This is a genomic window from Streptococcus sp. 2022WUSS083, assembly GCF_044427155.1.
Lineage (GTDB): Bacteria > Bacillota > Bacilli > Lactobacillales > Streptococcaceae > Streptococcus > Streptococcus hashimotonensis.
This window is the reverse complement of record NZ_JAOTGK010000003.1, coordinates 288,358-346,028: the sequence shown is the minus strand read 5'-3', so window position 1 is coordinate 346,028 and position 57,671 is coordinate 288,358. Positions and strand designations below refer to the sequence as shown.

52 protein-coding genes and 1 pseudogene (2 of these 53 only partly in view) are annotated in these 57,671 nt (G+C 40.6%); 43 read left to right on the top strand and 10 right to left on the bottom strand.

From position 1 onward, the window contains the following. Positions 1-110 (top strand): annotated as a pseudogene (locus ODU41_RS05650) (recombinase family protein) (its annotated part extends 961 nt beyond the left edge of the window); the annotation flags it as partial. A 633-nt stretch (positions 111-743) separates the two neighbouring features. After that, on the top strand, positions 744-1,715 hold the full coding sequence (locus tag ODU41_RS05645; RefSeq protein ID WP_398578747.1) for a Gfo/Idh/MocA family protein: 972 nt from the start codon (positions 744-746) through the stop codon (positions 1,713-1,715). Here ODU41_RS05645 and ODU41_RS05640 read toward each other — a convergent pair. After that, complete coding sequence (locus ODU41_RS05640) at positions 1,690-2,460, bottom strand: AraC family transcriptional regulator (RefSeq protein ID WP_248017583.1); 771 nt, start codon at positions 2,458-2,460, stop codon at positions 1,690-1,692. The genes ODU41_RS05645 and ODU41_RS05640 overlap by 26 nt on opposite strands. Positions 2,461-2,507: 47 nt before the next feature. Between ODU41_RS05640 and ODU41_RS05635 the strand changes: the two genes are divergently transcribed. From ODU41_RS05635 to ODU41_RS05585, 11 genes are all read left to right on the top strand, one after another. Beyond that, the gene (locus tag ODU41_RS05635; protein WP_074391209.1) at positions 2,508-3,167 is read left to right on the top strand and encodes a DUF2271 domain-containing protein; all 660 of its coding nucleotides are present in this window, start codon (positions 2,508-2,510) and stop codon (positions 3,165-3,167) included. Further along, positions 3,160-3,927, top strand: a complete 768-nt coding sequence (locus ODU41_RS05630; RefSeq protein ID WP_074391208.1) for an FAD:protein FMN transferase — start codon at positions 3,160-3,162, stop codon at positions 3,925-3,927. The genes ODU41_RS05635 and ODU41_RS05630 overlap by 8 nt, the downstream gene beginning before the upstream one ends. Further along, complete coding sequence (locus ODU41_RS05625) at positions 3,921-5,183, top strand: FAD-dependent oxidoreductase (protein ID WP_074391207.1); 1,263 nt, start codon at positions 3,921-3,923, stop codon at positions 5,181-5,183. Before ODU41_RS05630 ends, ODU41_RS05625 begins: the two co-directional genes overlap by 7 nt. A 425-nt stretch (positions 5,184-5,608) precedes the next feature. Further along, the gene (locus ODU41_RS05620; RefSeq protein ID WP_079848508.1) at positions 5,609-6,613 is read left to right on the top strand and encodes a hypothetical protein; all 1,005 of its coding nucleotides are present in this window, start codon (positions 5,609-5,611) and stop codon (positions 6,611-6,613) included. Further along, positions 6,610-6,798, top strand: coding sequence for a hypothetical protein (locus tag ODU41_RS05615; protein ID WP_398578746.1), 189 nt, complete (start codon positions 6,610-6,612; stop codon positions 6,796-6,798). The genes ODU41_RS05620 and ODU41_RS05615 overlap by 4 nt, the downstream gene beginning before the upstream one ends. Positions 6,799-7,239: 441 nt before the next feature. Further along, a complete protein-coding gene (locus ODU41_RS05610; protein ID WP_370695983.1) occupies positions 7,240-8,202 on the top strand; it encodes a DNA/RNA non-specific endonuclease in 963 nt (320 codons plus the stop codon). Between the two features lie 223 nt (positions 8,203-8,425). Next, positions 8,426-9,073, top strand: coding sequence for a tetratricopeptide repeat protein (locus ODU41_RS05605; protein ID WP_074391204.1), 648 nt, complete (start codon positions 8,426-8,428; stop codon positions 9,071-9,073). Positions 9,074-9,083: 10 nt separating this feature from the next. Beyond that, complete coding sequence (locus ODU41_RS05600) at positions 9,084-9,368, top strand: hypothetical protein (protein WP_074391203.1); 285 nt, start codon at positions 9,084-9,086, stop codon at positions 9,366-9,368. Between the two features lie 72 nt (positions 9,369-9,440). Beyond that, positions 9,441-10,217, top strand: coding sequence for a nucleotidyltransferase domain-containing protein (locus ODU41_RS05595; RefSeq protein ID WP_074391202.1), 777 nt, complete (start codon positions 9,441-9,443; stop codon positions 10,215-10,217). 182 nt (positions 10,218-10,399) lie between these two features. Then, on the top strand, positions 10,400-10,615 hold the full coding sequence (locus ODU41_RS05590; protein ID WP_074391201.1) for a hypothetical protein: 216 nt from the start codon (positions 10,400-10,402) through the stop codon (positions 10,613-10,615). 25 nt (positions 10,616-10,640) lie between these two features. Then, complete coding sequence (locus ODU41_RS05585) at positions 10,641-10,784, top strand: hypothetical protein (protein ID WP_398578745.1); 144 nt, start codon at positions 10,641-10,643, stop codon at positions 10,782-10,784. A gap of 161 nt (positions 10,785-10,945) precedes the next feature. Here the strand turns inward: ODU41_RS05585 and ODU41_RS05580 are convergent, their stop codons facing one another. From ODU41_RS05580 to ODU41_RS05565, 4 genes are all read right to left on the bottom strand, one after another. Then, positions 10,946-12,664, bottom strand: a complete 1,719-nt coding sequence (locus ODU41_RS05580; protein ID WP_024384389.1) for a phospho-sugar mutase — start codon at positions 12,662-12,664, stop codon at positions 10,946-10,948. 90 nt (positions 12,665-12,754) lie between these two features. Continuing rightward, the gene (locus ODU41_RS05575; protein WP_014638079.1) at positions 12,755-13,324 is read right to left on the bottom strand and encodes an ECF transporter S component; all 570 of its coding nucleotides are present in this window, start codon (positions 13,322-13,324) and stop codon (positions 12,755-12,757) included. Then, positions 13,311-13,859 (bottom strand): phosphopantothenoylcysteine decarboxylase, encoded by a 549-nt coding sequence (gene coaC, locus ODU41_RS05570; RefSeq protein WP_398578744.1) that lies wholly within the window; start codon positions 13,857-13,859, stop codon positions 13,311-13,313. Before coaC ends, ODU41_RS05575 begins: the two co-directional genes overlap by 14 nt. Further along, positions 13,852-14,547, bottom strand: a complete 696-nt coding sequence (locus ODU41_RS05565) for a phosphopantothenate--cysteine ligase (protein ID WP_024382938.1) — start codon at positions 14,545-14,547, stop codon at positions 13,852-13,854. The genes coaC and ODU41_RS05565 overlap by 8 nt, the downstream gene beginning before the upstream one ends. 400 nt (positions 14,548-14,947) lie before the next feature. Here ODU41_RS05565 and ODU41_RS05560 point away from each other — a divergent pair, with 400 nt between their 5' ends. Further along, positions 14,948-16,618 carry a formate--tetrahydrofolate ligase gene (locus tag ODU41_RS05560; protein ID WP_044752917.1) on the top strand — a complete coding sequence of 557 codons (1,671 nt, stop codon included), beginning with the start codon at positions 14,948-14,950 and terminating at the stop codon, positions 16,616-16,618. Positions 16,619-16,657: 39 nt separating this feature from the next. On the opposite strand, the gene ODU41_RS05555 is transcribed toward ODU41_RS05560, so the two are convergent. Beyond that, the gene (locus tag ODU41_RS05555) at positions 16,658-17,467 is read right to left on the bottom strand and encodes a PrsW family glutamic-type intramembrane protease (RefSeq protein WP_044676451.1); all 810 of its coding nucleotides are present in this window, start codon (positions 17,465-17,467) and stop codon (positions 16,658-16,660) included. Positions 17,468-17,682: 215 nt separating this feature from the next. Here ODU41_RS05555 and ODU41_RS05550 point away from each other — a divergent pair, with 215 nt between their 5' ends. After that, positions 17,683-18,999 carry an FAD-containing oxidoreductase gene (locus ODU41_RS05550; protein ID WP_248018005.1) on the top strand — a complete coding sequence of 439 codons (1,317 nt, stop codon included), beginning with the start codon at positions 17,683-17,685 and terminating at the stop codon, positions 18,997-18,999. A 269-nt stretch (positions 19,000-19,268) separates the two neighbouring features. Here the strand turns inward: ODU41_RS05550 and ODU41_RS05545 are convergent, their stop codons facing one another. Next, positions 19,269-20,000 carry a PrsW family glutamic-type intramembrane protease gene (locus tag ODU41_RS05545; protein WP_398578743.1) on the bottom strand — a complete coding sequence of 244 codons (732 nt, stop codon included), beginning with the start codon at positions 19,998-20,000 and terminating at the stop codon, positions 19,269-19,271. 267 nt (positions 20,001-20,267) lie between these two features. On the opposite strand from ODU41_RS05545, the gene ODU41_RS05540 reads away from it, so the two are divergent. The 13 genes from ODU41_RS05540 to ODU41_RS05480 all read left to right on the top strand — a co-directional run bounded on the left by ODU41_RS05540 (position 20,268) and on the right by ODU41_RS05480 (position 34,063). Beyond that, positions 20,268-20,885, top strand: coding sequence for a DUF5052 family protein (locus ODU41_RS05540; protein WP_029752268.1), 618 nt, complete (start codon positions 20,268-20,270; stop codon positions 20,883-20,885). Further along, positions 20,886-21,395 (top strand): GNAT family N-acetyltransferase, encoded by a 510-nt coding sequence (locus ODU41_RS05535; RefSeq protein ID WP_074391195.1) that lies wholly within the window; start codon positions 20,886-20,888, stop codon positions 21,393-21,395. Then, the gene (locus ODU41_RS05530; RefSeq protein ID WP_398578742.1) at positions 21,385-22,038 is read left to right on the top strand and encodes a DNA alkylation repair protein; all 654 of its coding nucleotides are present in this window, start codon (positions 21,385-21,387) and stop codon (positions 22,036-22,038) included. The genes ODU41_RS05535 and ODU41_RS05530 overlap by 11 nt, the downstream gene beginning before the upstream one ends. Positions 22,039-22,046: 8 nt before the next feature. Beyond that, the gene (locus ODU41_RS05525; RefSeq protein WP_074391193.1) at positions 22,047-22,334 is read left to right on the top strand and encodes a DUF1905 domain-containing protein; all 288 of its coding nucleotides are present in this window, start codon (positions 22,047-22,049) and stop codon (positions 22,332-22,334) included. A 285-nt stretch (positions 22,335-22,619) separates the two neighbouring features. After that, a complete protein-coding gene (locus tag ODU41_RS05520) occupies positions 22,620-23,696 on the top strand; it encodes an aspartate-semialdehyde dehydrogenase (protein ID WP_044693001.1) in 1,077 nt (358 codons plus the stop codon). Positions 23,697-23,768: 72 nt separating this feature from the next. Then, positions 23,769-24,704, top strand: coding sequence for a 4-hydroxy-tetrahydrodipicolinate synthase (gene dapA, locus ODU41_RS05515; protein ID WP_002935444.1), 936 nt, complete (start codon positions 23,769-23,771; stop codon positions 24,702-24,704). 493 nt (positions 24,705-25,197) lie between these two features. Then, entirely contained in the window at positions 25,198-26,550 is a 1,353-nt protein-coding gene (locus ODU41_RS05510; RefSeq protein ID WP_105183802.1) for an FAD-dependent oxidoreductase, read from the top strand. After that, positions 26,540-27,997, top strand: coding sequence for a helix-turn-helix domain-containing protein (locus ODU41_RS05505; RefSeq protein WP_332442155.1), 1,458 nt, complete (start codon positions 26,540-26,542; stop codon positions 27,995-27,997). Before ODU41_RS05510 ends, ODU41_RS05505 begins: the two co-directional genes overlap by 11 nt. Before the next feature lie 228 nt (positions 27,998-28,225). Further along, positions 28,226-29,740, top strand: coding sequence for a glycerol kinase GlpK (glpK, locus tag ODU41_RS05500; RefSeq protein ID WP_172129197.1), 1,515 nt, complete (start codon positions 28,226-28,228; stop codon positions 29,738-29,740). Between the two features lie 75 nt (positions 29,741-29,815). Continuing rightward, a complete protein-coding gene (gene glpO, locus ODU41_RS05495) occupies positions 29,816-31,645 on the top strand; it encodes a type 1 glycerol-3-phosphate oxidase (RefSeq protein WP_105150816.1) in 1,830 nt (609 codons plus the stop codon). 13 nt (positions 31,646-31,658) lie between these two features. Next, entirely contained in the window at positions 31,659-32,366 is a 708-nt protein-coding gene (locus ODU41_RS05490) for an MIP/aquaporin family protein (protein WP_044769622.1), read from the top strand. Positions 32,367-32,497: 131 nt separating this feature from the next. Then, positions 32,498-33,448 (top strand): VOC family protein, encoded by a 951-nt coding sequence (locus tag ODU41_RS05485; RefSeq protein ID WP_044681928.1) that lies wholly within the window; start codon positions 32,498-32,500, stop codon positions 33,446-33,448. Positions 33,449-33,460: 12 nt separating this feature from the next. Next, positions 33,461-34,063 (top strand): alpha/beta hydrolase, encoded by a 603-nt coding sequence (locus tag ODU41_RS05480; RefSeq protein WP_398578741.1) that lies wholly within the window; start codon positions 33,461-33,463, stop codon positions 34,061-34,063. A gap of 28 nt (positions 34,064-34,091) precedes the next feature. Here the strand turns inward: ODU41_RS05480 and pepF are convergent, their stop codons facing one another. Continuing rightward, positions 34,092-35,882: an oligoendopeptidase F gene (gene pepF, locus ODU41_RS05475; protein ID WP_398578740.1), complete on the bottom strand. Its 1,791-nt coding sequence runs from the start codon at positions 35,880-35,882 to the stop codon at positions 34,092-34,094. A gap of 166 nt (positions 35,883-36,048) precedes the next feature. Between pepF and ODU41_RS05470 the strand changes: the two genes are divergently transcribed. The 9 genes from ODU41_RS05470 to ODU41_RS05430 all read left to right on the top strand — a co-directional run bounded on the left by ODU41_RS05470 (position 36,049) and on the right by ODU41_RS05430 (position 45,523). After that, a complete protein-coding gene (locus tag ODU41_RS05470) occupies positions 36,049-36,387 on the top strand; it encodes an ATP cone domain-containing protein (protein ID WP_002935455.1) in 339 nt (112 codons plus the stop codon). 185 nt (positions 36,388-36,572) lie between these two features. After that, positions 36,573-37,940: a H2O-forming NADH oxidase gene (gene nox / locus ODU41_RS05465; protein WP_014638055.1), complete on the top strand. Its 1,368-nt coding sequence runs from the start codon at positions 36,573-36,575 to the stop codon at positions 37,938-37,940. Positions 37,941-38,075: 135 nt separating this feature from the next. Next, positions 38,076-40,355 (top strand): DNA helicase PcrA, encoded by a 2,280-nt coding sequence (pcrA, locus tag ODU41_RS05460; protein WP_240207793.1) that lies wholly within the window; start codon positions 38,076-38,078, stop codon positions 40,353-40,355. Positions 40,356-40,789: 434 nt separating this feature from the next. Next, a complete protein-coding gene (locus ODU41_RS05455) occupies positions 40,790-41,545 on the top strand; it encodes a translation initiation factor 2 (protein WP_172035552.1) in 756 nt (251 codons plus the stop codon). 332 nt (positions 41,546-41,877) lie between these two features. Continuing rightward, on the top strand, positions 41,878-42,561 hold the full coding sequence (locus tag ODU41_RS05450; protein ID WP_105183796.1) for a YjjG family noncanonical pyrimidine nucleotidase: 684 nt from the start codon (positions 41,878-41,880) through the stop codon (positions 42,559-42,561). Positions 42,562-42,639: 78 nt separating this feature from the next. Further along, entirely contained in the window at positions 42,640-43,404 is a 765-nt protein-coding gene (locus tag ODU41_RS05445; protein ID WP_105183795.1) for a CPBP family intramembrane glutamic endopeptidase, read from the top strand. A 241-nt stretch (positions 43,405-43,645) separates the two neighbouring features. Further along, positions 43,646-43,897: a phage holin gene (locus ODU41_RS05440; protein ID WP_002943658.1), complete on the top strand. Its 252-nt coding sequence runs from the start codon at positions 43,646-43,648 to the stop codon at positions 43,895-43,897. A gap of 338 nt (positions 43,898-44,235) precedes the next feature. After that, a complete protein-coding gene (gene ldcB / locus ODU41_RS05435; RefSeq protein WP_044681910.1) occupies positions 44,236-44,991 on the top strand; it encodes an LD-carboxypeptidase LdcB/DacB in 756 nt (251 codons plus the stop codon). Between the two features lie 88 nt (positions 44,992-45,079). Then, a complete protein-coding gene (locus ODU41_RS05430; protein WP_002935466.1) occupies positions 45,080-45,523 on the top strand; it encodes a VOC family protein in 444 nt (147 codons plus the stop codon). A gap of 22 nt (positions 45,524-45,545) precedes the next feature. Here the strand turns inward: ODU41_RS05430 and ODU41_RS05425 are convergent, their stop codons facing one another. Both ODU41_RS05425 and ODU41_RS05420 read right to left on the bottom strand, forming a co-directional pair. Next, positions 45,546-47,156, bottom strand: coding sequence for a permease (locus ODU41_RS05425; protein ID WP_105183793.1), 1,611 nt, complete (start codon positions 47,154-47,156; stop codon positions 45,546-45,548). Then, complete coding sequence (locus tag ODU41_RS05420) at positions 47,153-47,896, bottom strand: ABC transporter ATP-binding protein (protein ID WP_011922278.1); 744 nt, start codon at positions 47,894-47,896, stop codon at positions 47,153-47,155. The genes ODU41_RS05425 and ODU41_RS05420 overlap by 4 nt, the downstream gene beginning before the upstream one ends. Before the next feature lie 239 nt (positions 47,897-48,135). Here ODU41_RS05420 and uvrC point away from each other — a divergent pair, with 239 nt between their 5' ends. The 6 genes from uvrC to ODU41_RS05390 form a co-directional block, all read left to right on the top strand. Then, positions 48,136-49,905, top strand: a complete 1,770-nt coding sequence (uvrC, locus tag ODU41_RS05415; RefSeq protein WP_105183792.1) for an excinuclease ABC subunit UvrC — start codon at positions 48,136-48,138, stop codon at positions 49,903-49,905. Positions 49,906-50,297: 392 nt separating this feature from the next. Next, entirely contained in the window at positions 50,298-50,450 is a 153-nt protein-coding gene (locus tag ODU41_RS05410; protein WP_238710797.1) for a hypothetical protein, read from the top strand. Between the two features lie 171 nt (positions 50,451-50,621). Further along, entirely contained in the window at positions 50,622-50,750 is a 129-nt protein-coding gene (locus tag ODU41_RS05405) for a DUF4044 domain-containing protein (protein ID WP_002943675.1), read from the top strand. 205 nt (positions 50,751-50,955) lie between these two features. Continuing rightward, positions 50,956-52,269: a GTPase ObgE gene (gene obgE / locus ODU41_RS05400; protein ID WP_014735924.1), complete on the top strand. Its 1,314-nt coding sequence runs from the start codon at positions 50,956-50,958 to the stop codon at positions 52,267-52,269. A gap of 464 nt (positions 52,270-52,733) precedes the next feature. Then, positions 52,734-52,898: a hypothetical protein gene (locus ODU41_RS05395; protein ID WP_024384426.1), complete on the top strand. Its 165-nt coding sequence runs from the start codon at positions 52,734-52,736 to the stop codon at positions 52,896-52,898. A 294-nt stretch (positions 52,899-53,192) separates the two neighbouring features. Then, positions 53,193-57,671, top strand: the 5' portion of a protein-coding gene (locus tag ODU41_RS05390; RefSeq protein ID WP_398578739.1) for a MucBP domain-containing protein. The gene runs 2,952 nt beyond the window's last position; only the first 4,479 of its 7,431 coding nucleotides appear in the window; the start codon lies at positions 53,193-53,195; the stop codon falls past the right edge of the window.

Here is a 57,671-nt window from a genome sequence, read left to right as displayed (position 1 = left end):
CTCAAAACAGTGACGAGGATAAAAAATTGTATTCTCAAGGAACAGACTACACACGTGGAGTGTGTTACTCTGCTCGTAAAAGCTTAGAAACCTTTGAACGAAATGGTTAATGAAAAGCCTTGATTGCAAGGCTTGAGCTTTGTGGTGGGAAAGTATCAGAGTAACTATTTCAGTTGAAGTAGTTGATGTGCTGGTGGATTTTAGAGGGATTTATTTCCGTAGACGCAAGGGGGGACATGAGATAAGGAGTATGAGGGAATAGATGTCCCCACCCCTTCCTAATTTGGAAATCAAGTAGAGTGTGTTCGAGGACAGTTAAAACAAGTTATATGGCATAGAATAAGAAAAATTAAGGTAACTAAGTTTATTATGTTATTGAGAAAAGGATTGATTTAAATGAGGTATGATGTTGCATTTGGGAGCTTTTGTTCTAGAGCCAGTCGGCTTATTGTTGGAACTGATTGAAAAAGAAAACAATCGTTGTTAACTTTGGCGAGTCCGACAGTTGTTTTAATATAACTTTGAGCTAGCCACCGTCTTAAACGGTTCTACTAGTGGGGTGAGTTTGAGCTCACCTCTTTTTCTATTTCCATATAACACCAATAGAAAGAAAAATAAAAAAACATGGCCTTTATTCATAAAGTTGAAGATAAAGTTTCGTAGAATAGGATAAGTTTACCTTGGGTATTTTTCCTATAATAGTTGACAGAAAGGCATCCCAAAGGGGATGATGGGTATGTTTAATGAAGCTTGCAATTTTAGGTGCTGGTATGATTGTGAAGGATGTTCTGCCAGTCCTTACACAGATTGATGAGATTTCCTTGGAGGTTATTTTATCTAGTTCTCGGAGTTTGGAGGAAACAAAAAATCTTGCAGCAACCTACAAGATAAAAGAGGTGACGAGTGACTATGACAGCATTCTGTCCAATCCTGAGATTGACACCGTCTATGTTGCCTTGCCAAATCACCTTCACTATCACTATGCCAAGCAAGCCTTGGAGGCGGGGAAACATGTGATTTGCGAAAAGCCGTTCACACTGAGGGAGAGAGAATTGGATGAGTTGCAGGCAGTGGCTCAAGAAAAAAATCTATTCTTGCTGGAAGCCATCACCAACCAATACCTGCCGAATTTTCAGGTCATCAAAGACCAGTTGGCAAATCTTGGTGACATTAAAATTGTTTCCTGCAATTATTCCCAGTATTCTTCGCGTTATGATACCTTTAAGCGGGGCAATATCTTGCCAGCCTTTGACCCTCAAAAAGGTGGTGGCGCTTTGAGAGATATTAACATCTACAACATCCACCTGATGGTCGGCTTGTTCGGTCGTCCCAAGTCGGTCTCTTATGCGGCGAATATGGAAAAAGGAGTTGATACTTCAGGCATTCTTTCCCTTGATTATGGCGATTTTCAGGCCATTTGTATCGGTGCCAAGGATTCATCGTCAACCATTTCGTCAACGATTCAGGGAACGGACGGTTTTATCCGCATCGATGGACCGACCAACGAACTGCCGTCAGTCTTTGTCCAAACAGGAAAAGACAAGGGACAAGTTTTAGATAAAAATGCTGGTCAGCACAGGATGTATGCCGAATTTGTTGAGTTTAACCGAATCATTACTGAGCGTGATGTTGAAACGATGGCAAAGCAATTTGAGCATAGTCGTCAGGTGTTGGCGATTGTTGATGAGGTCAGTCCCTATCAGCTGGCTGATTGAGGAAGTAGTCTGGTCGACCATGTTTGCGGTATTGACTGGGGCTGAGACCAGTTTGTTTTTTAAACTGCCGATTAAAATAGGTTTGGTTGCCGAAGGCTAAAATCTGACTGATTTCGGTAAAATTGTAGTCCGAGTAGCGAATCATATTTTCAGCTGTTCGAATGCGTTGGTTATTGATATAGCTTGTAATGGTCATGCCTGTCTCATCCTTGAAGAGTCGGGACAGGTAGTTAGGCGATAGATTGACCGAATCGCTCAGGTCTGGCACAGAAATCTTCTCATGGAGATGTTGGTCGATATAGTCCAGACAGGTCATGACTGGTTTTGAAAATATCCGCTGGTGTTGCACTTGTTTCACTTCCTTAAGGAAATAGGCAATCATTTTCTGCTGGATGCCCTTAATTTCTGTGAAATCCTTAGCCTCATCCATCTGGTGGATGAACAAATCACTAATATTGTACGCTTTTTCCGCCTCGACACCAGCTTCAATGACAAATCGAGTGGCAAGGGTGGCGTTGGCGATAAACATATAGCGACTACTTTGGAGGGTGTTCTTAGAGAGGCTGACAGAACGCATTTTTTCAAAGATGCGTTCCCCTTCAGTCAGGGCTTCGTCCTTACCTTGAGCAAGGAGATGGTATTGACGCATATCTTCCGAATAGGAATCGAAGTGCTTGAACTGATTCTCACGATTGAGATAGGTCATGTAGGCTAATTTGGCTGAGACGGAGTTTTTCTCTAACATAGCCCTATCATATCATAAATTATCAACAAACTAAAAAGAAAGGTTTTATGATGAAAAAATCACTCCCTGTATGGCTCAGTGTTGGTGCCTTTACCATTCTGACTTATCTTTCCATTTATACCAATTTTTGGAAGACGGATGCTGGTGGGACAGCAGTTGCGACTGGTCAGGTTGATATTGCTGACTCGGAAACGCATACTGATAGTCTAGATTCGGATTCAACCACTTCATCAAACCAAGTGACCATTTTACTGGATTACCAACGCATGGCGGGGTCGGCATCAAACCAGGTGGCAATCTGGGTCGAGAACCAGGCTGGTGAAGTCGTCCGAACCCTGTCGGTCAGTCGCTTTACGGCTCAGGGAGGTTTTTCTCGCCGTCCCGATAGTCTAAATCATTGGGTGTCAGCAGTTCAAGCCAGTCAGCTCAGTCAACAGCAACTGGATTTGGTGACAAGTCCAACGCCGTCAACAGGGGAAAATACCTATATTTGGGATGGCAAGACTGACGATGGACTGGGACTTGAAGATGGTCTATACACCATTTATCTGGAGGGAACCCTCTACTGGGAGAGCAATGTCCTCTTCCAGCAAGACATCGTCCTTGAAAATGGTTTTTTTTCCCTAGTTGGAGACGTAACTAGCGTCTATTCGAGTGATGATTCCTTTAACAAGGAGATGATTCAGGGGGTAAGTGTCAATGTCTAACTATCTCTATCAGCTTTACCATTTCTTTCATATGGATACCGTCTTTACCATCCAACTGGCGAGCCAGCGTTCCATGGATAAGGTTGAAGTTGCCCAAGTCTCGCAAGCCCTGCACCAGACTGACCAATTTTTAAAGAGTGTGGAAGAATCACTTTCTGCCTTTCTCGAAACCAGTTCACTCAGTCGTTACCGTCGTCGAGAGCCTGTCATCAATGATAAACTGGCGACCATCATTGGTCTAGCTCGACATCTTGAAGAAAAATCAGGTTATCTCTTTCATCCCTATGATGAGCGAGGTTTCAATCCCACCTCCTTTGTCAAAGGCTGGGCTGTTGAGGAAGTTGTCAAGGGCATCTGGACTGATTTGGTCAATCAAGGGGTCTTGGTTTCAATCATCTTAAACGGTGGCGGTGATATGTTTTGCTTTAGCCAGGAAAACAATGATTTTGAATGGAAAGTTACCGTTGCCCCTCCAAATGCCCGTTTAAAAATGGATAAGGTAATTTCTCTAAGGCAAGGTGGGGTGGCGACATCAGGGAAAAGTCAACGAGGCAATCATTTTTGGAAGGGAAAGTCCAATTCCCTTGCTCAAATCACCCTAGTCGGTCAGTCTTTGGTTGACATGGATGCCTGGTCAACCCTGTTGATGACCCTGTCGGATGAGGAAGTTGGGGCATTTATCAGACAACACGCCCTGACTGCAACCCTAGTGACTAATGATAATCAGATTTTACAGTATAATGGAGGTCTTTTATGTTAAAACATCATCGGTTTTACCTAAATTGTTTGTGGCTAGGTTTGCTCTTTTTGATTCCCCTACCAGCAATTAGCCTACTCTTTGCACAACTTAGTTTGGATGGCAGAAGTCAAGTCGGCGTTCTCTACGGCTTGGTTGCCTATGTCTGGTTTTTAGTGGTCATTTGGCTGTCCTCCAGACCCAGTTGGTTAGATCGTTTAATTGGTTTGCCTGATATGTATATCATTCACGGGATAACCAGTCTTTTTGCTCTGGGCTTGAGCCACCTCCATAAATGGTTGCTCCCTTCGGAAGACCTGCCTAAGTTTTTAGGAGATATCGCCTTTTATCTCTTTCTGACCCTGATTGCCTACTCCCTTATTTTTATGGCGGGTTGGCTGACCAGTCGCTGGGTCTGGCTGGTAAATCTCAAGCGGTTCTTAGAAAAGCTCTTCAAACACGAGTTTAGCATTTGGATTCATCGCCTGAATCTTCTTGCTGTGATTCTAGTTTATCTTCATATCTGGGTCATTGATTATATCCGTCAAGCCACTGGTTTTATGGTGTTAATCAGTCTTTATACCCTCTTTGCCCTTGGTTCATATGCCGTTTTTAAGCTAAAGAAGTGGCAGTCTGGTGTATTGCTTTCCCTAGAGTATCTGGATGATGGTTTGCTGAAACTGGATGTTAAGAGTCAGAACCTGACCCGATTTAAAGCAGGGGATTTTATCTTCATTAGGTTTCCTAATCAGCCAGATTTAGCTGAGCCCCACCCCTTTTCTCTTGCGTGTTTTGATGATTATAGCTTTTCCCTCATTATCGACCAGGTGGGTGATTTTACTCAAGCCTTAGCTCGACTTGATATTGGAGAGGGACTTGAATTTACCCACGGCTACGGGGTACTTCATCGTTTCAAATCATCGCTTCTACGGCAGGATAAACTGGTTATGATTGCGGGTGGTGTAGGTATCGTCCCCTTTCTATCCTTGATTGAAAAAAATCCCCGTCAGACGATTCATCTGATTCATACCGTAAAAAATGGCAGAGCAAAAATTGCCTATGACTGGCTACAATGCCTAGCAACTAAGCGACCAAATTTCACCTATTTTGCTCAAGAGGGACGACTGGATGAGACCCAGTTGAAGGAACTCATCCCCCTAGACCGTGACAATTTTTTCCTCATTGCAGGTCCAATGGCAATGAACCGTGCCTACCAAAATTATTTGGTCAAAAATGGCATCCCAGAAGACCGCATCTTTTATGAAAGCTTTGCCTTTTAATACTCATTTAAAACATGTGGAGTGCGTCGCTCTGCTTGTAAAAGCTTAGAAACCTTTGAACGAAAGGGATAATGAAAAGCCTTGATTGTAAGGCTTTTTGCTTTGTGGTGGGAAAGTATCAGAGTGAGTAGAAGTGCTAGTATGAAATTATCTAATTCTATTTCCAATCCCCCTGTGGGGATATGTTTATTTCTATTGAAAAGGAATTTTTAGGAATAGAAACGTATTCACCAAGTCTATGAAACTAGAGTAGGGTTTAATCTAGGGAATTTAGTAGACTTTTCTTTATATATAAATGCAAAAACCTAATGTGATGTTTTATTAACAAGCTTTTAGTGATATAATTAGAGTAATAAGTGATATTTTGGTTGAAATCACTAAAGTAAAAGCCCGATTATTATGAACTATTTGAAAGGGGTAAATTAATGAATGAAGAAATTATATATTATGGTCCAGATGATTATGAGATTCTAGATGTTGAGGCGTTTGAAGCAAAACCTACAAGTGTATTTGGTAACCTTCCAGAAATTGCAAGACCATTATTAAGCAAAGCTAACACAATTTTTTCTCAAATAGAGAAGTTGCTCTATACTGCTCCATCATTTATTAATGCAGTAAAGTCAACAGTACCAGAAGAAGCCTTACAGGCTGTATTGTCTAAAGAGCAAAAACAAGCAATTGCAAAAGGTGCTTTAAAATTAATGACTAAAAAAGACGGTTCATTAATGGCAACATTGTTGAATACGGAAACTGGGAAAATTGCTGCGACAGTCCCCCTGGAAACTGTGAATCTTGCGCCAGAAATTACTGAATCCATTTCCAACTATTCGTCACAACTTCAAATGGCACGACTTGCGGAGCAGATTGAAAATGTTCAGCTTGCGATTGAGGATGTCAGAAAGGGGCAGGAGTCTGATAGGTTAGCTATAGCATACAGCTGTCAACAAAAATTAATTCAAGCAAGGGAAATTGTCAACCCACAGTTAAGAACTTCAATGCTTCTTCAGGTAATTTCTGATGCTGAAGATAGTCGCAATCTTTTGATGCTAAGCCAAAAATCTAATGTTTCTTTTATTCAAGAACAACCTGAAGATACTTTTGGTAAATTATTAAAAGGTGTTAAACAAGAAACAATTGATTCTAGAATAAGTGAAATAAGAGATGGACTATCTGCTGTAAATATTGTTTCTTTGTCAGCCGCAATGGCTTATAATGAATTGGGTGAAGAGAAGGCTGCTCAAAAAAGTCTCGAATACTTTGCACATTTTATAAATGATACATATCTAGCAACACCACATTTGGTGGAACGATTGGATTTACTTGATCCATCTCCAACAAATTATTGGACTGAAGAGTTACCTAAAATCAATGCAACAATATTAGAATTACCTAATAATTTAAAAGAGATTGAAACTGAGGATTTAACATGATAGAAAAAAATACGTGTAAAAAATGTGGTAGAATCATTCCAAAAGATTATAAATATAATAAGTGTGAATCATGTAGAAATAAGATACTGGGTGGAATACGTAAAGCTGGGAAAGTAATGGGTGGTATTGCTATAACTGCTGCACCTTTTATATTAAACAAAGTTCTTGGAGGTAGAAAGAAATAATTTGCCCTCTTAGAAAGGAAATTTCCTAAATTGTATTACAATCTTAGTCTATTTGAAACAAGTTGAATACAAGTGCTATAAGCATAGGATTAAAACTCTTGCAATCGTTAGGTTTCAAGAGTTTTTTATTAGTTTTGAAATTGAATAATTTAGCTTTGCTTTTTACTAAATGTTTTTGCGGTATTGTTTAATGAAATCTATTAATTACATTTTCACTCGTCCATATTCTATTTTTAAATACCATATTAAAAAGGGAGAGATAGTTTTTACTTTCAATACCTATAAAGAATTGATTTTTTTACCGCGAGAGTGTATTATATGAATATAGTGTATATTATTCCTGTTTTATCTGTATTATGGAAAATTGGTGGAATGTATAGTACAAATGTTTCCGATATACAATTTTTGGGCTATCATTTCAACCACTAATATCTAGGAGAATTGATTATGAAAAGAATTTGTCTATTTTTACTTGTGTTCATTTCCTTTCTTGTAAGTGGTTTTCCTGTTAAAGCTAACCAAGAAAGTATTGATTACGGTAGTCTAAACTTAATTCCGTTCAATGGAAATAAGCAGATTGTGCTTGGTGAATTTGATACGTTAGGTAGGGCAACTTCCGCACATATTCAACTTCAGGATAAGGATGAACCTAAGAAGCGTAGGGAACCACGGATAAAATTTACTCCTGTTGGATGGCATAACTATAAAATTGCCTATGGTAATCAAGGTAAAAAATCTTGGCTTTTTAATAGGGGCCATCTGATTGGTTACCAATTTAGTGGTTTGACAGACGAAGGAAAAAATTTGGTTCCCTTGACTGCTTGGACAAATAGCGGGAACTATAAAGGAACAGATGATAGCAATTTCGAGAGCATGCTTTACTATGAAAATCGTTTGGATAGTTGGCTAGCAAATCACCCTCATTTTTGGTTAGATTATAAAGTAACTCCTATTTATTCCGGTGATGAGCTGATACCAAGGCAGATTTCTCTTCAATATGTTGGTTTGGATGAATCTGGATATCTAATAAACATAAACCTTGGAAGTCCGAAAGAGTCGGTAGATGGATATGGAATTACAACTGTCATCTTAGATAATTATTCTAAAAATGCAACAATAGATTATTTGAAAGGTACTGCGACACCATCCTTAGTTTCAACTGATGAAACTAGTCAAACTGCCTCCTCTAGTGTTGCGCCGGAATCACAACTAAGCGAAAGTAGTCAAGTAGCTCAATCTGAAACTCAGCTTGCTCCAGTTGTTTATATTGCTAGGAATGGAAATGCGGATGTTTATTGGTATTCTAAAGAAAACATGCCAGCCAATACCAATTTTGCAAAGGTTATTGAGATGTCAGAGGAACAAGCACTTAGTTTAGGCAAGCGACACACAACTAAAGAATAAATTAGTTAAGAAATTCATTATTCAATATAGAAATGGGAGTAGTTGGTTGACTTGCTCCTATTTTTATGATGTGGAATTCGTTTATTAATAGACATATCTTTTTTGTAGCTGTGACAGCGATATTGCAGTTTATTGTTGTTTTAATGGTATAATCAATTTATAAATATTAAAATATATGTTTGCAAGTGGTCGCCGAAACTAGTGTTGAATGAAGGAGGATAAAATGAACAATACATTACAATTATCGGAAGCGGATTACAAAGCGATTGAAAACAATGATTCAGGTTATCTAAATAGCAAAGGAGCAAATTTTTATCGCGATGGTGAATACGGCCTTGCTGCTGCCTACTATCATCTAGCGGCTAGTATGGGAAATTCAGATGCTATGTCAAATTTGGGTTATTGTTATTTATATGGTAGACATTCTGAACCAAACTTGAGACTTGCACTTGCTTATTTCAAGCTAGCAGCTAAGAAGGAAAATATTGACGCTACTTATAAATTAGGAGATATCTATAGAACTACAAAATGGGGAATTCAGGATGAAGAATTGTCTCTTTATTATTATCGATTGGCTGTATCCTATCTATTAGATGAGCCTTTGGAGGCTTTATATGATATCACTTGGTATCAGGCACTTGAAAATTATCCAAGTTTGTGCCTTGCTTTGGGAAAATCGATGCTTTTGGATGGCCAACTGTTTGTAAATCTTGATCTTGCCTATCAATTTTTACGGTTTGCTCAAAAAGGCTATGAAATCGAACTGCAAAATAATGGAACTTATTATCAATCTGTGTATGAACAGGTTGTAGAATTACTTGGGCATTCACAATTTGATACTGTTCGACACCGATGGGATGATTTATTTTGAGGTGGAAAAAATGGGAGACGTGGATATTGAAATTGATGGATTTTGGTGCAAGAAGTGCGAGGAATTGCACCCGACTCTGTACTGGCATGAAAAATTTGACGAGTATTTACGGAATCGCAGAAAAGAATGGGACTATCAAAAGAATATTCGCCCAAATCTTTTTAAAAATGCCGTTTATCAGGATTGCCTTCCCAATTTGGGCCTAACCGAACAGAGCTTTCAAGAAGCTTGTGTTTCATGTGGCGAATTAACATATTTTTACCAGTCTAAAAACGAACCAGTTTATCTGTTCTAATGAATATAACTATGCTGATAATCCAGATGATTTTAAAGCATATGAGGATTATCTAAAGAAAGAAAAGTAATAATGAAAACACAAAATGAAATGATGACCTTAGTCCCCCAAAAATTGCGGGAGATTGAGAAGGAATTTGATGTCGAGGTCTTGTGGGCAATCGAATCAGGTAGTCGTGCTTGGGGTTTTGAATCACCAGACAGTGACTTCGATGTTCGTTTTATCTACAAGCATAAGCCGGATTTTTATTTGGCTTTGGATAAAGGCCGAGATGTGATTGAATTGCCGATTGATGAAACCTGGGATGTGAGTGGGTGGGATCTAGACAAAACCTTGAAACTCTTGTTTAAGTCAAACCCAACCTTATTTGAATGGTTGCAATCGCCGATTGTCTATCATCAGACAGATTTTATTGAGCGAATTCGCCAGTATGCTCAGACCTATTTTTCTGAGAAAAAAATGCTCTATCATTATCTCAACACTGCCAAAGGTAATATGCAAAAATACCTGCTTTGTGAACAGGTCAAACCTAAAAAATATTTTTATGCTTTGCGCCCAATTTTGGCATGTCGCTGGATTGAGAAGTATCATACCATTCCCCCTATTTTGTTTGATGACCTTGTTCAGGCTTTGCTTCCAGAGGAAATGAAACCCCATGTCGCAGCATTGCTGGACTTGAAAATCAACCATCCAGAAGAAACACTCATTTCATCCTTACTTCCGATTCAAAACTATTTGGAAGAAAGCATTCGAGAAATTGAAGCCTATATCCAAATTGTTCAGGATGAGAGACAGGATATCTTTCCACTGAATCGCTTCTTTTTGGAAGAATTAGGGATGGAGAGTTAGGTAGCTTGCAGACTTCTCTAGTTTTAACTGTATTTTCAGTTATAAAGATTGCATGAATGAATAGTACAAAATCGATGAGGTTTTGTCTTCGATGTACTTGGGAATTGTAGGGGGTTAGCTGAATTTAGAAGTTAAACATGATAGAATGTATTTACAAACCATCTTTACAATAAGGAATAACTATGGCAAATACTAAACCCGTCAACTTCATAGTAGATGCAACTTTTTATGAACAAACTAAAGAACCCAAAGAGTACGTAAACAGTGATATACAAGTGACGGAATTTCAAGTTGCCTTTGAAGGCTTTAAAAAGGAAATTCTGATTGGTCATCAAAAAATTGAGCAAGGTAAACTAACATCTTTGGCGGTTGAGAGAAAAGATTTTGTGCTTGAATAATCATAAATGATGCCAAGTTTTCCTCATGGATCAAGCAAAAAAGGGCTTGAGAGGGATTTATGAATATATCTTACTTAATTTCTACATTCAACAATCTGCAGACAGCAAACTAGACCTTATTCTAACTGCACTTGAAACTCTAGAGACTTTACCCGAACATTTGGAGTAAGTCTGATTTTGATTTTCATTGAGTATAAGAAGCACTGCAAATAAAAAACACCTTAGAAAATTATTGCTCAATTGCAATTTTTTATGAGGTTCATGTTTTCTGCTAATATTTTAATTGACTAGAAAAGAGCCGCAATTGCGACTCTTTTTAGCTTATGATGATTACCCAACAAATTCGTTGATTTCTTTTTCGATATTGGCAATTTTTTCTTCCGCTTCGGCAAGTGTTTCACCAACTGTTGCGATGTAGAATTTGATTTTTGGTTCGGTTCCCGAAGGACGAACTGCAAACCAAGAATCATCTGCCAAGGTGTATTTCAAGACATCTGAAGGAGGAGTAGTGAGTTTTTCAACATTTCCATCTTTGTCTGTCTTAGTTTGAAGGGCAAAGTCTTCAAAGACCGCGATGTCAGTTGCGTTGAATTGTGCTGGTGAGTTATCGCGGAATTTAGCCATGATTGCCTTGATTTGTTCTGCACCGTCTTTACCAGAAAGAGTAACAGAGATTGTTTTCTCAGCAAAGTAGCCATATTCTTTGAAGATTTCATCGATACCGTCAGCCAAGGTCATGCCACGTGAACGGTAGTAGGCAGCAATTTCAGCAACCATAAGCACAGCCTGGATAGCATCCTTGTCACGTACAAATGGTTTGATCAAGTAACCAAAGCTTTCTTCAAAACCAAACATGTAAGTATGGTTGTGTTTTTCTTCGAACTCTTGGATTTTCTCAGCGATGAATTTGAAACCAGTCAAGACGTTGAACATGGTAGCACCGTAGCTTTCTGCAATCTTAGTTACCAACTCAGTGGATACGATTGACTTAGCAAGGGCAGCGTTTGCAGGAAGTGTGCCTGCTTGCTTGTGGGCTTCAAGGATGTATTTAGCAATGATAGCGCCGATTTGGTTACCAGAAAGGTTCCAGTATGAACCGTCAGCTTGACGAACTTCAACACCAACACGGTCAGCGTCAGGGTCAGTTGCAAGAAGGACATCTGCACCGACTTCACGGCCCAATTCTTCCGCAAGGGCAAATGCAGCTTGGCTTTCTGGGTTTGGTGAAGCGACAGTAGAGAAGTCAGGGTCAGCAGTTGCCTGTGCTTCAACAACTTGGACAGACTCAAAACCAGCCTGTGCAAGGGCACGACGAGCCAACATTTCACCCGTACCATGAAGTGGTGTGTAGACAATCTTCATGTCTTTACCGTATTCAGCAATCAATTCAGGGTTGATGTTGAGGTCTTTGAGTTCTTCAAGATATTTAAGGTCAGTTTCTTCGCCAAGAACTGTAATCAAGCCATTTTCCTTGCTGGCTTCAAGGTCAGCCAATTCAACTGCAAATGGATTGTCAATGGCACGGATGAAGTTGGTCAATGCATCTGCATCAGCTGGTGGCATTTGTCCGCCGTCTTCACCGTAAACCTTGTAGCCGTTAAATTCTTTCGGGTTGTGGCTGGCAGTCACCATGATACCTGCGATGGCATTGTAATGACGAACAGCAAATGACAACTCAGGAGTTGGACGAAGGCTTTCAAATACATAAGATTTGATACCATGCGCTGCCAAAACTTGAGCTGATTCAAAGGCAAATTCTGGAGAGAAGTGACGTGAGTCGTAAGCGATGGCAACACCACGTTTTTTAGCTTCTTCACCTTTTGATTCTACCAATTTTGCCAAACCTTCAGTAGCTTGACGAACGACGAATACGTTGATGCGGTTGGTACCAGCGCCAATATAACCACGCATACCAGCTGTACCAAATTCAAGATTTGTATAGAAGGCATCTTCTTTTGTTTTTTCATCCATTGCGACTAATTCTTCACGCAAGTAATCTGGAAGGTCCGCAAAGTCGAGCCATGTTTGATAGGTTTCTTGATAAGTCATCTCATATCTCCTTAAAAATTTTTCTATTAAACGCTTTCATTATACCATGTTTGAAAAGAAAAATCACGCTTTCACGTGATTTTCTGATATTTATTTTTGAACTTTCTGTAAAACTGGAACGATAGCTATGGTTAAGAGACCGGAGATGGTTAATTCTGCAATAGAATTGAATGAGACGATGCTAGCTAGTAACAATTTTATATCCCCAGCATATACATTAGAAAATAGGAAGAAGATACCAGTCAAGACAAAAATTGTATTTGTCAAGGTACCAGTAAGACCTGCTAGTAGGAGCCCCTTTTTGTTTTTCATCAATTTGTAAACAAAATATGGTGTAACTCCGATTAAAATACGTGGAACTAAGGCAATCAGGATAGAATTGAAGTTTCCATGTTCTACGAAAGGAGAGAAAACATAACTCATCGGTGAAAGGATTATGCTATTGCGGATGATACTCATTATTCCCATAAAACCACCCAGTTGTGCCCCCAAGCGTGGACCGTAAAGAATGGAAGCGATGATGATGGGAATATGGGTAATAGTCGGTTTTATTGGCAAGATAAAATTAGCAAAAATCATCTGACTGACCACTTCAATGACAATCATGATTGTTAGAAATATTGCAAGAGTCGCAACGTCCCTAGATTTATTTGTTTTCATTTAGAACCTCCATTACTTTGTTTAGAATCACATCAATCTCGGCCAGAGCACCTGTACCAAAGTCGCCGCAAGCAAGCAGGGCTTCACGTGGTTTGATTTCCTCAAAACCATACTCCATGAGGGTTTTGATATTTTTCTGGGTAGCAGGATTGAGGTACATGTTAGTATTCATAGCAGGTGCCAGCAGTTTTTTAGTACCAATTGGCAGAGCCAGAGCTGTTGCCGTAATAATGTTGTCAGCCATACCATTAGCTAATTTAGCTATCGTATTGGCAGAAGCAGGGGCAAGTAAAAATAAGTCTGTTTCTTTGGCAATATCGATATGCTTGATAAGAGTAGGATTTTCTTCAATCATGACATCTGTGTGAACCAGATTTTTTGACAAGGATTGGAGAGTCAAAGGTGTGATGAAGTCCATAGCAGAGCGACTCATGAGGACTGTAACCCGATGACCGAGCTTGGTCAATTGACTAGTTAGGTCAGCTGCTTTGTAGGCTGAAATAGAGCCAGTAACGGCAAGTGTGATATTAGCCATTTTGTTCTCCTTTTTCTAAGGTATTTAAAATGAGCTGAGCAATTTCATCTTTTGTCTGTGCTTGAATCTCCCTTGTTTTATCAACTAAATAGGCAATGTGTTGATTTTCTCCAATATCCTTCAAGTCATTAGCAAGTATATAATCAGCGCCATTTCGTTCAATACTTTGGCGAGCTACGGCAAATAATTCTTCCTTAGGAACATTAACCAATAGTTTGAAGCCAAAGAGTGTGATAGCTGGATTCCATTTTTTTACATAGGAAATGACCTTGGGAGTTTTTTTCAAGAAAAGAACTTGGTAGTCATCCTTGGATGAAATCTTACTTTCTGTATTCTGTTTTTTTAGTAGACTAGAAATGTCTTCAGTTGCTCTTAGTTCATCTAAACCAGTCATATAAACAGGTGTATAATCGGATACAGCCATGCTATGAATCAGAGCCTGATGTGTTTTGACTAAAGGTTCTAATGTTTCTTTCAAACTATCAACATTTGTAATTTCGATAATGGTTAAATTCTTCTGAGAATCTGGTTTAACAGCCTGTCTTGTAGTCACAAGAGTAACTTCATGACCGCGTTTCAAGGCTTGTTCGGCAATGATTTTTCCAAGATTTCCAGAAGCATGGTTTGTAATAGCGCGGACTTGATCGATAGCTTCGCTTGTTCCGCCTGATGTAATCAATAGTTTCATGTTCATATTTTACTAGAATTTTTATTTTTCGTAAAGTTTGCACTAATCTATTTGCTAATCAATCTGTGACACTGGAAAATGATGTTGCTGATACAAAAAAATATAAGGGTCTATATTAGATGGTGAAGTGCTTTATGCAAGCGGTCGTTTGCTTACTCATCAAGGCAATTTTTAAAGGAATATTGACTCTCTTTTGAAAAAACTAACTAAAACCAGTCTTAGATGGAAGTGTAGAGCTATGATGAGAATGCAGTTTTTAAAAATTTGTATCTGTTTAAGTAAGGAAAACTGTAGTTTTTCTGAAAATTCCGTACGTTAGTGAATAAATAGTAAAAAATATGCGAAAATAAGCCGTGGTATGGTATAATGTCCATAAAAAATAAGGAAATTAGGAGCTCTCATGAAAACAGATATTGAAATTGCACAAAGTGTAACCTTGAAACCAATCACAGAAATCGTTGAAAAAGTTGGTATCAGCTTTGACGATATTGAACTCTATGGAAAATACAAGGCAAAATTGTCCTTTGATAAAATCAATGCGGTGAAAGACAATGCGCCAGGGAAATTGATCTTGGTGACAGCTATCAACCCAACGCCAGCTGGTGAAGGTAAATCAACTATTACTATCGGTTTGGCAGATGCCTTGTCTAAAATTGGCAAGAAAACCATGATTGCCCTCCGTGAGCCTTCTTTGGGACCTGTCATGGGGATCAAAGGTGGAGCTGCAGGTGGTGGCTATGCTCAGGTCTTGCCTATGGAAGACATCAATTTGCATTTTACAGGCGACATGCATGCCATTACCACAGCAAACAACGCCCTTTCAGCCTTGATTGATAACCATATCCATCAGGGGAATGTGATTGGCATTGATCAACGTCGTATTATCTGGAAACGTGTTGTGGACCTCAACGATCGTGCCCTTCGTAAGGTAACAGTGGGCTTGGGTGGTCCGCTCAATGGTATTCCGCGTGAAGATGGTTTTGATATCACGGTCGCTTCTGAAATCATGGCGATTTTGTGCTTGGCGACAGACATCAATGACTTGAAAGAACGTTTGGCAAATATTGTTATCGGTTATCGTTTCGATCGCAGTCCTGTCTACGTGCGTGATTTGGCGGTGGAAGGTGCTCTTACCCTCATTTTGAAGGATGCCATTAAACCAAACCTTGTCCAAACCATCTATGGCACGCCAGCCTTTGTCCATGGCGGTCCATTTGCTAACATTGCTCATGGCTGCAACTCAGTCCTCGCTACCACAACTGCTCTGCGTTTGGCGGACTATACCGTCACAGAAGCAGGATTTGGTGCTGACCTTGGAGCAGAGAAGTTCCTTGACATTAAGGTACCGAACTTGCCTAAGGCTCCTGATGCTGTGGTGATTGTAGCAACCCTGCGTGCGCTTAAAATGCACGGTGGTGTAGCCAAGACAGAACTTTCTACTGAAAATGTAGAGGCTGTGAAAGCTGGTTTTTCTAACTTGAAGCGTCACGTTGAAAATATTCAGAAATACGGTATTCCAGCAGTTGTTGCTATCAATGAATTTGTATCTGATACAGCTGATGAAATTGCCGCGTTGAAAGAACTTTGCGCTGAAATTGGCGTACCTGTCGAGTTGGCAAGTGTTTGGGCAAATGGCGCTGATGGTGGTGTTGAATTGGCTGAGACAGTTGTTGCTACTATTGATAACCAAGTAGCAAACTACCAACGTCTTTACAAGTCTGAGGATAGCTTGGAAGAGAAAGTGACCAAGATTGTTACGCAGATCTACGGTGGTACAGGCGTTGTCTTTGAGAAGAAGGCTCGTAACCAGCTGGCTGAATTTGCTAAGAATGGTTGGGACAAGTTGCCAGTCTGCATGGCCAAGACCCAATACAGCTTCTCAGATGATCAGTTTGCCCTTGGAGCGCCGACAAACTTTGACATTACAGTCCGTGAATTTGTTCCAAAATTAGGAGCAGGCTTTATCGTTGCCTTAACAGGTGATGTCATGACCATGCCTGGTTTGCCAAAAGCACCCGCAGCTCTCAACATGGATGTGGCGGCAGATGGGACAGCTATCGGCTTGTTCTAACAAGAATATAAAAAATCCGCTCAAAGGCGGATTTTTTGTCTATTCAGATAGTTTCTCAACCGTTTGATAGGCAAGTAAGCCAAGGAAAATACTCAAGATAGGAAACACCGTCTGGAAGATGCCCGTGTTGAATGGTGAATTAAAGAGAAAATGGATTCCAAAGCTTGCACCAATCCAAAATACTCCCTGTGCTTTTGACATACCTGTATTTTTCGTGAGAAGGGCTACTAAGCCAATGGCAAAGAGAAGCGTGAAAACCCAATGGGCCCAACCAGCTTGACCAACGCGTTCAAGAATGGTTTCAAAGCCGTCTAATTTATTCATGAACATGTCTCTAAAAACAAAGGTGATGTCTTCCATGATTTGGAAACCTAATCCAACAATCACTCCGCTTACCAATGCATTTTTTAGTGTCATTTTTCTACAAATAAGCAGTACAAGTAGAACAGTTAGCCCTTTTCCGATTTCTTCTGCCAATGGACCTGAAATAGCTGCGCCCCAGTCATTTAGGAAATTATTACTAGCTTTAACGATTTCGAGCAGGAAATATCCGATAGCCGTATGTCCCAGTTCAGAAAAAGAGATGCTACTTGTTAAGCCTAAAAGCCAGCTAAGACCTATAATTTTCTTGGAGATGTTATAGCGTTTAGCTAAGGAATATGTCAGTACTAGTAGGGGGATGATGTAAATAGCGACCAAGGAAATTGTGAGGAGAAAGAGAGGATATTTAGCTTCCATGCCATTTGGCTTACCTAATTCTCCGAAGATAATTTTGCAACCGTTGACAAATCCAATCGTTGCTAAGACGACTGGAAGATAGGTTTTACACATTTGAAATTTTTCTTTCATAGTTTGACCTTTCTGTATCAATAAACTAGTGTATGGATACATTATATCAAAAATGAGTACGTTTTGTCTATAATCCGCCTATTTTTTATCTAAGCCTTCTCAGTTATTGTAATGTTTTTTCTTGTAACTAGGCCTCCATAATAGGCCGTAGCAGAATTGTGCCAAAAATTTCCTTTTTTGATAGACTAATGTTGAAAAAATAAAAGGAGTATTTTATGGAACAATATGATTTAGTAGTCATTGGTTTTGGAAAGGCTGGTAAGACCTTGGCAGGTAAGCTTTCTGCGGCTGGGAAGAAGGTTGCCTTAGTAGAGGAAAATCCTGCTATGTTTGGCGGGACTTGTATCAATATCGGCTGTATTCCAACCAAGACCCTCTTGGTAGCAGCAGATAAAAACTGGACTTTCGAGCAGGTCATGGAACAAAAAGAGACCGTCACTACTCGCTTGCGGAACAAAAACGAAGCAGTCTTAAAAGGCAGTGGTGCTAGTTTGTATCAAGGACATGCGCGTTTTGTGGCGGATAAGGTTGTGGAAGTGTCAGCTGGTGAGGAATCCATCCAACTGACTGCGGAAACCATTGTCATCAATACAGGTGCTAAGTCGCGCGTGCTTCCAATTCCAGGTTTATTGGATACAGCTCACGTGTATGATAGTACAGGTATTCAGAACTTGGAAACTCGTCCTGACAAGTTGGCTATTATCGGCGGAGGTAACATCGGTCTGGAATTTGCTGGACTCTACAGCAAACTCGGCAGTCAGGTGACGATATATGAAGCCAGCTCTGCTATTTTACCAAGAGAAGAGGAAGTGGTTGCTAAGTTAGCCAAGGAGTATATGGAAGAATCTGGCGTGACCTTCGTCTTGGGTGCGAAAATCGAGCAAGTAGCAGCTGCGGGCGATCAAGTTGCCGTGACGGTCAATGGCGAAACGGCAGTCTTTGACGCTGTCCTCTATGCGACAGGTCGTGTGCCAAACACTGCTGACTTGGGCTTGGAAAATACAGCGATTGAGCTTTTGGAAAATGGTGCTGTCAAGGTGGATGACTACTGCGAAACGACAGTTCCAGGTGTCTATGCAGTGGGCGATGTCAATGGCGGTCCACAATTCACTTACACATCCCTAGACGACTTCCGTATCGTCTTCGGCAAGTTGACTGGGACTGGAACTTATAACTTGAGCCAACGTAAGTCTATTCCGACCAGTGTCTTTATCACGCCTGTGCTTTCTCGTGTCGGTCTGACCGAGAAGGAAGCCAAGGAAGCAGGTTACGACTACATTGCCAATGAACTGCCTGTTGCCAATATGCCGCGTGCCCATGTCAATAATGACCTCAAAGGCATTTTCAAGGTTATCGTGGACAAGGAAAGTAAGCTAGTTCTGGGTGCAACACTATTTGGTCGTAATTCAGAAGAGTTGATTAACTTGATTGCTATGGCAATTGACAATAAGATTCCTTATACCTACTTCAAGACGCAGATTTTCACCCATCCGACTATGGCTGAGAATTTGAATGATGTTTTTAATTTTTAATACTTTAGGGAGGGAAGCTGTCTGCCTATACTCAAGTATAATCTGCGGCTTCGTTTCCTAGACTAGTATCAAGATCATCGAGTGACCATTTTTCTTTGATGAATCGTGACCGCCTGTAAGGGGCGGTTTTTTATAATTATCTGCGATTTCTTGGACAGATTGGAATGGGATAAAGATTGGTAATAGATATTGATGAATCAACAACCATTTCGAATACGTGGTTTGTAACATAATAAAAGCCTGTCAATGCAGGCTTGTTTTAGTATGTGTTACTGGTGGTGCTGAGTCGTTTCAATTTGGTCTACTTTGAAAAATGCAGCAAGTACCACGCAGAAACTAAAGCAGAGCATGAGAACGGTTATTTCACCAGAGTTAGATGTTAGTCCTTCGTTGAATGGAGTATTCAAGAAAAAGTGTGCTAAGACAGCCATCAGCATCCAGAAAAGTCCTTGTTTTTTAGACATGCCACTATTTTTTGAGACGAGAGCGACCAAACCGACTGCGAATGCAAGGGAGAAGGCCCAGTGAGTTCCGCCAGCGTGAAGCATACGTTCGATAAGAGTGGCGAAGCCATCTGCTTTAGATTTAAAGATTTGTTGGAAGACATAGAGGCCGTCTTCAATAATTTGGAAACTCAAACCTACAATCATACCGCTGACTACGGCATTTTTTAGAGTAAGTTTTTTGAGCAAGAGGAGTACGAGTAGTACAACTAGGCCCTTACCAAATTCTTCATGGAAGGGGGCGGTGACAGCTGCTCCCCAGTTTTGGATAAATGTTTGAGGTGGTTTGACGATGAATAACCAAAAAGCTCCTAAAAGTGTTTGACCAATACCAGAGAAATAAAAACTAGCTGTTATACCTAAAATCCAACTGAGATGGATAACTTTTTTAGAAATATCAAAACGTTTCGCTACATAACGAATGATAAGAATCATAGGGAGGACATAAAGTGCAACTAAGGAAATAGTTAGAAAGAAGAGAGGATATTTTCCGTCCATTCCATCCGGTTTCCCAAAAAAGGTAAGAAGAACTTTACAGCCAGAGAAAAAACTCCAAACGGCTAAAAAAATAAGTAGCTTCATTTTGTGTTTAGCGCAGAATTGTTTCATAAAATGACTTCCTTTATATTAATTTAGTAGATGTCACCTATCCCTACCGTGCTATAGTTTATCATAGCCATCTTTTTATTATCTCAGGTCTATCTATTTTTTCTCGGTTTTTGTATTCCATGATATAATAAGTAAAATATGTTGGAGGACTATTATATGAAATTGCAAAAGAAAATCATGTTATCTGTTGTTCTTGGTTTGAGCCTTGTTAGTTTGTCTGCCTGTCAGTCAATTTCTAACTGGTGGAAAAATACCAAAGAAGAATGGATTGGTTTGGAGATGACGGTACGGACATACGATGAAAATTCTCAATTGATAGATGAAATGTCTGGTAAGTCCCTATCGATTTCGCGGAATCAGGAATTTGACTCGGTGGATGCCGAAGGCTATTCCAATGCGGATTCGTCGGTCTTGAAGGTGACACTTGGGAATTACGAAATTGACCACGTAGGCTCATCTTTGATTGCAGCAGAAGAAGGTTTGGAAGACTTGTATGCGAAATATCAGACCACAGTAGATATTGCAAATTACGATCGTGCAATTCCGCTTGTTAACCGTATGGTATCTAGTCTCAAAAATGATTTTACAGGTAAGGCAAAGGTGGTTTTGATTCGTTCGCAAAACGGAACACCGCTTGCTACTTATGTAGGTGATAGAGTGTCTCTTTATGCATCTGATGCACCTAAGACTTCTGAACTCTTGATTGATGGCAAACGGTTAATTATCTACCGTTGTGATTATACAATTTATGATAGAGAATTATTGGAGAACTAAATGATAGATATTCGTTCCGCAAGGATAGAGGATGCTGCAGACCTTGTGGCAATTTATGCTCCTTATGTAGAAAAGACCGCTATTACCTTTGAAACAGAAGTGCCGACTGTCGAAGCCTTTGCGAGTCGAATTGAAAAGACCTTGGAGAAGTTTCCCTATCTGGTCGCAGTTGAAGAGGGAGCTCTTGTAGGGTATGCCTATGCTTCAACCTACTATGCCCGTGCGGCTTACGATTGGACGGTAGAATTATCTGTATATATCAAGCAAGAAGCACGTGGAAAAGGAATTGGAACTCTTCTCTATAATGCTTTGGAAAGGGAACTGACCGCGCGTGGTTTTAAAAATTTCTTAGCCTGTATTGCCCTACCAAACCCAGCCTCTATAGCACTCCATGAGAAGAGGGGCTATGAACAGGTAGCTCATTTCAAAAAAGTTGGTTATAAATTTGATACATGGCATGATATTGTTTGGCTTCAAAAATCTCTTGTAGGTAAGCAAAATGAAGATTGAAGAGTTAGAAAAATGCTTGTTGGCTGTGGCGGATGCCAGTCAAGCTCAACCCATGAAAGCCTATATGAAGAATCACTTTGACTTTCTAGGTGTTCGGACACCTGATCGACGGAAAGTTGCTAGGCAATTCTTCAAAGATTTTAAGGCTCCGGGAATTGATTGGGATTTTGTAGAGGCTTGTTGGGCCAGCCCCTACCGGGAGTTTCAGTATGTCGCCATTGATTACCTGGTCACCAAGAAAAAAGATCTAGTCTTAGCTGACCTACCCCGCTTGAAAAAACTGGCTCAAAGCAAGTCTTGGTTGGATAGTATTGATGGATTAGATAAACTAGTCGGTAAGATTGTTTTGGACAATTCAGAGGCCAAGCAGACCATCTTGGAATGGAGTCTGGATGACGATTTCTGGTTGAGACGGATTGCCATTGACCACCAGTTATTGCAAAAAGAAAAGACGGATACGGAGCTGTTGGAGAAAATCCTGATCAATAATCTCAATCAGACTGAATTTTTCATCAACAAGGCGATTGGCTGGAGCTTACGGGATTATTCTAAGACCAATCCTGACTGGGTCCGAACTTTTCTTGACAAATACAGTTCCCAAATGGCAGGCTTGTCCATCCGTGAGGCTAGTAAGTACATCTAGGAGGAGCCATGTCTAAAGTCTATGAATTTGAAGCCCTTATCCATCCAGTACCAGATAAGGGTGGAGCCTATGTCATCTTTCCCTATGATATACGAGAAGAGTTTGGCAAGGGGAGGGTAAAGGTCCATGCCAGATTTGATGATCATCCCTATGATGGCTCCATTGTCAATATGGGAGTTAAGGATGAAGCAGGCAATATCTGTTACATTATTGGCGTTCAAAAGGCTATTCGAGCGACTATTGGAAAACAGGCTGGTGATAGAGTACAAGTAACCATTCAAGAACGAATGGAGTAATCAGGCTTGCAAATCCTTGAGATTATGGTAGAATAGATTCATGCGATGAGCCGAGTAGTGACTTTGTCACATTCGACGCTAGGGAGGTCTTCATTAAATTGAAACGCAGGAGCGGACCTTGAATAGTTGTGTGAACCTTCTATTCTCATCGGAAACGATGCCCTTGCCCACCTTTATGGTGGGCTTTTTTTGTATTTCAGACTTTCCATTTACTGAAATTGTGGTATAATTATGAAATAACAAATTTTTAGAAAATTTTGAAGAATTGACTTAAAGGAGATTTCTATGGCCTATGTAGTAGCTGTTGTTGGTGCCACTGGTGCAGTTGGTGCCCAAATGATTAAAATGTTGGAAGAGTCAACACTTCCAATCGAGAAAGTGCGTTTCCTTGCTTCTGCCCGTTCAGCAGGCAAGACCTTGCAGTTTAAGGGGCAGGATATTGTCATTGAAGAAACAACAGAAACAGCCTTTGAAGGTGTCGATATTGCCCTCTTCTCAGCTGGTGGCTCTACATCTGCCAAGTATGCTCCTTACGCTGTAAAAGCAGGAGCTGTAGTAGTTGACAATACCTCTTACTTCCGTCAAAATCCAGATGTTCCTCTGGTTGTTCCTGAGGTAAATGCTCACGCGCTTGATGCCCACAATGGTATCATTGCTTGTCCAAACTGCTCAACCATTCAAATGATGGTTGCCTTGGAGCCTGTTCGTCAGAAATGGGGCTTGGAGCGGATCATCGTATCCACTTATCAGGCAGTCTCTGGTGCTGGTATGGGAGCTATCTTGGAAACGCAAGCTCAGCTTCGTTCTGTCTTGAATGATGGCGTGGAACCCAAAGCGGTAGAAGCGAATATTCTTCCTTCTGGTGGCGATAAGAAGCACTACCCAATCGGTTTCAATGCTATTCCACAAATCGACCTCTTCACTGAAAATGACTACACTTATGAAGAGATGAAGATGACAAAAGAGACTAAGAAAATCATGGAAGATGACAGCATTGCTGTTTCTGCAACCTGCGTCCGCATTCCAGTCCTGTCTGCCCATTCTGAGTCTGTTTACATCGAAACTAAAGAAATTGCACCGATTGATGAAGTGAAGGCAGCTATTGCAGCCTTTCCAGGGGCTGTTTTAGAAGACGATGTGGCTAATCAAATTTATCCGCAAGCGATTAATGCTGTTGGTAGTCGCGATACTTTTGTTGGTCGCATCCGTAAAGATTTGGATAAGGAAAACGGTATTCACATGTGGGTTGTTTCTGACAACTTGCTCAAAGGCGCTGCATGGAACTCTGTTCAAATCGCTGAAACCCTTCATGAGCGTGGTCTAGTTCGTCCAACGGCAGACTTGAAGTTTGAATTGAAATAATTTTATTAACCAAAAGTACACAAAAGGCTGCACTCAGCCTTTTTTAGCAACAATCAGTAAGAGAGGAAGCCTATGTCTATTCAAGATTTACGTGATGTAAAAATTATTACAGCAATGATTACCCCTTTCAAAGAAGATGGCTCGATTAATTTTGAAGTTTTACCTGAGTTGATTGAGCATCTGTTGTCCCATCATACAGAAGGGATTTTATTAGCAGGAACAACTGCCGAAAGTCCAACCCTGACACACGAGGAAGAACTGGAACTATTTGGTGCTGTGCAAAAAATTGTCAATGGTCGTGTTCCCTTGATTGCAGGTATCGGTACAAACGATACGCGCGACTCGATTGAGTTTGCCAAAGAAGTAGCGGCATTCGGCGGCTTTGCGGCAGGGCTTGCTATCGTGCCATATTACAACAAACCCTCTCAAGAGGGAATGTATCAGCACTTCAAGGCTATTGCGGATGCTTCTGATTTGCCAATTATTATCTACAATATCCCAGGTCGTGTTGTCGTTGAAATGACACCAGAAACCATGTTACGTTTGGCTGAGCATCCAAACATCATCGGTGTTAAAGAGTGTACAAGCCTTGCCAACATGGCTTACCTAATTGAGCATAAACCAGAAGACTTCTTGATTTATACAGGTGAGGATGGCGATGCTTTCCATGCAATGAACTTGGGAGCAGATGGTGTGATTTCTGTTGCATCTCACACGAATGGTGATGAGATGTATGAGATGTTTACAGCCATCGAACAACAAGATATTCGAACAGCAGCCGCTATTCAACGCAAGTTCATTCCGAAAGTCAATGCCCTCTTCTCATATCCAAGTCCTGCACCAGTTAAGGCGGTTCTTAATTACCTTGGATTTGAAGTTGGTCCACTCCGCTTGCCGTTGGTTCCATGCCCAGAAGAAGATGCCAAACGCATTATCAAAGTAGTCGTTGACGGCGACTACGAAGCAACCAAAGCCACAGTGACAGGAGTCGTACGACCGGATTATTAAAATAGTCAGGGGAGTGACTATTTTAACGTGAGCCAAGAAACAAGAGAGCGAGCAACGTCCAGGGGAGTGAAACAGTTCGGGGAACTGTTTCAGCTGGTCACCAAGAAATACGAAAGTGACCACAGAAGACCCGAGCCTGAAAATACGAAAGCGAGGCTTGTTCGGGGGATACGAATAGACCGGTGGTCTATTCGTACCTGAGTCTGAAAACAAAAAAAGCGAAGTACATCAGCAGGTCACCAAGAAATACGAAGGTGACCACAGAAGAACTGAGCTTGAAAACAAAAAAGCGAAGTATTTTTACGTGAGTTAGAGCATAAAGAGTGAGGAATTTGGAAAACGATTTTAACCAAGTGGAGCTTCTTGTCCTCTTCGTAGGTTTATTTAATTTTACACAAGCACATCAGTTATCTGGTGTGTTTTTCCAGTTGCAAGCCTTTTCAATTTTTTGTCATTCTTGATATAATAACTAAAAACGATAAAAGGATTAAGTATGAATATTGTTATTATAGGCGCCTCCTTTGCTGGTTTAAGCGCAGCTTTGGAATGTCGAAAAATGTATCAAAATGCTCAGATAACACTAATTGATAGAGAAAAAGATGTGGCTTACTTTCCAAATACCTTGAATTGGAAAGTGGCAGGAAAAATTTCTGGTTGGGAAGATGCGAAGATTTCTTTGTTCAGTGAGGTGCAGCATGCAGCTATTTCTTGTCTTTTTGAAACAGAATGTCTCGCAGTTTATCCCGAAATGCGAAAGGTAAAGATACGGCATCATCAAGATATAGGTGATATTATTTATGACCGACTAATATTGGCTATGGGAGCGAGTCAAACATGGGAATGGGGAACGGAAGAACTTCAAGACTATCTAGTTCGTTCAAAAACGCTATCTCAAGCACAAGCTAGTCTAGAGAAATTGACAAATGCAAAAACAGTTGCAGTGATCGGGGCAGGACAGATTGGTTTGGAAAGCTTGGATGCACTTAGCCAGTTGGATTTGAATTTGCATGTGTTTGAAGCGCAAGATTCGCTCCTTGCAAAGTACGTTGATGAGGATATGATTGCACCGATTCGTCAAGAGATAGAAAAAAGAGGAATCCAACTTCATTTATCCGAAACAGTCAATCAGATAACGATTGATACTCAGGAAGAACAGCTGGTTTGTCATACAGTCACGGGTAACTATCAAGCTGATTTAGTCTTACCATCCACCAATTTGACGCCCAATATTCAGCTAGTGAAAGATAGGCTAAAAGTGACTGCAGAAGGGACTGTATGGGTGGATGAGTTTCTTGAAACAAGCCAAGAGAATATTTTTGCTGTAGGTGATTTGGTTAGTCTCCCAGTAGATTATTTTGGACAGGCATATCTTCCAATGATTCATCATGCGATTATGACAGGGAGGATGGCTGCTCGAAATTTGCAAAAGAGGATTGCTCCTATTAAGAGAGCCCAGCGGATTGTTTCTAGTCATGTATTTGGTTATTATATAACTAGCCTTGGCTTGACCGAGAGCGAGGCGAGCTTGTGGTTGGAGAGTAAATCAATTCGGATTAGAAGGCCATATAGCCAGTGGGAACCAACTTTAGTAGATTTCAAACTAATTGTCGAAGAAACGAGTGGACGCATCATAGGGGGACAACTCGTTTCTACTGCAGATTATATTGAGCAGATGGATGTACTGTCTCTTGCGATTTCAAAGGATTTGACCGTCTTTGACTTGGTAGAACATTCTTGGCTCTGTCTTCCTGGAAATACTCCTCTGGTCCCCTTCATCGTAGAGGCCGCTCAAGAGTATATTCGGCAATTTTATCAGGTTGATGGGGAGGGTGTCTATGCGGATTGATTCCTTATTGGAAAAGCGTGAGCGCGCCATTTATCAGCTTCTCCTCTACTTAGAAGATAGGAAAGAGGCACCATCACTAAAGGATATTTGTTACTATTTAGAATTGTCAAAATCAACTCTTCTTCGCTATATTGTATCTTTCAATGAAGAAGCAGCCGACTTGGGACTCTCTTTTCAACTCGAAGATGAAAGGGTCTTTTTGAAGAAAAAGGCCAGTTTGAGTCTTCATCGTATCCTAGCCTATCTCTGTCAAACCAGTACCAAATATCAAATTATTGTTTATTTATCTGATAAGGAAGAGGTCTCTATTCAACAGCTGGCTCAAGAATTGCTGATAAGTGAAGCGACTCTGAATCGCCATCTTGCTTCTTTGAACCAGATATTGGCAGAATTTGGTATTGGAATCAAAAGTGGTCGTCTAAAAGGTAGTGAGCTTCAAATACGGTACTTTTTACATCAAATGTTGAGTTTGACTACTAGGAGAGCGGAATTACAAGAAGAGTTTGTGCTTGGGAAAATAGAGGCCTTATTGCCGGTTTTCGAACGCTTCTATCAATCGCCGCTCAATCCCAAGCAAGCCCATCGTCTTTTATTGTGGTTAATGATTTCACAGCAACGCTCTCGATTGCGACAGCTAGATTTTAAGCCCCTTTACAAATTGATGGAACCCTATCAAGAACATAAGTTTTACCGACGTTTGAGAAAGATGTATTTTACACTAAGTCAGCAACAATCCACCTCTTTCCAAGAAGGGGAGATTATGGCATTGTTTGCTTTCCTGTTTAGCCATTTCATTTTAGCGCCGCATCAATTAGAGCAGGTTCTTGGTTTCGGTGGGCCGATTATGGAAGCTACCTCTTTGGCTCTTCAGAAATTACGGTTATATTTTGAGGAAAATTTACCAGTCTCAGAAGAAGCGCTCTATCATTTGAACCAAATTATGAGCCAGCTATATTTCTTTTATTCTTCCGTTGAACTGGAAGAAGTAGAAGCTTCTAGTTTCTATCCAGAAGCAGAAGACTTGCTAAAAGACGTCTATAAATCAGTTTTTCATAGAAAAGTCAATAAAGAAATAAGGAACTCTTATCTGACAAATATTGCGGATTTGTATATTTATTTTGGTCAGGTCCAGCCTATACAGGTCAAGGTTGCTTTTGCTTCTTCCCTACACGAGGTTCTATCCTATCCTCTCTTGTTGCAACTAAGGGAGAAGTTAGAAGGCAATCGTCAGGTTCTTATTGAGCCCTATCAAGCAGGGTATGACTATGATTTGATCATTACAGATTACCTCGAAAATACAAGCCTTCCAATTTATTGCCTAGGAAATCGATTGAAAATCCAAGACATTGTACAATTAAAGGCATGGATACAGGAGATATACCATCAAAAGTCCTGTCAATCAGAGATTATGGCGACCAAAACTTCTTTTCCTATCGAGCATCGCTAGACAATGTCAGATAGTCTTTGTGAAAAATGTAAGTGCATTTAACCTTGAAAAATTTATTTTATAAATTCTGATAACAGTTGATAGAATCATCTTTCTAGCCACTGCTTATCAGATTTTTTTATTTTTTTGAAAAAAATGATAGGAAAAATTCACAAGAATGGGTTAGAATAGAGTTACCAAGAAAACGGAAGCGTTTTCAAAAAAGATAAACAAACAGGAGGGAGACCTATGTCTACTGAAAAATACATCATGGCCATTGACCAAGGAACTACAAGTTCACGTGCCATTATCTTCAATAAAAAAGGTGAAAAAGTTGGCAGTTACCAAAAAGAGTTTACGCAAATTTTCCCTAAACCAGGTTGGGTTGAACACAACGCCAATGAAATTTGGAATTCTGTTCAGTCTGTGATTGCAGGTTCCTTTATCGAAAGTGGCGTTCGTCCTGACCAGATTGAAGGAATTGGTATTACCAACCAGCGTGAAACAACCGTTGTCTGGGATAAGGAAACAGGTCTTCCAATTTACAATGCCGTTGTCTGGCAATCTCGTCAAACAGCTCATATTGCTGACCAGCTGAAGGCGGATGGTCATGCAGACATGATTCATAAAAAGACTGGACTTGTAGTCGACGCCTACTTCTCAGCAACCAAAGTTCGTTGGATTTTGGATCAAGTCCCTGGAGCGCAGGAACGTGCTGAAAAAGGTGAGATTCTATTTGGAACCATTGATACTTGGTTGGTATGGAAATTGACCGATGGGAAATGCCATGTGACGGATTATTCAAACGCAGCTCGTACCATGCTCTACAACATTGAAGAGTTGAAATGGGATGATGAAATTTTATCTCTTCTTAATATTCCAAAAGCCATGTTGCCGGAAGTTCGTTCAAACTCTGAAGTTTACGGTACAACAGCTCCATTCCATTTCTATGGCGCAGAAGTGCCAATCTCAGGTATGGCAGGTGACCAACAGGCAGCTCTATTTGGACAATTGGCATTTGAGCCAGGTATGGTGAAAAATACTTACGGAACTGGTTCTTTCATCGTGATGAATACAGGTAAAGAGATGCAGTTGTCACAGAACAACCTTCTCACAACAATTGGCTATGGTATCGGCGGCAAAGTCTATTATGCGCTTGAAGGCTCTATCTTTATCGCTGGTTCGGCGGTTCAATGGCTCCGTGACAGCATGCGAATGGTGACTACATCACCTGAGTCAGAAGAGCTTGCTCGTAAGTCAACCAGCAATGATGAAGTCTATGTTGTTCCAGCCTTTACAGGACTTGGAGCTCCGTATTGGAACTCAGATGCGCGTGGTTCAGTCTTTGGTCTCACTCGTGGTACAACAAAAGAAGACTTCGTCAAAGCAACTCTTCAATCCATTGCTTATCAGGTTCGTGATGTTATTGATACCATGCAATTGGATACAGGGATTGATATTTCTGTCTTGAAGGTTGACGGTGGTGCAGCAATGAACAGCCTCCTCATGCAATTCCAAGCAGATATTTTGGGTATTGAAATCGCACGCGCTCAAAACCTTGAAACTACAGCTCTTGGAGCAGCATTCTTAGCAGGTTTAGCAGTTGGTTTCTGGAAAGATTTGGATGAATTGAAAGAACTCAACGCTGTCGGTCAATCCTTCCAACCAACCATGAACGAAGCTCGTAAAGAACAACTTTACAAGGGATGGAAAAAAGCTGTCGCAGCAACTCAACTATTTGCAGAAGTGGATGAAGAGCAATAAAGGACTTGTTAGCTAGGGGAAAGGATTCTTTCTTCTAGCTAGACAATTCTATTAGAATGTTAGGAAGTGAATCGTATGGAATTTTCAAAAGAAACAAGACGCTTAGCTATTGAGCGAATGCAGGATCGTCAACTTGACCTCTTGATTATCGGGGGTGGTATTACGGGTGCTGGTGTGGCTTTGCAGGCAGCAGCAAGCGGTATGGAAACAGCCTTGATTGAAATGCAAGACTTTGCAGAAGGCACTTCAAGTCGCTCAACCAAATTGGTCCACGGTGGTCTTCGCTACCTCAAACAATTTGATGTGGAAGTGGTATCCGATACCGTATCTGAACGCGCAGTAGTACAAAATATTGCCCCACATATTCCAAAACCAGACCCAATGCTTTTACCAGTTTATGATGAGCCAGGTTCTACCTTTAGTCTTTTTCGCTTGAAAGTGGCTATGGACCTCTATGACCTCTTGGCTGGCGTCAACAATACCGATATGGCCAATAAGGTCTTGACCAAAGAAGAAGTACTTGAACGCGAACCAAACTTGAAGCAAGAAGGTTTGATTGGTGGCGGTGTTTACCTCGACTTCCGTAACAATGATGCTCGCTTGGTAATTGAAAATATTAAACGTGCAGCTAAAGACGGTGCCTTGATTGCCAGCCGTGTCAAAGCTGAGAAATTCATCAAAGATGAGGCTGGAAAAGTTGTCGGTATCGTCGCTCGTGACTTACTGACAGATAGCACCTTTGAAATTCGTGCACGTTTGGTTATCAATACAACAGGACCATGGAGTGATGAAGTCCGTAATCTGGGTGGCGAAGGCTCAGGTGTCCTTCAAATGCGTCCAACCAAGGGTGTGCACCTTGTTGTCGATAGTTCTCGCTTGTCTGTGCCACAGCCGACTTATTTTGATACAGGTCACGCAGATGGTCGCATGGTCTTTGTCCTTCCACGTGAAAATAAAACCTACTTTGGTACGACAGATACAGACTACACTGGTGATTTGGCGAATCCGATGGTAACTCAAGAAGACGTTGACTACCTGCTTGATATTGTCAACAATCGCTTCCCAGAAGCAAACTTGACCTTGGATGACATCGAGAGCGGCTGGGCAGGTCTTCGTCCCCTCTTGTCTGGAAATGGTGCTTCTGACTACAATGGTGGAAATAACGGAAAACTCAGCGATGACAGCTTTAATAGCTTGATTGAAACCGTCAAAGGCTATCTGAACAATGAAAAGACTCGTGACGATGTGGAACACGATTTAACACATTTGGAAGGTAGTGTTTCTGAAAAACACTTGGATCCTTCGGCAGTATCACGTGGCTCTGCCCTTGATCGTGATGACAATGGTTTGCTGACTCTTGCAGGTGGTAAAATCACGGACTTCCGTAAGATGGCCGAAGGAGCAATGGAAAAGGTTGCAGACATCCTTAAAGAAGAATATGGTCGCAGCTTCAAACTCATCAATTCTAAAACCTACCCAGTCTCTGGTGGTGAATTGAACCCAGCTAACGTTGCAGAAGAAATCGAACATCTTGCTCAACTAGGTGTGAAGAAAGGTCTTGTCTATGATGATGCACTTTACTTGGCAAACTTGTACGGCTCAAATGCGCCAAAAGTATTTGCCTTGAACCATAAGGTAGAAGCCGTTTCTGACTTGAACAAGCGTGACTTGCTTTCCCTTCACTATGCTATGAAGGAAGAAATGACTTTAACTGCAGTTGACTATCTTCTCCGTCGTACCAACTACATGCTCTTTATGCGTGAGCAGTTGGATGCAGTAGCACCAGACATTTTGAAAGAAATGGCAGCGTACTATGCTTGGTCAGAAGAAGAAGTTGCGCAACAGGAACAATTGTTGGCTGATACGCTTGTTAAGAATGATTTGGCGTATTTGAAAGATAAATAATAAGAGGTGCATAATGACAAATGAATTAATCGGTGAAGTATTGGGAACCGCCTTACTAGTCTTACTAGGTAATGGTGTGGTAGCAGGGGTAGTACTAGATAAGAGTAAGGCCAAGGATGCTGGTTGGATTGTAATCACAATTGGTTGGGGTCTAGCAGTAGCCATGGCAGCTTTTGTGAGTGGTTTATTGGGACCTGCCCACCTCAACCCAGCGGTATCAACTGCAATGGCCTTTGCAGGAAATCTCCCATGGGCTTCTGTAGTCCCTTACATTCTTGCCCAATTCCTCGGAGCCTTTATCGGAAGTATCTTGGTCTACCTCATGTACAAAGATCACTACGATGCAACAGAAGACACTGGTGCTGTATTGGCAACTTTTTCTACTGGTCCTGCCATCCGCAACCTTGTTTCGAATACAATTAGCGAAGCAATCGGAACCTTTGTTTTGGTCTTGGGATTACTGGCTTTCGGTCAGTATGATTTTCCAACAGGTCTTGGCACTTTAATCGTCGGCGGTTTGATTGTTTCCCTTGGAGTTTCTCTTGGTGGTCCAACAGGATATGCCCTAAACCCTGCGCGTGACCTTGGTCCTCGGATCATGCATGCCATTCTTCCATTGAAGCACAAGGGAGATTCGGATTGGGGTTATGCTTGGGTACCAGTAGTTGGTCCAATCATCGGAGGCTTGCTTGCGGCTCTCCTTTATGGTCTCATTTTTTAAGAAATATCCTTCTCTAATCAGCAATGGTTAGGGAAGTTTTTTATTACTTGGCTGTCAATCGTGAGCAAAAGATTGTTTTATATCAATAATTAGTGATAAAATAAGTCTATCATAATCAGTGAGGCCATCTTATGAACAATACAGGTATTCATCACATTTCAAGCTTGGTAGGAAATATTCAACAAGCCTATCATTTTTATCATCATATTCTCGGATTAAAATTGACTTTGAAAACTGTCAATCAAGAAGATTCAAGCATGTATCATCTCTTTTTCGGTGATGATGAAGGCCGCTATGGAACGGAATTTACCATTTTTGATATGCCCAGTCATCCTAGTCATCGGCCTGGCAGCAATCGTTTGGAACGAACCATTTTTCTAGTCAAAGATTTTGCTGCCTTGGAATTTTGGCAGAAAAGATTGACAGAGTTTGAAGTGGAAAACGAAGGAATTCAGGCCTTTGGAAATGGACATATTTTAAATTTCCAAGATGAAGATGGGCAGTTGCTTGGCTTGACCTATCATGACTCACTTGGAGAGATGTTTCCGTATGAAACAGATGAAATTTCGTCGGAATACGCCATTCTTGGTATTGCCAGTCTTCACATGCGAATTCGTGAAGAAAAGGCATTACTAAGTTTGCTGACCGAAACCTTTGGATTTGTCGAGGAAAGCCGATTTGTTTTTAAAGATAAGATGGTGATTTCTCTACTCTTTGACAACACCTTCCAACATCGACTTTATTTGATCCTTGACCAAGAGTCGCCAATCAGCGTGATGGGAGTTGGGGCTATTCATCATATTGCATTTGGTGTCTTAGATGAGTCTGACTTGGAAGACTTGATTAGTCGCTTAAATCTCATCAATCGTCCACATTCTGGGATTATCAATCGAGATTTCATGCATTCCCTGTACTTCCGAGCGCCCAATTATCTCATGTTTGAGGTTGCGACCATGGCTGGCGAAAGAGAGGCTACCATGCCAAGACAAGATAAGCTGCTGGATAAAGTTGAACTGTTCTTGCCAAGTTTTTTTGAAGAGGACAGACAGGAAATCGAAAAAAATCTCTCCCAGCGTTATTAGGAGAAATGAAGTATGGATTATTGCTTTATCAAAGGGACCAGTCCCCGTCTCTTGGTCTTTTCCCACGGAACAGGCGGCAACAAGGAATCCATGCTCTTTCTCCGCCAACAGCTGGATCCAGAAGACTCTGTCCTTTCCTTGGATGGAAGTTGGGGTCAAGGCAGGGAAAGGCGTTTCTTTGCACCTCTCATTGACGGTCAGCTGGATCTTGTCGATTTTGAACTGCGCTTGTCGGCTTTTCTGGATTTTTGGCAGGACTTAGACATCCAGCCCTATCTACAGATTACCTTTGTTGGCTTTTCAAATGGTGCCAACTTCATCATGGGTTTGTTGACCAAACAGTCAAATCTGGCGGACAATTATATCTTGCTCCACCCTTCGGCTTTAGATTATGCGTTTCCTAGGGAAAATAGCAGAGCAGAGATTTTGTTTACACTGGGGCAGAATGACCCATATGTCGACCCAGTCACTCTTGAAAATCTTGTAGATGATTGGCAAGCGTCAGCCTTTCCCAGAGCCAACCTAGCTCGTTTTGACAAAGGGCATTTTCTAAGTCAGGATGAATTGATCTATGTGAGAAATTGGTACCAAGAAAGAACAGACAAAAAGGCCTGAACCAATGTGTTCAAGCCTTTTATGTGTCTTAGATTAGTGTTTCCAATTTATCCACCAAGGATCCGACATAAGCAATAGTTTCTTTAAGTGGTTGATCAGTCGAAACGTCAACACCTGCGTGTTTAGCAAGGTCTTGGGCAGAAAGACTTGCACCGAGTGACAAGGTTTCCAACCATTTTTCAACAACTTCTTCAGGATGTTCTTCCAATTGCTTAGCCATAGCCGTACCGATGGTCAAACCAGCTGAGTAGGTATATGGATACAAACCAATGTAGTAGTGTGGTTGACGCATCCAGATAAGACCTGCATCGTCACCGATTTCAAAGTCTTCACCCCAGAATTCCTTGATGACATCCAACTTGATTTGGCAGAGAATATCACCATTGAGGTATTCATCATTGTCCAAACGAGTGTAGACTTCACGTTGGAAGGCTGCTTCAAGCAAGTGAGTGACCATGTTGTGGAAGTAAGTACGGCTGATCAACTCGCTAATCAAGTAAGCCTGGAAGCCAGGATCTTGGTTGTTTTTCAAAAGGGTGTTACATGTTAAAACTTCATTTGCAGTAGAAGGCGCCTCGATGAAGTAGAGGGATGGATCGTAGCTGAGGACGCTTTGTTTCTTAGCCAATTGGAAATGACCAGCATGTCCCAATTCGTGAGCCAATACCAAGACCTCGTTCATCAAGCCTGTCCATGAAAGTAAGATGTAAGATGGTCCATCGTAAAGAGTAGCACAGAAGCCACCAGTAGCCTTACCTTCGTTTTGAGCAAAGTCAATCCAACGCTCATCAAATGATTGTTCAATCATTTTCACATAATCTTCTCCAAGAATACCCAAGCAGTCAATCAAGAATTGTTTGGATTCTTCAGGAGTAATGCGTTGATTGTATTCAGATGGTAGACTGATTTTCAAGTCAGCATGAGTGATTTTATCCAAACCATGAGCCTTAGCAACCAATTTCACATAGCGACGCATGTGAGGAGCCAATTCCTTCATGATGACATCAATCTGACGGTCAAAGAGATCGCGAGAGACATTTTGACTATGCAAGAGGAAGTCAATCGTATTGTCAAATCCACGCAAACGAGCTTCGATTTGCTCGTTTTTGATATGAGACAAATAAGTTGCTGCAGTTGTATTCTTGTATTTTTTCAAGGTTGAATAGAAACCAGCAGCTGAATTGCGACGGATTTCGGTATCATGGCTGAGTTCATAATCATTTTCAAAGAGCACATAGCTATTGCCGAGCGTTTCGCCATTTGCCTCGAAGTTATCAAAGGTCATATCTTCAAACTTGGTCACACCGTAATTATTATATGGCTGACCAAAGGTTGGAGCAAAATTTGAAAGGAGTTCTTCTTGTAGTGGATGAAGCTGATGCGGCTTGTCACGGAGAATAGCATCGAAGAAAGCAGCCCATTGTGGTTGTTCTTCTTTTAATTCAAGTAGAAAGGCTTCATCTAATTGACCAAGTTCTGAATAGAGGAAATCTCGTTGAGGACGTGCCTTGGCAGAAACGAGGTCGTATTCGTTGGCCAGGCTCGCCAATTCAGTATTCATCTTATCGACTTCCAAAGGAAGGAAGGCATAGTGGGAAAGTCTGCTATCAAGAATAACGATTTTTTCGTATTCTGTTAAGGCGGAAACGATGGTATCTTTATCAGTTAGCTTCCCTTTGTAATTCGATTCGAAAGCTGTCACTTGCTTAGCGTAGGCTGTTAAATTTTCTTTGTAGTTGTCAGGGGTCGGAAATAAAATGTCCGTATCCCAGGTTAATTGCACATCAATTTCTTGACGTTTAGGCATTGCGTTTGTCATGATTTTCTCCTTATTTCATTTTAATAGGTCCATTATATCATACTGAAGGGCTTTCAGCGAAAATAAGCCAAGGCAAAATTTATGAAAAAGAATACTTGACAAAATACATAAAAACCTAGATAATGTAAGTATGAAAGGGTTTACTGAAAACCAGAAAGGAGCTTTTATGCAAGTCATTAAACGTAGTGGAGAGATTGTTGAATTTGATCCAGATAAAATCTACCAAGCCATCATTAAAGCTGCACAGACAGTTTATGTCATTGATGAAACTTGGCGGAAAAATCTTGCACAGGTCACAAAGAAAGTAGTGCTTGACTTGGAAGAAGCTCATACAGAGCGACCAACGATTAGCATGGTTCAGTCGCAAGTTGAACACCGTCTTTTAGATGCAGGGTATATTTCTATTGCTGAGCATTACATTTCCTATCGCTTGCAGCGTGATTTGGAACGTAACGGCTATGGCGATAAGATTATTGTACATCTGCGTTTTGAACAAGTACGTTAAGAGAAACCTAGAGAAATCTAGGTTTTTTGCTTTTATATATCTTTACATTGTTTAAAGAAAATAGCATTTCAAAAACTTTTTGAAAAAAATGTGATATTCTGAGCATATTTTTTGAAATCGGTAACATTTATATTGTATAATATAGTTCGTAAAAAAATATATTTTCGAAAGTGAGATTTTACATTATGGCTAAAATCGTTGTTGTCGGTGCTAACCATGCTGGTACTGCCGCAATCAAAACTATGTTGACAAATTATGGTCAAGAAAATGAAATCGTTGTATTTGACCAAAACTCAAATATTTCATTCTTGGGTTGTGGTATGGCTTTGTGGATCGGTGAGCAAATTGGCGGTCCTGAAGGACTTTTCTACTCAAACAAAGAAGAGTTGGAGAGCTTGGGCGCGACAGTATACATGGAGTCACCTGTTACAAACATTGACTATGATGCCAAAACAGTTACAGCGCTTGTAAATGGTCAAGAACATGTTGAATCATTTGAAAAACTTCTTTTCGCAACTGGTTCACAACCTATCTTGCCACCAATCAAAGGTGCTGAAATCAAAGAAGGTTCTCTTGAATTTGAAGCAACTCTTGAAAACTTGCAATTCGTTAAATTGTACCAAAACTCAGCAGATGTTATTGAAAAATTGAAAAACAAAGACATCAACCGCGTAGCAGTTGTTGGTGCTGGTTACATCGGTGTTGAGCTTGCAGAAGCATTCCAACGTAAAGGTAAAGAAGTTATCCTTATCGACGTTGTGGATACATGTTTGGCTGGTTACTATGACCGCGACTTGTCAGACCTTATGGCTAAAAACATGGAAGAGCATGGTATTCAACTTGCCTTTGGCGAAACTGTTAAAGAAGTTGCTGGTAATGGTAAAGTTGAGAAAATCATCACTGATAAGAACGAATACGATGTTGACATGGTTATCTTGGCTGTTGGTTTCCGTCCAAACACTGCATTTGCAGGTGAAGGAATCGAGCGCTTCCGTAACGGTGCCTTCCTTGTAAACAAACGCCAAGAAACTTCAATCCCAGGCGTTTACGCTATCGGTGACTGTGCAACAATCTACGACAACGCTACTGGCGACACAAGCTACATCGCTTTGGCTTCAAACGCAGTACGTACTGGTATCGTAGCAGCTCACAACATCTGTGGTACTGACCTTGAAGGTATCGGTGTACAAGGGTCTAACGGTATCTCTATCTACGGTCTTAACCTTGTATCAACAGGTTTGACACTTGAAAAAGCAACTCGTCTTGGTTTGAATGCTGCGGTTACTGAAGTAACTGACAACCAAAAACCAGAATTCATGGAGCACGGCAACTTCCCAGTAACTATCAAGATTGTTTACGATAAAGATTCACGTCGTATCCTTGGTGCGCAAATGGCTGCTCGTGAAGATATCTCATTGGGTATCCACCTCTTCTCATTGGCAATCCAAGAAGGTGTAACAATCGAAAAATTGGCCTTGACAGACTTATTCTTCTTGCCACACTTCAACAAACCTTACAACTACATCACAGTAGCTGCCTTGGGTGCTGAATAATTAATTGAATACAAAAGCTCAGAGATGACTCTGGGCTTTTTTGGTGAGAAATTTTGTTCTACATTGCTGGGACTACTTTTTGATTGATTTTTTGGTATAATGGAGAGTATGAAGTTTTAGAGAAAGTATGAGAAAATGAACCCATTATTAAACGGAATGAATGACAGACAGGCAGAAGCGGTACAGACGACGGAAGGTCCGCTATTGATTATGGCAGGGGCTGGTTCGGGTAAGACGCGAGTCCTGACCCACCGTATCGCTTATTTGATTGATGAAAAAATGGTTAATCCTTGGAATATCTTAGCCATTACCTTTACCAATAAAGCGGCGCGTGAGATGAAGGAGCGGGCCTACGCCCTCAATCCTGCTACTCAAGATTGTTTGATTGCTACCTTCCACTCCATGTGCGTACGGATTTTGCGTCGAGATGCTGACCATATCGGCTACAACCGCAATTTTACGATTGTCGATCCAGGTGAGCAACGCAGTCTCATGAAACGGATTTTGAAAAATCTCAATCTAGACCCGAAAAAGTGGAGTGAACGCTCAATCTTGGGAACCATTTCTAATGCCAAAAACGACTTGATTGATGACAAGGCATTTGAAGCCCAGGCTGGCGACCTATACACGCAGATTGTTGCTAAATGCTACACGGCTTATCAAAAGGAACTCAGACAGTCAGAGGCCGTTGACTTTGATGATTTGATCATGTTGACGCTCCGCCTTTTTGACCAAAATCCAGAGGTCCTGACCTATTACCAGCAGAAATTCCAGTATATCCATGTCGATGAGTATCAGGATACCAACCATGCCCAGTACCAATTGGTCAAGCTCCTGGCATCACGTTTCAAGAATATCTGCGTGGTCGGAGATGCGGACCAGTCTATCTATGGTTGGCGTGGTGCGGATATGCAAAATATCCTGGACTTTGAAAAGGATTATCCAGAGAGCAAGGTTGTCCTTTTGGAAGAAAACTATCGTTCGACCAAGAACGTCTTGCAGGCTGCCAATGAGGTCATCGAAAACAACCGCAACCGCCGTCCCAAAAAACTCTGGACCCAGAATGCCCAAGGGGATTTGATTACCTACTATCGTGCCAGAGATGAGAATGACGAGGCGATTTTTGTTGCAGGGCAGATTGACCAGTTGCATCGAGAAGGCAAGGCTTATAAGGATTTTGCAGTTCTCTATCGGACCAATGCCCAATCCCGTACCATTGAAGAAGCCCTGCTCAAGTCCAATATCCCTTATACCATGGTTGGAGGCACCAAGTTCTACAGCCGTAAGGAAATCCGAGATGTGATTTCTTATTTGAATATCATCGCAAATCCATCGGACAATATCTCCTATGAACGCATTGTCAATGAGCCAAAGCGTGGCGTTGGACCTGGTACGGTTGACAAACTCCGTGATTTTGCGACCAGCCACAGCATGTCCTTGCTAGAAGCTTCTCAGGATATTATGTTGTCGCCGATTAAAGGGAAGGCAGCACAGGCAGTCTTTGACCTAGCCAATCTCCTCTATAATCTTCGTAATCAATTAGACAACTTGACGGTTACCCAAGTAGTTGAGGCAGTATTGAACCAAACAGGCTACATCGATGCCCTTGCCGCACAAAATACGCTGGAAGCCAATGCTCGCATAGAAAACATTCAGGAATTCCTTTCTGTTACCAAAAACTTTGATGAAAAGGATGCTGAGGAAGAAGAGACAGGTCTGGATCGCTTGACACGCTTCCTGCTTGATTTGGCACTGATTGCGGATACAGATGATGGCGATACAGAATCTTCAGAAGTGACCCTCATGACTCTCCATGCGGCCAAGGGTCTGGAATTTCCAGTTGTTTTCTTGATTGGCATGGAGGAAAATGTCTTCCCACTCAGTCGTGCAGCAGAAGAAGAGGACGAATTGGAAGAAGAACGTCGTTTGGCGTACGTAGGCATCACCCGTGCTGAGCAGACTCTCTACCTGACCAATGCCAATTCTCGACTTCTTTTCGGTCGCACCAACTACAACCAACCAAGCCGCTTTATTCGAGAAATTTCCAGTGACTTGCTTGATTATCAAGGCCTCGCTCGTCCAGCCAATACTAGCTTTAAGGCTTCTTATGTCAATGGCAGAGCGACACAGTTTGGACAAGGTATGAGTTTGCAACAAGCCATGCAAAGTCGAAAAGCATCCGTACAACCATCTGCCAAGCTCGGAGGCAGTATGCCTTTCGCATCAAGTAACAAATCGTCTGGCTCAGGCACCAACTGGTCAGTTGGTGACATCGCAGCCCACAAGAAATGGGGACGCGGAACAGTCCTTGAAGTATCAGGCTCAGGCAGCAACCAAGAACTCAAAATCAATTTCCCAGAAATGGGCCTCAAAAAAGTCTTGGCAAGCTTAGCACCGATTAGTAAGGAAGAGTAGGGATGAACTAAAAGTAAAAAGGAAACATCGCATTTTACAAGACTTGCGACGTCTTCATAATATTATTTTTAGAACGATATATGACACCTCAAAATGGATCTTGACCTGACTGTTTGAGGTGATTTTTTGTATACTGCTTAAAGCATCGAAACAATCTTGCAGGCTTTGTTGACAACTAGATAAGCAAATTTTGAATCGGATGTTTTTAGAGTGTGTCTTACAATCCATATGCTAAACCACAAATATAGAAAAAAAACGGATAGCTCCAAGAGAAAATACTACTTGTATTGTTATACTGATAGTAGTTAAAAGTCTTTTATTTGCTAGAGATTCTCATCTTAGTAAGGAAGGGATAGTCTAGAAATGGGACGATTAGCTTGCCAATATTTTTGTAGCTAGCGCAAAAATAGATCAAATAAAAGAAGGAGACTCTTATGAGCAAACGTAAAATTATATCAAGTTTATTTTTAAGTGCTACCGTATTGGGAGGATTGCTGTTTACACAGACACCAACTGTAAAAGCAATTGAGTCAGACGGAAATGTGCAAATAACAAATAACACCCCTCAAAATTCACCTATCTTTTCTCTAGGGGATCCTATTCAAGAAACTAATTATAACGACTCGGTCAAAAAGTCAGTATCCATTGATGCAACGATTGGAGACTCTGAAAATGAAGTAAAATGGACGGTAAAATTTAATTCTACCCTTTGGAACCTTCGATATGATAAGGGAGGATATTATTTTATCATCCCTGATGGTATGCAATTGAAAAAGATTGTTGATAAGCAGACAGGAAAAGATATAATTGGTAATTTCCCAGAAGATATTAATGGTGACAATAATGGTTCCTATAGTCCATATCGCCATTTTAAAAAGAATTTTTCTACTTATGGAGACCGAAACTTTGATAGCCAATGGGGGTGGTCAGCAGGACGTGTAGGCAGTGGTCAAGTAAACCAATGGAAAGATGAAAACGCGTTTTCAGATATTTATTATATAGATAATCCTAGCAGTGATGGTCTGGCAACCTATGAATTGGTCACAGAAGTAACAGATCCAAGTAAAGCTAACAAATCTTTCCCTCTGGTAGCAGTCATGAAGAACTATTACGCTAAAACTTGGTATCTTGGTGAACCAGCTTCGTTAGCAGGACGTGCTGTAACTATTGAACCTCGTCAAATGAATTAAAAATATTCGCAAGGAAATGTTTTTTCTAGGCTTTTGAAACCAGTATTCCTTCAAAATTGAGAAGGTTTAAGGGGTTTAAGCCAACCAGTGGCAATCGTGTGTAGTTAAGGCTACTACGATTGCCTTTTTCTGCGAGTCCTCTTCTCTTTACTTGAACAAACTAGCGCTTGCATAATATGATGAGGAAACCCGTACGTCCAGAGCTACTGAAAACTGAAAAACAGTATAATAGAGCCTAGGACACGGAGCTATTTTTTTAGAAACTGTGGTATACTTTAGATATACTGCCTGATATCGTTTCAGTAGTTTCTGCTTAGAAAGGACCTATCATCTTGCAATACAAACACTTACTCTTTGATCTTGACCATACTCTTCTGGATTTTAGCCGTGGAGAAGAAGTAGCCTTAACCCAGTTTTTGACAGCTATGGAGGTTGAAGATATTCAAGCTTTTAAAGAAGTCTATCGACCGCTCAATCAGGGCATGTGGAAGGATTTGGAAAAAGGGAACATTACAAAGAAAGAGCTAATAAACACCCGCTTTTCACGGACCTTTGCCCACTTTGGTCGGCAAGTTGATGGAAGGGAGATGGCCTTGCGCTACCAAGAATTTATTGGGCGGCAGGGACAAATTTTTACAGGTGCAGATAAGCTTTTGCAGGAATTGACACACCGAGGCTACCAGATTTATGCAGCGACCAACGGCGTGACCTATATACAGGAAAATCGCTTGCTTCACTCACCGATTCAATCGTATTTTAAAGAAGTATTTATTTCTGAGCAGATGGGGACGCAAAAGCCTGCGACTGATTTTTATGAAAAAATAGCAGAGCAGATTGCAGGTTTTCACTTTGCCCAAGCCTTAATGATTGGAGACAGTTTGACAGCAGATATTCAAGGCGGAAATAATGCTGGTATGGATACTGTTTGGTACAATCCGACTCATATGATAAACAAGAGTAAAGCAGTTCCAACCTATACCATTCATAGTTATCAAGAATTATTAGATTTGCTATAAGATATTTTAAGAAACTTATAAGGATTTTAGTATATAATTATACAGAAAGAATATGTACAAAAATATAAGGAGGAAAAAGTGAAAAGATTACTGAGACGTATTCGTCCAACAAAGCCCCTAAAAGAACTCACTTGGATAGATTTGATTATTATCACAACGATTTTATGTGGTAATGCTATTTATACCTCAACCATGCAATGGATAGCATCATTTTCCGCAACAGAAACCATTGAAACAGGAGTTCTATCGTTTAGTCCAACCGATAATTGGTGGGCTCTAGCCAATCAAGGAAAGTTATTCCTGTTTGCCCTGGTGTATTTATTGATTCGTAATTATGATTTCAAGCAGCTAAAAGTAAAATTAGAGTGGAGAGTTTTGCTCTGGGGACCACTGATTTTCATCGGTGCTGGTCTGATTAGCGATTTGGCATTTACAGCTTTTTCATATATTCCAGGTCTGTCTGGTGGGTATAATTTCCTCGGATACTTTCCTTACTATGACTGGAATATCATGACAGTGCTCAACCGTTTCCTAGCCGTTGACTACAGCACAGTTATCTATTCCTTGTTTAATGGCTTCTATGAAGAGTTCTTTTTCTTAGGCTTATTGTTGAGTACAGATAAGAAAAAGCGTTCGCTGGTCTTACTCTTTTCAACAATTGTCCGTATATCTTTCCATACCTATCAAGGAATGGTATCTGCTCTTGTTATTGGTGTAGCCTTCGGCCTTTTCTATTACTACATGTACACAAGGAAAAATGACAATTTATTGCCATATTTCTTAGGACATGCTCTTGCGGATATGGTTGGTACAAGTTTCTTCTCATTATTTATTGCAGGGTAAACAATGAGAAGAACGGACATCAAGCTAATCGGATAAAATTTCTTTCTCCCTACAGCTGACAAACGGATGATGATACGTAGTTTCTATCAACTCGGTATCATCACCCGTTTTATTGTGCTGATATATTTAATCTGTTCAGTCAAATTTCGATTGCTTTATCATATTTTTTATCCCATATTTTTTGAATTAACGGTTTATTTATGTTAAAATGTATTTTTATACATCAAAAAGGAGTATAGATATGAAACAAATAAAGAATCGTTTAAAAAAACATATGTTTTGGATTGGACTCATTTCGTTAGTATTGATGCTCGTTGATAATGTCCTATTTTGTTATTTTAATATTGAATGTAGTCGTACCTTAAACCAAATCGAGCAGACGATTTGTATCATCCTTAGTATTCTTGTATTTTTAGGAGTGCTAAATAATAAACCGGATGTGAAGGTAGAAGACATCATAAAAAACGGTATGTCATCTAAAAATCAACAATAATGTTTGTTTAGAAACTACTGATGAGGTATCTAGTTTCAGTATCTCTAGCTAAGACGGATTTTTCAAAATATAGTCAGTATCTCCTAAAAAACTATTTTGTATATAAATCACTTTACTTGTGAATACGACTATTTAACATCATATATGTCCACCAGTCGAAAGGCTGGTGTTTCTATTTATGACATGTATGTTATCGTGAATACCACTACTTGAAGGAAAAGAATCGAGAGAAATTCAATGAACACTAAAAGTATCAATAGTAGTTAAAACCATAAGCCGTTATTAGACGGGGTCTTATGATTGTGCTACAATAGAGATAATTATAAGAGAACGGGGTGATGTTAATGAAACGTACTATTCTATTATGCTTGCCAACAATACTGTTACTAGCAGCATGTCATCAAAATACAAATCAGGCCAATACTACAAAAAATTCGTCAACAGTTGTTTCGACTACTTCAAGTCAGTCTGCTTCAACAACTTCGGAGCAGTCAACAAGCAGCTCTACATCGGCGGAAACGAATCAAGAAGTAACAAGTACAGAGACTCAGGTAAATTTTAACGGTTCCTATTATAGTGTACAAGGAAAATATGGCGAAGTGATTATCGCAAATAAAAAGCATCCGCTTGCAGCTGATTATGCACCGGGCGAAAATCCTGAAGCCTTAGCAGCTTTTCAACGATTAATAGCAGATATGCAGGCGCTAGGATTTGGTATCTCCAATAACTATAGTGGATTTCGTTCCTATGAAACTCAGGCAAGTCTCTACCAGTCTTATGTAAATCAGGAAGGACAAGCAGCGGCAGATAGGTATTCTGCAAGAGCTGGATATAGTGAACATCAGACAGGATTAGCCTTTGATTTATTGGATACAAGTGGTAATTTATTAGAAGAGCCCAATGCTTCTCAGTGGTTGGCTACGAATGCACATCTATATGGCTTTGTTGTCCGCTATCTTCCAGGAAAAGAGTCTAGCACAGGCTATATGGCAGAATCCTGGCATGTGCGATATATTGGTCAAGAAGCGACAGATATTTACAATTCAGGCTTGACCTTGGAAGAATATTTTGGTGTACCAGGCGGAGATTACTAATTTTACATTTAGTCAGAAATAAGTCGAAAAATTTGTCCGTATAACTAACTCGTGATATAATAAACCATCATAATTTTGGAGGTCCATCATGCTTAAAGCAATGGAAGTATACTTGGTTACTAATGGTAATGGTTTGGAAGCCATCGAGTTTTATAAAAATGCTCTTGGGGCAACAGTGGAGCAAGTAAATCTATTTAAAGATTTCTTACCAGACTGCCCTGCTGAACTAGAAAATTACGTGATGAATGCACAGTTTCGTTTGAATGGTCAACGTTTTATGTTGTCAGACAACAACCCAGAAATGCCTTATACAGTAGGTGACAATATTACAGTTGCGCTTATCACAGACGATGCTGAGACAGCGCAGGAACTATACAGCAAGTTATCTGTAGATGCAACTGCTATCAATATGGAACTTCAAGCAGTTCCTTGGTCTCCTGCCTATGGTAATGTAACAGACAAGTTTGGTATCTCTTGGCAAATCAATGCTGAAGTAGAAGGATACGGTCAGGAATATTACGCAGAAAACTAAAATAGATTGGACAACGTCCAATCTATTTTAGTTTTTGCCAATAAGCTTTGTAGATATAAAGTTGAAGAGCAGCGGATAGAACAAATAGTAAGGTCATCAAGGCTGAGCTTACATAAGCTGCACCAATAGTGCCAGCTAATATGATGCTGACAACTAGAATAATGGCTCCGAGAAACATTGTTCCTATGATTGATCCAGCAATTAACCATTGACCCGCTCCGCGACCAAATAACTGGTTACTATTTTGCCAGTTGAGCATAAGGAGTCGTTGGTCACGCCAGTAATAAATCTGACCAGTTAGCAGGGCTGAAATGATGATGCCGACTGTAAAGAAGACTGCTAGAATGAGTTTGACTTTCATGAAACCTAGAGCTAAAGCAAAGTAAAGTAGAGTTGGAAGTGCGAATTGTACGGCAGCCAATACCCAGAATTTTTGGATGATAAATTTTTTGAAACTTATAGGAAGTGTTCGAATGAAATGATAATTTTCCTTTTCCAATGACATGGCTACTCCGATGAAGGTTGTAGAACCAGCAAATAGACTGCCAAGCAAGAATCCAGCTAATAGAGCAATACCAAAGAAATCCCATTCAACTGAACTTAGACCACCATTCTCCGTGAAACGGCTAAAACTTGGAAAAAGCGCAACTCCCATGATGATTGGTTGTATCATGGTTTGGACCATGAGGTTGCTATCTTTAAGAGTAGATAGGTGGTGTTTCACTAAAGCCTGATTGAGATTGCTAGGAATCTTGGCAGATTTAGCATTATTGGTCCGTTTTGTCGAAGCATTTTCAATCGCCAAAACTTGATTAAAGTAGTTGGGAATGACAGTTTTAAACGCAAACACAATAAGTCCAAACATCAAAATGAGAGGAAGTCCAAAATGAAGGAGTGTCTCTAGTGATATAGTATGGCTGACCAAGTAATGGAATCCAGCAAATATAGGTATGATAGGAAAATCAACAAAGCCACCAGATTCGAGTGAAACGGTCTGCTGGGATTGCAGGAACATGAGCGCAGCAAAAGCCAGCAAGGAAGAACCTGTCATCAGGATTGTAGAAATCAATGTTTTACGAGGGCTTTTTGTCAGAACTTCCCCAACAAAGTGCATGATAATCAGATTGACTAAATTAACTAAAATCCAGAGAATCAAAAAGGAAGGAATGGAAGCTAAGGCGAGGAGCGGACCGCCAATTTGCCAGTAAGTGATCAGAAGTAAAGACAGACACGGCATGAGGAAGGGTAGGACCATCCCTTGTGCAGAGAGGATTTTAGCGAGAAAGACTTCTTGTGGCTTCAGGGGAAGTGCTAAATACAATTTTGTATCCTTACTATCGTAGAAAACGGAGAAGAAACCTGTAAAACCGTAGACAATGGCAATAATGGTAAAGAGCGCTAGTTGCAGAGAAAAGAAACCGATGGACTGACTATAATCTACTCCCATGAAAAAGACAGAATAGAGAAGTCCGAAACTCAAAACCATAAATACTTGTTGCAAGAGGACACTTTTATAGGCTGAAAAGGAGGCGTCTTTGCGCTTACTTTGTTTCTTCTTGACGGAAGCTAGAAGTTGAGGGTTGGAATAAAGAATATTAATCTTTACTAGTTCCCAAATGATGGATTTACTCATACTTCCTCACCTGCCTTCACTTGTTGGCGTCCAGCTAATTCCAAATAGATGGTTTCCAAATCTTTATCTGGATACTGTGATTTGAGTTCATCAAGACTTCCTACGAAAATGAGTTGCCCTTTTCGGAGAATAGCAATGCGGTCACAGAGTTGTTCAGCTACTGAAAGGACGTGTGTAGAAAATAGAACGGTGTGACCAGACTGAGCATGTTCTTTCATCATTTGTTTTAGGTCGAAAGAGGCCTGAGGATCCAGTCCAGTTAGGGGTTCATCCAAAATCCAAATATCAGGGTTAGGGATCAATGCACCAATAATAATGGTTTTCTGACGCATACCGTGTGAAAAACTATCAATAGGCTCATGCTGGCGCGCGGTCATATCAAATAGACTAGATAGTTTAGCGATACGGTCATCAACTGTATCCTTTTCTACACCATAGACCTTGCCCATAAAGTGCCAGTATTCAAAAGCTGTTAAGTGTAGGAAGATGTCTGGCGAATCTGGAACGTAGGCTATACGTTTCTTGACTTCATCGCGGTTTTCCTCTAGGTTTAAACCATCAACAGAAATAGTTCCATAACTGGCTTCGATTATCGAAGTCAATAGACTGATTGTCGTTGTTTTTCCTGCCCCATTGTGACCAATTAAACCGAAAATCTCGCCGCTTTCAATTGTCAAATTTAGGTCATCAAGTGCGATTGTTTCGCCGTATGTTTTTGTGATATGGTCAAATTGTATCATAGTAACCTCCTTGTTATTCGTGAACTAAAAGTAGGAGCTTGCTAGGTATTCCAAGCCGTACTCCAATGTTCTTCGAATAATATATACAATTAATTACATCTATTATACTGCTGAATTAGTACAAAAGCAATAGTTTCTATCAATATTTTTGTAGTATAGATGCGGATATATTCCAAGAAGTCTAGTGTAAAAAGGAATGCAATAAGCTCGATTATCAGAAAATTTGCTATAATAGACCTATGAACGATTTGATCAAGCATAAGTTGGAGTTGCTGCCGGACAGTCCGGGTTGCTACCTCCATAAAAACAAGTACGGTAAGATTATCTATGTGGGCAAGGCCAAAAACCTGCGCAATCGAGTGCGGTCTTATTTTCGTGGTGCCCATGATACCAAGACAGAGGCCTTGGTGTCAGAGATTGCGGACTTTGAATTTATCGTAACGGATTCTAATATCGAGGCGCTCTTGTTGGAAATCAATCTGATTCAGGAAAACAAGCCTCGCTATAACATCATGCTCAAGGATGACAAGTCTTATCCTTTTATCAAAATTACTAAAGAACGTCACCCACGGCTGCTCATTACACGGCAGATTAAGAAGGACGGTGGTCAGTATTTTGGTCCCTATCCCGATGTGGGTGCGGCCAATCAGACCCTCAAACTATTGGAGCGCCTCTATCCTTTCCGCAAGTGTAAATTGCCTGAGAACAAGTATTGTCTTTATTATCATTTGGGGCAATGTTTGGCTCACGGGGAAAACCTGCCCAGCCTGTCTGACTATGACAAGATGGCTAAGGAAGTGGCCCAGTTCTTGACGGGGCATGATGATAAGATTGTCAAGGAAGTTCAGGACAAGATGAAGGCGGCTGCTGGCAATTTGGAATTTGAAAAGGCTGCGGAATATCGTGATGTCCTGCAATCCATTTCAACCCTGCGGACCAAGCAACGAGTGATGGCTCATGACTTGCAAAACCGCGATGTCTTTGGTTATTATGTAGACAAGGGCTGGATGTGTGTGCAGGTTTTCTTTGTTCGGCAGGGGAAACTGATTGAGCGGAATGTCAATCTTTTTCCATACTATAATGATGCGGACGAAGATTTTTTGACCTACATCGGTCAGTTTTACAGGGACCAGCAACATTTGATTCCCTCAGAGGTCTTGATACCGCAGGATATTAACCAAGAAGCCGTAGAAGCTCTGGTAGATACCAAGGTCATCAAGCCTCAGCGTGGCGAGAAGAAGCAACTCATCAATCTGGCAACCAAGAATGCGCGTGTTAGTCTGGAGCAGAAGTTTAATCTTTTGGAGAAAAATCTGGAGAAGACCTACGGTGCGGTGGAGAATATCGGTCAGCTTTTGGGGATTCCGACGCCTGTGCGGATTGAGGCTTTCGATAACTCCAACATCATGGGGACCAGTCCTGTGTCGGCTATGGTGGTCTTTGAAAATGGTGTACCCAATAAAAAAGAATACCGCAAGTACAAGATTAAGACGGTGGAGGGGCCAGATGATTATGCCTCTATGCGTGAAGTGCTGCAACGCCGTTATAGTCGGGTCTTGCGGGACGGTTTGACACCGCCTGATTTGATCATCATTGACGGTGGTCAGGGACAGGTCAATATCGCAAAACAGGTCATCGAGCAGGAATTGGGTATGTCCATTCCCATTGCAGGTTTGCAGAAGAATGACAAGCACCAGACCCACGAGTTGCTTTTTGGAAATCCGCTGGAAGTGGTGGAATTGCCCCGTAATTCTCAGGAATTTTTCCTCCTGCATCGGATTCAAGATGAGGTTCACCGCTTTGCTATTGAGTTTCATCGTCAGGTTCGGTCAAAAAATTCCTTCTCATCTAAATTGGATGGCATAGAAGGCTTGGGACCAAAACGCAAACAGGCTTTGATGAAGCATTTCAAATCCATTGGCAATATCCAGTCGGCCAGTCTACAAGAAATTGCAGAAGCAGGTGTACCGTATAAGGTGGCGGAGTTGGTCAAGGAGAAGTTGAAGTAAAACCAAACGGTGTAATAATATCCAAAAATCTAATAAAAATACATCAAAATACTTCATAATCTCAGTGATATATATTTATAATATACACATAAAGCGCTTGATAAGCTTTAATTTATTACCAATACAAATATGCTAGTAAAATAGAGAGTTAGGTAAAGGTTATGCAAAGATATATCACTCATGCAGTTGGACTATTGTTCATATTGTGTATGCTACTGCCGTTTACATATACTACGGACAGTGAAAGTTATTTTGTTTTCCTTGTGTCAGGTTGGCGGTATTTCAGCCAAAACTTGTTTTCCTTGTCCTCTATTCTAATCTTTTTAGCTTTCTTTTTCATTAATTATCAAGCTAATAAAAATATTCAGCTGATTATTTTTATCATGACTTTTATGGTTACATTGTATTTTTATTGCTTACCCATTCTGGCTCTAGGAGAAGAATTCTGGAGTCGTATAATCGAATTGCCTGTTGCTTATTACATTTGTGGTTTAGTTATGATTGTTGGAGTTGGATTAAAAGTAAAACGTTTGGTATCTGGTTAATTGCCTAATATTTCTGAAAAGCACGAGGACTGTCTTTCTAGTCAAAAGCTGGAAAGCAGTCCTTTTAAGATAATCTGGTAAATCTTGTCTTCTGGCAGGTAGAGATGAGATTTGAAAGCTCTACTAATTTATGGTAAAATGAATTATCAATGACTGATTAAGGAGAAAGCAATGGCGTTCGGCGAAGAAAAACACAAGAAAACAACATTTGAAAAAGTAACTTTAGTAATTGTTGTCGTGATGGTTGTCGTGACATTAGCTGGCTTGATTTTACCAGCCATTAATGCATTGATGAATTAAGAATCTGTATTCACTGTTCAGCACTTCTATACTAAGGCTAGTTTTTAAGCACTCATCGTTAGTTTTTTTAAGAAAATACAGTCAGTATTTTGAAAAAACTACCTTGATTGGCTAAAAACGATTTCTTATATATGAGCACTTCGCTTGTGAATACAGGTCTAAAACGCTTTTAAGCGTTTTTTTCTAGGAAAGAATAGGGTAAATTATGAGTATGTTTTTAGATACTGCCAAGATTAAGGTCAAGGCAGGGAAAGGTGGCGACGGGATGGTCGCCTTCCGCCGTGAAAAGTATGTACCTAATGGCGGTCCTTGGGGCGGTGATGGTGGCCGTGGCGGAGACGTTGTTTTTGTTGTAGATGAAGGCTTGCGTACTCTCATGGACTTCCGTTACAACCGTCGTTTTAAAGCTGACGATGGCGAAAAAGGGATGACCAAGGGCATGCATGGTCGTGGTGCGGAAGACCTGATTGTTCGAGTACCACAGGGGACAACTGTTCGTGATGCGGATACTGGCAAGGTTATCACCGACTTGGTTGAAAATGGTCAAGAATTTGTCATTGCCCACGGTGGTCGTGGTGGTCGTGGAAATATTCGTTTTGCGACACCTAAGAATCCAGCGCCTGAGATTTCTGAAAATGGAGAACCAGGTGAGGAGCGCAATCTTGAATTAGAATTGAAAGTGTTGGCTGATGTAGGTCTTGTAGGTTTCCCATCAGTTGGAAAATCAACGCTTCTCAGTGTTATTACAGCAGCTAAACCTAAAATTGGTGCCTACCATTTTACAACTATTGTGCCAAATTTGGGAATGGTTCGGACCAAATCTGGCGAGTCATTTGCTGTGGCAGACTTACCAGGTTTGATTGAGGGTGCTAGTCAAGGTGTTGGATTGGGAACGCAATTCCTTCGTCACATCGAGCGGACACGTGTTATCTTGCATGTCTTGGATATGTCAGCAAGTGAAGGTCGTGATCCTTATGAAGATTACGTAGCCATCAACAATGAATTGGAAACCTACAATCTTCGTCTCATGGAACGTCCACAGATTATCGTTGCCAATAAGATGGACATGCCGGAATCAGAGGAAAATCTGAAAGAATTTAAGAAAAAATTGGCAGCCAACTATGATGAATTTGACGAACTGCCACAGATTTTCCCAATTTCAGGGATTGCTCACCAAGGTTTGGAAAATCTTTTGGAAGCCACAGCTGAGTTGCTAGAGAAAACGCCTGAATTCTTGCTCTACGACGAATCAGATTTCCAAGAAGAAGAGGCTTACTATGGCTTTAACCCAGATGAGCCAGAATTTGATATCAGCCGTGCAGACGATGCAAGCTGGGTTCTATCTGGTGACAAACTAGAAAAACTCTTTACCATGACTAACTTTGATCGTGACGAATCTGTCATGAAATTTGCTCGTCAGTTGCGTGGCATGGGTGTCGATGAAGCCCTTCGTGCCCGCGGAGCCAAAGATGGCGACACAGTTCGCATCGGCAAGTTCGAATTCGAGTTTGTGGATTAAAACTGTCCGGGGGACAGTTTTAACCCGAGCCTAAAAATTCGAAAGCGAGGTAAGCAGTTTGACTGGGAGTGGGAAAGAACTCGACTAGTTAAAAAAGAGTTCGTCTTCCCACCCCCGCACAGTTGATTAGGTCAGATTTGGAGTGTAAAACACGAACAAATCTGACAATCAACCACTGCGCTGAGATGTTGACACGAACTCTAAAGAGTGGTGCTAGGCTTTTTGCCCAGCCTCTAGTCAAACTACGCCAAGTCCTATGGGACCTTGGCTAGCTACCTTACTAACTTCACCCAAATGGTAGTATCGACCATTTGGGCTCCGTGTCGTAACGTTGGAACTACCTCTAAGTCCTAAAGGACTTGATGTAGTACGGTAGCCGTTATGGCGGACTCCCTACCAACCTTACTAATTTCATTCAGTTAATGATCGTTTGTAAACAATCTATAAAATAGTTGGAGGTTTATATGGGTGATAAACCAATATCCTTCAAGGATAAGGATGGAAATTTTGTCTCAGCAGCCGATGTATGGAATGCTGAGAAATTAGAAGAACTTTTTAATACACTTAATCCTAATCGGAAATTTCGTTTAGAAAGGGAACGATTGGCAAAGGAAAAAGAAAAAGAATAAATCCCAAATCTGCTTGTTGGCGTAAAAACAGGCAGATTTTTTATATCTACTTTTAAATGCGATATTTATCAATATAATATTATGTCTAAAAATGCATTTACATGTATAAATGGCGTAAATATTCACTGAAATATTAATAAATATAATTTTTAAGAAAATTGGATAATATTGTTTGTCGTGTTCAATTATTTATAGTATAATACAGTAGATAATTACTGAATTTTTCAAGGATTTTTTGTAAAAACTGTAAAATTTTTGTAATTAATAAATAAAAAATTGGGGGAGGTTTTTTCGATGCGTAAAGCTAAGAAAAAGTCGTTTAATTGGTACGGAATGAAGCAACATTTCTCAATCCGTAAATATCATTTTGGTGCTGCAAGTGTCTTGCTTGGTATGTCATTGGTGATGGGGGCTGGTGCACAAACTGTTAAAGCAGAAGAGACTGCGGCATCCTCAGATGCGACTACTGCAAGTAGTACATCGGTTGACTCCTTGAATGCAGATGCCAAAGAGTCAGTTGCTTTACCAACAGAAACAGCTGCAAGTTCTGAACGTACGGTTGATATTTCTTACATTGTTAAGTATGTCCTTGAGGACGGTTCAGTCGTAAGTGCTTCGGTAGAATCTGTTTCGACAACAACTACAGAGGCAATTGCCAAAGCAACAGCAACAGTAACAGCGGTTGTACCAGAAGGTTATGAATTGGCATCTGGTGAGTCAGCAACAGTTTTGCATGAAGTGACTGAAAATGCTGAAAATATTGTAACTGTAAAAGTTGTCAAAAAAGTAGAAGCTACAGCAGCTGTTAGCACTCCTACTACAACATCAACAACTGTAGCAACTGTAGCAACTGCTAGTTCAACAACTACAGCAGCTACATCAACTACACCTACGACACCTGCAACTGTAGAAGAAGCTAAAACAGTTCTTGAGCAAGTAACTTCAGAAGCGGAAGTATTGGCAAATGAAGCTAATCGTTTTGTTGCTGCAGATAGCACAAATGAAGCGTTGAAAACATCAGCTGCCGCAACTAAATTGGTTGTAACAGAAGCAACAGTGGTATTGAACGATTCAACTGCAACGCTTGAATCCGTGAATGCTCAAATCAATGCAGTTCGTTCAAATGTTGAAGCACTTGCTCTTGAGTTGCGTAAATTCCTAGGTTCTGATGTAATCGAAGTCGCTTTGAATACCTCGGTAACATCAGGTCTTAAAGTTGGTGAAGGCGAAGGAATTCTTGTTGAAAAAGGCACAACGGCTACACCCTCAATGGATGATCCAAATGGAGCAGGTATCAAGCCACACACTCTTCGAACTGGTGTGACAGCTACAACTGAGGCTGGATGGTATACTTTTGATTCATACGACTTGAATTCATATAATGTAAACATGGCTGGTAGTATATTTAATGGAACAGCTTTGAATGCTTACATCCGTTTCTCTCTAGATTCGAACCCAAATACACAGACTGTTTTAGCAGAGTTAGTCAGTAAAACCGATGGACAAGTACTAGAGAAACACACGGTGGAAACCGATACAAGTGTAGTCTTTACATATCCAAAAACCATTAATGCTAATAATGAAAATATTAAGTTGAGTTATGAAACTCAAAATGCCGTTGATGGTAGTACTTACGGCAATTTGAGATTCATCGGTGATACTACTGGTTCAATCTACAATAATACTATCCTGCCCGTCTATCAAATTAACACGACTACTTATAAAGTAGAAGATGGAAGAATTTTAGCAACTTATAATCTTCAAACCATCGGTGGACAAACTGTTACATCTTCTGGTCAACGTGAATTTGCTGGCTATGAGTTTGTTGAGAAGATTGTGGAACCAGCCCAAGGTGGTTATCCAGTAGGTACGGTATATGTTGCTGGTAAAGTTAATACTGCAACTGACAAATCCAATACGATTCAATACAAGGTAATTCGTACTATTGTATCAAATACAGAATATGTTCATGAGATTTATGTTTTGGATCCAACTTATACGGGAACAGTAGACTGGGATGGTCTTGATACTCGCGGATTCTTCAAGTTGCTAGAGACTTCTCATTTGAGTTACACTCCAGATAGAGTAAGCTATGATTATAATACCAATGCAACAATTAGTGCAAATTATACAGTTGATCCTGACTCAGGCTATATGGTGTTTGCGGAGTCTCCTCTAAATGCCCAAGGTTCTAAATATCGTGTAGTAGCTCAATGGTCAGGTACAGATGCAACAGGTCCTTACGGACGAATTTTTATCGGTTCCCAAGTATGGACCAAAGCGAATACAGGTGCTGATACTCCTTTTGCATGGCAGTCTGTTAACGGTTCATATATTGATTTGGGATACGCACCTTACGGTATTCAACAGACTTTGCGCGGAGCTTCCACACCTGCAGCTTTGACAACTACTTATGTGTATCGTGCACTTAATCAAGAGGCTATCATCCGCTACCAAGTTGAAGGTGCTACAGACTATTTAGAAGATTCAGGTATATTGATGGGTGGTTCAGGAACAGATATTAACTACTCAACTGAAGAAACGATTAATAAGTACAAAAAGCTAGGTTATGAACTTGTTTCGGATAACTTTACTACCTCAGGCGGTCAAGACTATGATTCTGATACGGCGGTGCTACAAGAATTCCTAGTTGTCATCAAGCCTCGTGTCGTTGACGTTCCTAAAGGTGTTGTACCTGGGGAACCAGTGGATCCAACAGATCCAAACTCACCAGTCTGGCCAGATACAGTAAAAAATCAGGAAACTACTCAAGAAGTAACGCGTACTGTTGAATACAAGTATGAAGATGGAACACCAGTCCGTGTAGATGCGTCAGGTAATATCTTGCCAAAAGACTCTACTGAGGGTACACCACTTGTTAAGACTCAAACAGTAACCTTTACTCGTCCAGCTCAAGTTAACCTTGTTACAGGTGAGATTACTTATGGTGAATGGTCAGCAGATTCTACAGATGTTCTAAGTGGTAACTTGATTCCAGAAATCACAGACTATACTGCAACTCGTACGACTCTTGAAGGTGCAGATGCACCAATGACAGAAACTGTTAAGGATAAAACCGTTGCAGCTACTGATGCAGATATTAATGAAGTGGTTTACTTCAAAGAAAATCCTAAGTATGGTGATGTAGTTGTAAATTATGTCAATACAGACGGAAAGGTAATTGCAACTCCTGTTGTAGATACTAATGACGCTCTTGTAGGTACAGATTACTCTACTGCTGATCGTGTCCCAGAGAAAATCGTTGAAGATACAACTGGTGATGTCTACTACTACAAAGAAATCAAAGCTGAAGATGCAGCTAAAGAAACAGGTAAAGTAGTAGAAGGTACAACAGAAGTTACTTATGTTTATGAAAAAGCTGGTAATGTTGTTGTTAACTATACATTGGCTGACGGTACAGTTATCAAGGATCCTGTAAACGACGAAATAAACGCGAAACCAGGTAGTCCATACGATACAAAAGATAACAAGCCAGAAACAATTACTACTACAGATGGCAAAGTTTACAAACTTGTTCCAGCTGCGACAATTGGTAATGAAACTGGTGACGTTGAAGCAGGTAAGACAACAGAAGTCACTTACATCTATGAAGAAGTAGTCAGCGATGTTGTTGTTGAGTACTACGATACAGAGGGCAATGTCATTGCGAAAACTGTAACAGATACAGATGATGCTTCAGTTGGTACAGTTTACAACACAGACGAAGACAACCGTCCTGCGACTATCACAACTGATGATGGCACAGTTTACTACTACAAAGAAGTGAAGGATACTTCTGCACCAACAACTGGTAAAGTAGCAGAAACAACTACAACTGTTCAATATGTTTATGAAAAAGCTGGTAACGTTGTTGTTAACTACATCACAGAAGATGGTACAGTTATTAAGCAACCTGTAAATGACGAAACAAACGCTCAACCAGGTACTGAATACAACACAACAGATAACAAACCAACGACTATCACTACAGAAGATGGTAAGACTTACGAATTGATCCCAACTGCAACAATCGGTAACGAAACTGGTAACGTTGAAGCAGGTAAGACAACAGAAGTCACTTACGTCTACAAAGAAGTGAAAGGTTCAGTTGTTGTTAACTACGTAACGACTGACGGAACTGTTCTCCAAGCACCTGTTACAGACACACCAGAAACTTCAACAGGTACTCCATATGACACAACAGATGTTAAGCCAGAAACAATCACAACAGCAGACGGCAAGACATACAAACTTGTTCCAGCCCTTACAAAAGGTTCTGAAACAGGCGATGTTGTTCCAGGCGTAACTGAAGTAACCTATGTGTACGAAGAAGTGAAGGGTGACGTTGTTGTTAACTATGTAAATACTGACGGAAAAGTTATTGCAACTCCAGTCGTAGATACTAAAGCAACATCAACAGGTACAGCTTACGATACAACCGACAACAAACCAGAGAAAATCATTGAAGATGCGACTGGTGATGTATACTACTACAAAGAGGTTCAGCCTGGTTCAAATGAAACAGGCAAGGTTGTAGAAGGTACAACAGAAGTCACTTATGTATATGAAAAAGCTGGTAATGTTGTTGTTAACTACATCACAGAAGATGGTACAGTCATCAAGACACCTGTTAATGACGAAACAAACGCAAAACCAGGTAGTCCGTATGATACGACTGATAACAAGCCGAAGACAATTACTACCGAAGATGGTACAACATACGAACTTGTTCGCACCGATGGAAATGAGAATGGTTCAGTTGAAGGTGGTAAA

What these genes read in the sequence shown, in the direction of transcription:
- ODU41_RS05645 (WP_398578747.1), top strand. Translation starts at nt 744, where the DNA reads ATGAAGCTTGCAATTTTAGGTGCTGGTATGATTGTGAAGGATGTTCTG.
- ODU41_RS05640 (WP_248017583.1), bottom strand. Translation starts at nt 2,460, where the DNA reads ATGTTAGAGAAAAACTCCGTCTCAGCCAAATTAGCCTACATGACCTAT.
- ODU41_RS05635 (WP_074391209.1), top strand. Translation starts at nt 2,508, where the DNA reads ATGATGAAAAAATCACTCCCTGTATGGCTCAGTGTTGGTGCCTTTACC.
- ODU41_RS05630 (WP_074391208.1), top strand. Translation starts at nt 3,160, where the DNA reads ATGTCTAACTATCTCTATCAGCTTTACCATTTCTTTCATATGGATACC.
- ODU41_RS05625 (WP_074391207.1), top strand. Translation starts at nt 3,921, where the DNA reads ATGTTAAAACATCATCGGTTTTACCTAAATTGTTTGTGGCTAGGTTTG.
- ODU41_RS05620 (WP_079848508.1), top strand. Translation starts at nt 5,609, where the DNA reads ATGAATGAAGAAATTATATATTATGGTCCAGATGATTATGAGATTCTA.
- ODU41_RS05615 (WP_398578746.1), top strand. Translation starts at nt 6,610, where the DNA reads ATGATAGAAAAAAATACGTGTAAAAAATGTGGTAGAATCATTCCAAAA.
- ODU41_RS05605 (WP_074391204.1), top strand. Translation starts at nt 8,426, where the DNA reads ATGAACAATACATTACAATTATCGGAAGCGGATTACAAAGCGATTGAA.
- ODU41_RS05600 (WP_074391203.1), top strand. Translation starts at nt 9,084, where the DNA reads ATGGGAGACGTGGATATTGAAATTGATGGATTTTGGTGCAAGAAGTGC.
- ODU41_RS05595 (WP_074391202.1), top strand. Translation starts at nt 9,441, where the DNA reads ATGAAAACACAAAATGAAATGATGACCTTAGTCCCCCAAAAATTGCGG.
- ODU41_RS05590 (WP_074391201.1), top strand. Translation starts at nt 10,400, where the DNA reads ATGGCAAATACTAAACCCGTCAACTTCATAGTAGATGCAACTTTTTAT.
- ODU41_RS05585 (WP_398578745.1), top strand. Translation starts at nt 10,641, where the DNA reads ATGGATCAAGCAAAAAAGGGCTTGAGAGGGATTTATGAATATATCTTA.
- ODU41_RS05580 (WP_024384389.1), bottom strand. Translation starts at nt 12,664, where the DNA reads ATGACTTATCAAGAAACCTATCAAACATGGCTCGACTTTGCGGACCTT.
- ODU41_RS05575 (WP_014638079.1), bottom strand. Translation starts at nt 13,324, where the DNA reads ATGAAAACAAATAAATCTAGGGACGTTGCGACTCTTGCAATATTTCTA.
- coaC (WP_398578744.1), bottom strand. Translation starts at nt 13,859, where the DNA reads ATGGCTAATATCACACTTGCCGTTACTGGCTCTATTTCAGCCTACAAA.
- ODU41_RS05565 (WP_024382938.1), bottom strand. Translation starts at nt 14,547, where the DNA reads ATGAAACTATTGATTACATCAGGCGGAACAAGCGAAGCTATCGATCAA.
- ODU41_RS05560 (WP_044752917.1), top strand. Translation starts at nt 14,948, where the DNA reads ATGAAAACAGATATTGAAATTGCACAAAGTGTAACCTTGAAACCAATC.
- ODU41_RS05555 (WP_044676451.1), bottom strand. Translation starts at nt 17,467, where the DNA reads ATGAAAGAAAAATTTCAAATGTGTAAAACCTATCTTCCAGTCGTCTTA.
- ODU41_RS05550 (WP_248018005.1), top strand. Translation starts at nt 17,683, where the DNA reads ATGGAACAATATGATTTAGTAGTCATTGGTTTTGGAAAGGCTGGTAAG.
- ODU41_RS05545 (WP_398578743.1), bottom strand. Translation starts at nt 20,000, where the DNA reads ATGGACGGAAAATATCCTCTCTTCTTTCTAACTATTTCCTTAGTTGCA.
- ODU41_RS05540 (WP_029752268.1), top strand. Translation starts at nt 20,268, where the DNA reads ATGAAATTGCAAAAGAAAATCATGTTATCTGTTGTTCTTGGTTTGAGC.
- ODU41_RS05535 (WP_074391195.1), top strand. Translation starts at nt 20,886, where the DNA reads ATGATAGATATTCGTTCCGCAAGGATAGAGGATGCTGCAGACCTTGTG.
- ODU41_RS05530 (WP_398578742.1), top strand. Translation starts at nt 21,385, where the DNA reads ATGAAGATTGAAGAGTTAGAAAAATGCTTGTTGGCTGTGGCGGATGCC.
- ODU41_RS05525 (WP_074391193.1), top strand. Translation starts at nt 22,047, where the DNA reads ATGTCTAAAGTCTATGAATTTGAAGCCCTTATCCATCCAGTACCAGAT.
- ODU41_RS05520 (WP_044693001.1), top strand. Translation starts at nt 22,620, where the DNA reads ATGGCCTATGTAGTAGCTGTTGTTGGTGCCACTGGTGCAGTTGGTGCC.
- dapA (WP_002935444.1), top strand. Translation starts at nt 23,769, where the DNA reads ATGTCTATTCAAGATTTACGTGATGTAAAAATTATTACAGCAATGATT.
- ODU41_RS05510 (WP_105183802.1), top strand. Translation starts at nt 25,198, where the DNA reads ATGAATATTGTTATTATAGGCGCCTCCTTTGCTGGTTTAAGCGCAGCT.
- ODU41_RS05505 (WP_332442155.1), top strand. Translation starts at nt 26,540, where the DNA reads ATGCGGATTGATTCCTTATTGGAAAAGCGTGAGCGCGCCATTTATCAG.
- glpK (WP_172129197.1), top strand. Translation starts at nt 28,226, where the DNA reads ATGTCTACTGAAAAATACATCATGGCCATTGACCAAGGAACTACAAGT.
- glpO (WP_105150816.1), top strand. Translation starts at nt 29,816, where the DNA reads ATGGAATTTTCAAAAGAAACAAGACGCTTAGCTATTGAGCGAATGCAG.
- ODU41_RS05490 (WP_044769622.1), top strand. Translation starts at nt 31,659, where the DNA reads ATGACAAATGAATTAATCGGTGAAGTATTGGGAACCGCCTTACTAGTC.
- ODU41_RS05485 (WP_044681928.1), top strand. Translation starts at nt 32,498, where the DNA reads ATGAACAATACAGGTATTCATCACATTTCAAGCTTGGTAGGAAATATT.
- ODU41_RS05480 (WP_398578741.1), top strand. Translation starts at nt 33,461, where the DNA reads ATGGATTATTGCTTTATCAAAGGGACCAGTCCCCGTCTCTTGGTCTTT.
- pepF (WP_398578740.1), bottom strand. Translation starts at nt 35,882, where the DNA reads ATGACAAACGCAATGCCTAAACGTCAAGAAATTGATGTGCAATTAACC.
- ODU41_RS05470 (WP_002935455.1), top strand. Translation starts at nt 36,049, where the DNA reads ATGCAAGTCATTAAACGTAGTGGAGAGATTGTTGAATTTGATCCAGAT.
- nox (WP_014638055.1), top strand. Translation starts at nt 36,573, where the DNA reads ATGGCTAAAATCGTTGTTGTCGGTGCTAACCATGCTGGTACTGCCGCA.
- pcrA (WP_240207793.1), top strand. Translation starts at nt 38,076, where the DNA reads ATGAACCCATTATTAAACGGAATGAATGACAGACAGGCAGAAGCGGTA.
- ODU41_RS05455 (WP_172035552.1), top strand. Translation starts at nt 40,790, where the DNA reads ATGAGCAAACGTAAAATTATATCAAGTTTATTTTTAAGTGCTACCGTA.
- ODU41_RS05440 (WP_002943658.1), top strand. Translation starts at nt 43,646, where the DNA reads ATGAAACAAATAAAGAATCGTTTAAAAAAACATATGTTTTGGATTGGA.
- ldcB (WP_044681910.1), top strand. Translation starts at nt 44,236, where the DNA reads ATGTTAATGAAACGTACTATTCTATTATGCTTGCCAACAATACTGTTA.
- ODU41_RS05430 (WP_002935466.1), top strand. Translation starts at nt 45,080, where the DNA reads ATGCTTAAAGCAATGGAAGTATACTTGGTTACTAATGGTAATGGTTTG.
- ODU41_RS05425 (WP_105183793.1), bottom strand. Translation starts at nt 47,156, where the DNA reads ATGAGTAAATCCATCATTTGGGAACTAGTAAAGATTAATATTCTTTAT.
- ODU41_RS05420 (WP_011922278.1), bottom strand. Translation starts at nt 47,896, where the DNA reads ATGATACAATTTGACCATATCACAAAAACATACGGCGAAACAATCGCA.
- uvrC (WP_105183792.1), top strand. Translation starts at nt 48,136, where the DNA reads ATGAACGATTTGATCAAGCATAAGTTGGAGTTGCTGCCGGACAGTCCG.
- ODU41_RS05410 (WP_238710797.1), top strand. Translation starts at nt 50,298, where the DNA reads ATGGTTACATTGTATTTTTATTGCTTACCCATTCTGGCTCTAGGAGAA.
- ODU41_RS05405 (WP_002943675.1), top strand. Translation starts at nt 50,622, where the DNA reads ATGGCGTTCGGCGAAGAAAAACACAAGAAAACAACATTTGAAAAAGTA.
- obgE (WP_014735924.1), top strand. Translation starts at nt 50,956, where the DNA reads ATGAGTATGTTTTTAGATACTGCCAAGATTAAGGTCAAGGCAGGGAAA.
- ODU41_RS05395 (WP_024384426.1), top strand. Translation starts at nt 52,734, where the DNA reads ATGGGTGATAAACCAATATCCTTCAAGGATAAGGATGGAAATTTTGTC.